59 protein-coding genes (1 of these 59 only partly in view) are annotated in these 55,449 nt (G+C 69.9%); 35 read left to right on the forward strand and 24 right to left on the reverse strand.

All coding sequences use genetic code 11. The features are described from left to right. Window positions 1-112: 112 nt before the first annotated feature. A complete protein-coding gene (locus NLX83_RS35460) occupies window positions 113-727 on the reverse strand; it encodes an SDR family NAD(P)-dependent oxidoreductase (protein WP_254239636.1) in 615 nt (204 codons plus the stop codon). A 124-nt stretch (window positions 728-851) separates the two neighbouring features. On the opposite strand from NLX83_RS35460, the gene NLX83_RS35465 reads away from it, so the two are divergent. Both NLX83_RS35465 and NLX83_RS35470 read left to right on the forward strand, forming a co-directional pair. Further along, window positions 852-1,724 (forward strand): S1 family peptidase, encoded by an 873-nt coding sequence (locus tag NLX83_RS35465; RefSeq protein WP_254239637.1) that lies wholly within the window; start codon window positions 852-854, stop codon window positions 1,722-1,724. A 56-nt stretch (window positions 1,725-1,780) separates the two neighbouring features. Beyond that, complete coding sequence (locus NLX83_RS35470; protein ID WP_254239638.1) at window positions 1,781-4,249, forward strand: hypothetical protein; 2,469 nt, start codon at window positions 1,781-1,783, stop codon at window positions 4,247-4,249. Window position 4,250: 1 nt separating this feature from the next. On the opposite strand, the gene NLX83_RS35475 is transcribed toward NLX83_RS35470, so the two are convergent. Next, window positions 4,251-5,138 carry a hypothetical protein gene (locus NLX83_RS35475; RefSeq protein ID WP_254239639.1) on the reverse strand — a complete coding sequence of 296 codons (888 nt, stop codon included), beginning with the start codon at window positions 5,136-5,138 and terminating at the stop codon, window positions 4,251-4,253. 150 nt (window positions 5,139-5,288) lie between these two features. Here NLX83_RS35475 and NLX83_RS35480 point away from each other — a divergent pair, with 150 nt between their 5' ends. Genes NLX83_RS35480 through NLX83_RS35500 form a run of 5 tightly spaced genes read left to right on the forward strand, consistent with a single transcriptional unit; the run spans window position 5,289 to window position 8,901 of the window. Then, a complete protein-coding gene (locus tag NLX83_RS35480) occupies window positions 5,289-6,251 on the forward strand; it encodes a tyrosine-type recombinase/integrase (protein ID WP_254239640.1) in 963 nt (320 codons plus the stop codon). Window positions 6,252-6,302: 51 nt separating this feature from the next. Further along, entirely contained in the window at window positions 6,303-7,130 is an 828-nt protein-coding gene (locus NLX83_RS35485) for an ABC transporter six-transmembrane domain-containing protein (RefSeq protein ID WP_254239641.1), read from the forward strand. Between the two features lie 50 nt (window positions 7,131-7,180). After that, window positions 7,181-7,594 carry a MarR family winged helix-turn-helix transcriptional regulator gene (locus NLX83_RS35490; RefSeq protein WP_254239642.1) on the forward strand — a complete coding sequence of 138 codons (414 nt, stop codon included), beginning with the start codon at window positions 7,181-7,183 and terminating at the stop codon, window positions 7,592-7,594. Window positions 7,595-7,633: 39 nt separating this feature from the next. After that, window positions 7,634-8,284 carry an HD domain-containing protein gene (locus NLX83_RS35495; protein ID WP_254239643.1) on the forward strand — a complete coding sequence of 217 codons (651 nt, stop codon included), beginning with the start codon at window positions 7,634-7,636 and terminating at the stop codon, window positions 8,282-8,284. Continuing rightward, window positions 8,281-8,901 carry a DJ-1/PfpI family protein gene (locus NLX83_RS35500; RefSeq protein WP_254239644.1) on the forward strand — a complete coding sequence of 207 codons (621 nt, stop codon included), beginning with the start codon at window positions 8,281-8,283 and terminating at the stop codon, window positions 8,899-8,901. The genes NLX83_RS35495 and NLX83_RS35500 overlap by 4 nt, the downstream gene beginning before the upstream one ends. On the opposite strand, the gene NLX83_RS35505 is transcribed toward NLX83_RS35500, so the two are convergent. Continuing rightward, a complete protein-coding gene (locus tag NLX83_RS35505) occupies window positions 8,879-9,532 on the reverse strand; it encodes a class I SAM-dependent methyltransferase (protein WP_254239645.1) in 654 nt (217 codons plus the stop codon). The two genes, NLX83_RS35500 and NLX83_RS35505, sit on opposite strands and share 23 nt — an antisense overlap. Window positions 9,533-9,537: 5 nt before the next feature. Then, complete coding sequence (locus NLX83_RS35510) at window positions 9,538-9,930, reverse strand: cupin domain-containing protein (RefSeq protein WP_254239646.1); 393 nt, start codon at window positions 9,928-9,930, stop codon at window positions 9,538-9,540. Window positions 9,931-9,981: 51 nt separating this feature from the next. Here NLX83_RS35510 and NLX83_RS35515 point away from each other — a divergent pair, with 51 nt between their 5' ends. The 4 genes from NLX83_RS35515 (at window position 9,982) to NLX83_RS35530 (ending at window position 12,881) form a co-directional block, all read left to right on the forward strand. Continuing rightward, the gene (locus NLX83_RS35515) at window positions 9,982-10,956 is read left to right on the forward strand and encodes a helix-turn-helix domain-containing protein (protein ID WP_254239647.1); all 975 of its coding nucleotides are present in this window, start codon (window positions 9,982-9,984) and stop codon (window positions 10,954-10,956) included. Between the two features lie 29 nt (window positions 10,957-10,985). Continuing rightward, window positions 10,986-11,549: a hypothetical protein gene (locus tag NLX83_RS35520; protein ID WP_254239648.1), complete on the forward strand. Its 564-nt coding sequence runs from the start codon at window positions 10,986-10,988 to the stop codon at window positions 11,547-11,549. Window positions 11,550-11,580: 31 nt separating this feature from the next. Next, window positions 11,581-11,892, forward strand: coding sequence for a hypothetical protein (locus NLX83_RS35525; protein WP_254239649.1), 312 nt, complete (start codon window positions 11,581-11,583; stop codon window positions 11,890-11,892). Between the two features lie 281 nt (window positions 11,893-12,173). Further along, window positions 12,174-12,881 (forward strand): hypothetical protein, encoded by a 708-nt coding sequence (locus tag NLX83_RS35530; RefSeq protein WP_254239650.1) that lies wholly within the window; start codon window positions 12,174-12,176, stop codon window positions 12,879-12,881. A gap of 1 nt (window position 12,882) precedes the next feature. Here NLX83_RS35530 and otnK read toward each other — a convergent pair whose 3' ends face one another. Genes otnK through NLX83_RS35550 form a run of 4 tightly spaced genes read right to left on the reverse strand, consistent with a single transcriptional unit; the run spans window position 12,883 to window position 16,998 of the window. Continuing rightward, entirely contained in the window at window positions 12,883-14,124 is a 1,242-nt protein-coding gene (gene otnK, locus NLX83_RS35535; protein ID WP_254239651.1) for a 3-oxo-tetronate kinase, read from the reverse strand. Further along, window positions 14,121-14,723, reverse strand: coding sequence for an aspartate/glutamate racemase family protein (locus NLX83_RS35540; protein WP_254239652.1), 603 nt, complete (start codon window positions 14,721-14,723; stop codon window positions 14,121-14,123). Before NLX83_RS35540 ends, otnK begins: the two co-directional genes overlap by 4 nt. Window positions 14,724-14,761: 38 nt before the next feature. Then, the gene (locus tag NLX83_RS35545; protein WP_254239653.1) at window positions 14,762-15,622 is read right to left on the reverse strand and encodes a hypothetical protein; all 861 of its coding nucleotides are present in this window, start codon (window positions 15,620-15,622) and stop codon (window positions 14,762-14,764) included. Beyond that, the gene (locus NLX83_RS35550; protein WP_254239654.1) at window positions 15,622-16,998 is read right to left on the reverse strand and encodes an FGGY-family carbohydrate kinase; all 1,377 of its coding nucleotides are present in this window, start codon (window positions 16,996-16,998) and stop codon (window positions 15,622-15,624) included. Before NLX83_RS35550 ends, NLX83_RS35545 begins: the two co-directional genes overlap by 1 nt. Window positions 16,999-17,093: 95 nt before the next feature. On the opposite strand from NLX83_RS35550, the gene NLX83_RS35555 reads away from it, so the two are divergent. Further along, complete coding sequence (locus NLX83_RS35555; protein ID WP_254239655.1) at window positions 17,094-17,876, forward strand: DeoR/GlpR family DNA-binding transcription regulator; 783 nt, start codon at window positions 17,094-17,096, stop codon at window positions 17,874-17,876. Here the strand turns inward: NLX83_RS35555 and NLX83_RS35560 are convergent. Both NLX83_RS35560 and NLX83_RS35565 read right to left on the reverse strand, forming a co-directional pair. Further along, window positions 17,832-18,125, reverse strand: coding sequence for a phosphotransferase (locus tag NLX83_RS35560; RefSeq protein ID WP_254239656.1), 294 nt, complete (start codon window positions 18,123-18,125; stop codon window positions 17,832-17,834). The genes NLX83_RS35555 and NLX83_RS35560 overlap by 45 nt on opposite strands. Beyond that, a complete protein-coding gene (locus NLX83_RS35565; protein WP_254239657.1) occupies window positions 18,122-18,523 on the reverse strand; it encodes a phosphotransferase family protein in 402 nt (133 codons plus the stop codon). Before NLX83_RS35565 ends, NLX83_RS35560 begins: the two co-directional genes overlap by 4 nt. 306 nt (window positions 18,524-18,829) lie before the next feature. On the opposite strand from NLX83_RS35565, the gene NLX83_RS35570 reads away from it, so the two are divergent. Continuing rightward, window positions 18,830-19,951, forward strand: coding sequence for an HNH endonuclease signature motif containing protein (locus NLX83_RS35570; RefSeq protein ID WP_254239658.1), 1,122 nt, complete (start codon window positions 18,830-18,832; stop codon window positions 19,949-19,951). On the opposite strand, the gene NLX83_RS35575 is transcribed toward NLX83_RS35570, so the two are convergent. Then, a complete protein-coding gene (locus NLX83_RS35575; RefSeq protein WP_254239659.1) occupies window positions 19,948-20,931 on the reverse strand; it encodes an SAM-dependent methyltransferase in 984 nt (327 codons plus the stop codon). The two genes, NLX83_RS35570 and NLX83_RS35575, sit on opposite strands and share 4 nt — an antisense overlap. 71 nt (window positions 20,932-21,002) lie before the next feature. On the opposite strand from NLX83_RS35575, the gene NLX83_RS35580 reads away from it, so the two are divergent. Both NLX83_RS35580 and NLX83_RS35585 read left to right on the forward strand, forming a co-directional pair. Then, on the forward strand, window positions 21,003-21,578 hold the full coding sequence (locus NLX83_RS35580; protein ID WP_254239660.1) for a cadmium resistance transporter: 576 nt from the start codon (window positions 21,003-21,005) through the stop codon (window positions 21,576-21,578). 16 nt (window positions 21,579-21,594) lie between these two features. Continuing rightward, entirely contained in the window at window positions 21,595-22,161 is a 567-nt protein-coding gene (locus NLX83_RS35585) for a DUF4865 family protein (protein ID WP_254239661.1), read from the forward strand. An 8-nt stretch (window positions 22,162-22,169) separates the two neighbouring features. On the opposite strand, the gene NLX83_RS35590 is transcribed toward NLX83_RS35585, so the two are convergent. Next, window positions 22,170-22,880: a hypothetical protein gene (locus tag NLX83_RS35590; RefSeq protein WP_254239662.1), complete on the reverse strand. Its 711-nt coding sequence runs from the start codon at window positions 22,878-22,880 to the stop codon at window positions 22,170-22,172. Window positions 22,881-23,038: 158 nt separating this feature from the next. Here NLX83_RS35590 and NLX83_RS35595 point away from each other — a divergent pair, with 158 nt between their 5' ends. Then, a complete protein-coding gene (locus NLX83_RS35595) occupies window positions 23,039-23,542 on the forward strand; it encodes a GNAT family N-acetyltransferase (RefSeq protein WP_254239663.1) in 504 nt (167 codons plus the stop codon). 335 nt (window positions 23,543-23,877) lie between these two features. Here the strand turns inward: NLX83_RS35595 and NLX83_RS35605 are convergent, their stop codons facing one another. Further along, complete coding sequence (locus NLX83_RS35605) at window positions 23,878-24,891, reverse strand: TerC/Alx family metal homeostasis membrane protein (RefSeq protein WP_254239664.1); 1,014 nt, start codon at window positions 24,889-24,891, stop codon at window positions 23,878-23,880. A 214-nt stretch (window positions 24,892-25,105) separates the two neighbouring features. Between NLX83_RS35605 and NLX83_RS35610 the strand changes: the two genes are divergently transcribed. Next, the gene (locus NLX83_RS35610) at window positions 25,106-25,459 is read left to right on the forward strand and encodes a glyoxalase (RefSeq protein WP_254239665.1); all 354 of its coding nucleotides are present in this window, start codon (window positions 25,106-25,108) and stop codon (window positions 25,457-25,459) included. A 13-nt stretch (window positions 25,460-25,472) separates the two neighbouring features. Here the strand turns inward: NLX83_RS35610 and NLX83_RS35615 are convergent, their stop codons facing one another. Continuing rightward, the gene (locus NLX83_RS35615; protein ID WP_254239666.1) at window positions 25,473-26,123 is read right to left on the reverse strand and encodes an O-methyltransferase; all 651 of its coding nucleotides are present in this window, start codon (window positions 26,121-26,123) and stop codon (window positions 25,473-25,475) included. 67 nt (window positions 26,124-26,190) lie between these two features. On the opposite strand from NLX83_RS35615, the gene NLX83_RS35620 reads away from it, so the two are divergent. Next, the gene (locus tag NLX83_RS35620) at window positions 26,191-26,778 is read left to right on the forward strand and encodes a TetR/AcrR family transcriptional regulator (protein ID WP_254239667.1); all 588 of its coding nucleotides are present in this window, start codon (window positions 26,191-26,193) and stop codon (window positions 26,776-26,778) included. Between the two features lie 3 nt (window positions 26,779-26,781). On the opposite strand, the gene NLX83_RS35625 is transcribed toward NLX83_RS35620, so the two are convergent. Then, entirely contained in the window at window positions 26,782-29,544 is a 2,763-nt protein-coding gene (locus NLX83_RS35625; protein ID WP_254239668.1) for an ATP-binding protein, read from the reverse strand. Window positions 29,545-29,705: 161 nt separating this feature from the next. On the opposite strand from NLX83_RS35625, the gene NLX83_RS35630 reads away from it, so the two are divergent. Next, the gene (locus NLX83_RS35630; protein WP_254239669.1) at window positions 29,706-30,875 is read left to right on the forward strand and encodes a S8 family peptidase; all 1,170 of its coding nucleotides are present in this window, start codon (window positions 29,706-29,708) and stop codon (window positions 30,873-30,875) included. A gap of 97 nt (window positions 30,876-30,972) precedes the next feature. On the opposite strand, the gene NLX83_RS42145 is transcribed toward NLX83_RS35630, so the two are convergent. Both NLX83_RS42145 and NLX83_RS35640 read right to left on the reverse strand, forming a co-directional pair. Next, window positions 30,973-32,937 (reverse strand): endonuclease/exonuclease/phosphatase family protein, encoded by a 1,965-nt coding sequence (locus NLX83_RS42145; RefSeq protein ID WP_254239670.1) that lies wholly within the window; start codon window positions 32,935-32,937, stop codon window positions 30,973-30,975. A gap of 17 nt (window positions 32,938-32,954) precedes the next feature. Then, on the reverse strand, window positions 32,955-33,917 hold the full coding sequence (locus NLX83_RS35640; RefSeq protein WP_254239671.1) for a GlxA family transcriptional regulator: 963 nt from the start codon (window positions 33,915-33,917) through the stop codon (window positions 32,955-32,957). A 101-nt stretch (window positions 33,918-34,018) separates the two neighbouring features. On the opposite strand from NLX83_RS35640, the gene NLX83_RS35645 reads away from it, so the two are divergent. The 6 genes from NLX83_RS35645 to NLX83_RS35670 all read left to right on the forward strand — a co-directional run bounded on the left by NLX83_RS35645 (window position 34,019) and on the right by NLX83_RS35670 (window position 37,642). Next, window positions 34,019-34,318 (forward strand): putative quinol monooxygenase, encoded by a 300-nt coding sequence (locus tag NLX83_RS35645; protein WP_254239672.1) that lies wholly within the window; start codon window positions 34,019-34,021, stop codon window positions 34,316-34,318. Window positions 34,319-34,365: 47 nt separating this feature from the next. Then, window positions 34,366-34,668 carry a DUF4326 domain-containing protein gene (locus NLX83_RS35650; protein ID WP_254239673.1) on the forward strand — a complete coding sequence of 101 codons (303 nt, stop codon included), beginning with the start codon at window positions 34,366-34,368 and terminating at the stop codon, window positions 34,666-34,668. A gap of 33 nt (window positions 34,669-34,701) precedes the next feature. After that, window positions 34,702-35,952 carry a glycosyltransferase gene (locus tag NLX83_RS35655; RefSeq protein ID WP_254239674.1) on the forward strand — a complete coding sequence of 417 codons (1,251 nt, stop codon included), beginning with the start codon at window positions 34,702-34,704 and terminating at the stop codon, window positions 35,950-35,952. 120 nt (window positions 35,953-36,072) lie between these two features. Continuing rightward, window positions 36,073-36,306 carry an ATP synthase F0 subunit C gene (locus NLX83_RS35660; protein ID WP_254239675.1) on the forward strand — a complete coding sequence of 78 codons (234 nt, stop codon included), beginning with the start codon at window positions 36,073-36,075 and terminating at the stop codon, window positions 36,304-36,306. Between the two features lie 421 nt (window positions 36,307-36,727). Then, entirely contained in the window at window positions 36,728-36,886 is a 159-nt protein-coding gene (locus tag NLX83_RS35665; protein WP_254239676.1) for a hypothetical protein, read from the forward strand. Between the two features lie 60 nt (window positions 36,887-36,946). Then, window positions 36,947-37,642 (forward strand): hypothetical protein, encoded by a 696-nt coding sequence (locus NLX83_RS35670; RefSeq protein ID WP_254239677.1) that lies wholly within the window; start codon window positions 36,947-36,949, stop codon window positions 37,640-37,642. A gap of 45 nt (window positions 37,643-37,687) precedes the next feature. Here NLX83_RS35670 and NLX83_RS35675 read toward each other — a convergent pair whose 3' ends face one another. Continuing rightward, on the reverse strand, window positions 37,688-38,599 hold the full coding sequence (locus NLX83_RS35675) for a dihydrodipicolinate synthase family protein (RefSeq protein WP_254239678.1): 912 nt from the start codon (window positions 38,597-38,599) through the stop codon (window positions 37,688-37,690). 29 nt (window positions 38,600-38,628) lie between these two features. On the opposite strand from NLX83_RS35675, the gene NLX83_RS35680 reads away from it, so the two are divergent. Together NLX83_RS35680 and NLX83_RS35685 are read left to right on the forward strand one after the other, a co-directional pair. Further along, complete coding sequence (locus tag NLX83_RS35680; RefSeq protein WP_254239679.1) at window positions 38,629-39,489, forward strand: LysR family transcriptional regulator; 861 nt, start codon at window positions 38,629-38,631, stop codon at window positions 39,487-39,489. 68 nt (window positions 39,490-39,557) lie between these two features. Then, on the forward strand, window positions 39,558-40,283 hold the full coding sequence (locus tag NLX83_RS35685) for a helix-turn-helix domain-containing protein (protein WP_254239680.1): 726 nt from the start codon (window positions 39,558-39,560) through the stop codon (window positions 40,281-40,283). 13 nt (window positions 40,284-40,296) lie between these two features. On the opposite strand, the gene NLX83_RS35690 is transcribed toward NLX83_RS35685, so the two are convergent. From NLX83_RS35690 to NLX83_RS35700, 3 genes are all read right to left on the reverse strand, one after another. Then, window positions 40,297-41,475 carry a glycosyltransferase gene (locus tag NLX83_RS35690; protein ID WP_254239681.1) on the reverse strand — a complete coding sequence of 393 codons (1,179 nt, stop codon included), beginning with the start codon at window positions 41,473-41,475 and terminating at the stop codon, window positions 40,297-40,299. A gap of 1 nt (window position 41,476) precedes the next feature. Further along, window positions 41,477-42,433 carry a phosphatase PAP2 family protein gene (locus NLX83_RS35695; protein ID WP_254239682.1) on the reverse strand — a complete coding sequence of 319 codons (957 nt, stop codon included), beginning with the start codon at window positions 42,431-42,433 and terminating at the stop codon, window positions 41,477-41,479. 323 nt (window positions 42,434-42,756) lie between these two features. Beyond that, the gene (locus NLX83_RS35700; RefSeq protein WP_254239683.1) at window positions 42,757-42,921 is read right to left on the reverse strand and encodes a hypothetical protein; all 165 of its coding nucleotides are present in this window, start codon (window positions 42,919-42,921) and stop codon (window positions 42,757-42,759) included. 162 nt (window positions 42,922-43,083) lie between these two features. Here NLX83_RS35700 and NLX83_RS35705 point away from each other — a divergent pair, with 162 nt between their 5' ends. The 6 genes from NLX83_RS35705 to NLX83_RS35730 all read left to right on the forward strand — a co-directional run bounded on the left by NLX83_RS35705 (window position 43,084) and on the right by NLX83_RS35730 (window position 50,187). Then, window positions 43,084-44,418: a tetratricopeptide repeat protein gene (locus NLX83_RS35705; RefSeq protein WP_254239684.1), complete on the forward strand. Its 1,335-nt coding sequence runs from the start codon at window positions 43,084-43,086 to the stop codon at window positions 44,416-44,418. 452 nt (window positions 44,419-44,870) lie between these two features. Next, window positions 44,871-46,856 (forward strand): NAD-dependent DNA ligase LigA, encoded by a 1,986-nt coding sequence (ligA, locus tag NLX83_RS35710; protein ID WP_254239685.1) that lies wholly within the window; start codon window positions 44,871-44,873, stop codon window positions 46,854-46,856. Between the two features lie 11 nt (window positions 46,857-46,867). After that, complete coding sequence (locus NLX83_RS35715; protein ID WP_254239686.1) at window positions 46,868-48,001, forward strand: macrolide family glycosyltransferase; 1,134 nt, start codon at window positions 46,868-46,870, stop codon at window positions 47,999-48,001. Between the two features lie 43 nt (window positions 48,002-48,044). Beyond that, complete coding sequence (locus tag NLX83_RS35720) at window positions 48,045-49,307, forward strand: MFS transporter (protein ID WP_254239687.1); 1,263 nt, start codon at window positions 48,045-48,047, stop codon at window positions 49,305-49,307. Next, window positions 49,219-49,563 carry a hypothetical protein gene (locus NLX83_RS35725; RefSeq protein WP_254239688.1) on the forward strand — a complete coding sequence of 115 codons (345 nt, stop codon included), beginning with the start codon at window positions 49,219-49,221 and terminating at the stop codon, window positions 49,561-49,563. The genes NLX83_RS35720 and NLX83_RS35725 overlap by 89 nt, the downstream gene beginning before the upstream one ends. Before the next feature lie 84 nt (window positions 49,564-49,647). Further along, a complete protein-coding gene (locus NLX83_RS35730) occupies window positions 49,648-50,187 on the forward strand; it encodes a hypothetical protein (RefSeq protein WP_254239689.1) in 540 nt (179 codons plus the stop codon). A 21-nt stretch (window positions 50,188-50,208) separates the two neighbouring features. Here the strand turns inward: NLX83_RS35730 and NLX83_RS35735 are convergent, their stop codons facing one another. Together NLX83_RS35735 and NLX83_RS35740 are read right to left on the reverse strand one after the other, a co-directional pair. After that, entirely contained in the window at window positions 50,209-53,040 is a 2,832-nt protein-coding gene (locus tag NLX83_RS35735) for an AfsR/SARP family transcriptional regulator (RefSeq protein WP_254239690.1), read from the reverse strand. A 60-nt stretch (window positions 53,041-53,100) separates the two neighbouring features. After that, window positions 53,101-53,964, reverse strand: coding sequence for a LysR family transcriptional regulator (locus tag NLX83_RS35740; RefSeq protein WP_254239691.1), 864 nt, complete (start codon window positions 53,962-53,964; stop codon window positions 53,101-53,103). A 71-nt stretch (window positions 53,965-54,035) separates the two neighbouring features. Here NLX83_RS35740 and NLX83_RS35745 point away from each other — a divergent pair, with 71 nt between their 5' ends. After that, the gene (locus NLX83_RS35745; protein ID WP_254239692.1) at window positions 54,036-54,524 is read left to right on the forward strand and encodes a cupin domain-containing protein; all 489 of its coding nucleotides are present in this window, start codon (window positions 54,036-54,038) and stop codon (window positions 54,522-54,524) included. Between the two features lie 296 nt (window positions 54,525-54,820). Continuing rightward, window positions 54,821-55,087 (forward strand): SemiSWEET family sugar transporter, encoded by a 267-nt coding sequence (locus NLX83_RS35750; protein WP_254239693.1) that lies wholly within the window; start codon window positions 54,821-54,823, stop codon window positions 55,085-55,087. A gap of 5 nt (window positions 55,088-55,092) precedes the next feature. On the opposite strand, the gene NLX83_RS35755 is transcribed toward NLX83_RS35750, so the two are convergent. Next, a protein-coding gene (locus NLX83_RS35755; RefSeq protein ID WP_254239694.1) for a carboxymuconolactone decarboxylase family protein crosses the window boundary here: on the reverse strand, window positions 55,093-55,449 show its 3' portion. 129 nt of this gene lie beyond the right edge of the window; only the last 357 of its 486 coding nucleotides appear in the window; its start codon lies off the right edge, out of view; it ends in the stop codon at window positions 55,093-55,095.

A 55,449-nucleotide genomic window follows, 5' to 3' on the forward strand; every position in this document is an offset into this window, starting at 1 on the left:
CCCAAGGGCACGCGCAAGGGGCCCCCAGGTCAAGCCGACCCCACCGCTGGTACCGGCGCAAGCTGGAAGCCCAGCCCAGCTGGAAGCCCAGCCAACAAGAGCTGGAAGCCCCCTACCCATGCACAACCTCAAGCTCCCATTCCCCCACCCCCTGCTCATGCAACCGCCAGTAATGCTCAGCGATCACCCCCGGATCAAACCCGGTCCCCGCCACCACCGCCCCATCCACGGTCACACTCGCCACATGCACCCCCGCCGCCCCGAACTGCTGGTCAAGCAGCGCAACCAACGTCCACACCCCCGCCTTGCCGAGCGAAAGGCTGACGTATTCCGGTTTCGGCCGCGGCATCCCGCCGGTGATGATGAACGTGCCACTGCCGCGCCGCGCCATCGCGGGCAGCACGTGCGCCGCCGTGGTCGCAGCTCCGACCACGTTCACCGCCCACGCGTCGAGGTGCCCGCGCACTGACAGCTCACCGAGTGCGTCGGCCTGGACGAGCGCGGCGTTGTAGACCACGACGTCCGGCAACCCGAATTGCGAGGTCACCGCGTCGAGCGCGCCTCGCAGCGCTTCTTCGTCCGTGCTGTCGGCGGTCAGTGCCAACTCCGCGCCCACGTCGGCGGCCGAGCGCGAGATCACGGCGGTCGGCAGCCCTTCCCGCGCGAACCGCTGGACGACCGCGCGGCCGATTCCCGGTCCGGCACCGATGACAACGGCTCCCGGCATCTTCCACTCCCTGCTGCTCGAAGACGGCAACGGTAAAGCCTGACATCGGTGTCAAGGTCAAGCCTCCGGGATATATGCCGTTCGGGAGACGACACATTCCCGCGATGGATATATGACTACAAACATGTCCAAAGCAAGAAAATGGTGGGTACTCGGGCCGCTTTTCGTGATCCTGACGCCGATCGTGGCCTACTCGCCGTTCCTGGTCTGGGAGTACTCGCGACCGCAGCCCGACATCATTCCGGGAAGCGGTCCGGTGTCCACGGCAACGGCACCGTGGGTCGTGGTCATCGGCAATCCCACCACCATGTCCGACCGGCCGGGCAACAAGCTGTGCGTCGGCACGCTGGTCGCACCGAGGGCCGTGGTCACCGCGACCCACTGCCTCGGGCACTCCAAGCCCTCGGAGTTGACCGTGACGATCGGGCGGGATGATCTGCGCGGCAATGCGGGGCGGGTCGTGAAGGTCGCGGGCACCTGGCTCGAACCGCGCTACACGCAAGGGGTTGCCGAGGAGTCCTTCGTCGGTGGTGCGTTCGGGCGCATCACCATGGCGTCGGCGGACATCGGCCTGGTGACGCTGGCCGAGCCGGTGGACACGCCGACGCTCCCGATGGCCGACGCCGCGCCGCGAGCGGGTGAGGCCGCGACCGTCTACGGCTGGCGCATGTCGCCCGATGACACGCCCGTCCTGTGGCAGGCGCCGACCACCGTCGGCGAGGACGCCGAGTGCGTGCGGAGGGCGGCGGACAGCGCGCGCTTCGTCCCTCCTCGCTGGCACGGCGTGAGCTACGACCAGTCCTCGTACCTGTGCGTGGGCACGGAACGCGCGATTCGCTTGCGCGCCACCGACAGTGGCTCGCCGGTCGTGGTGAACGGCCGTCTCGCGGGGGTGGCCGCGTGGTCGGCGAGCGCCGATCCCGCCGCGCCGGACTACTACACGAAGGTCGCGACCTTCCGCCCGCACCTGGCGCGCCTCATCAACGACATCCGCTGAGCAGCTCTATTCTCGGTGTGCCGACAGCACCCCATCGAGAAGAGGTACGAGCAACCGTGACCAGCGCGGGCATGCGGGAGAAGTCCTTGCGGGACAAGGTCCTCGAAGCGGCTTCGCACAGACGCGACGAGTTTCTCGACTGTGGCCGCAGGGCGGTGCTGGACGGCCTGGCCGACGGGGTCATCGAGATGGGTGCCGGAGGCGAGCACCCCGAGGTGATGATCGCGCCGATGTACCACCTGTGGGCGCGCACGGGGGACATCTACCTCACCGACGCCCGGCTGTGCGAGCGGCTGGTCTCGCTGCCGACCGCGCCGGTCCCGCCTTACCTGTGGGACCACGCTCCCTCGCCCGCGCCGCTGCTGCTGTTCCCCGACTCGCCCGACATCGCCCTGCCGACCGGCGGAATCGGTCACCTCGCGGGTGTCTTCGCCTGTGGGATGCGCAGCAGGGGCCGGCTCACGGAGCTCGGCGACGACGACGAACGGACCATGCTCAGCCTGTTCCTGTTGGTCAGCAAGCCGATGCACAGCCAGCTCTCCGTGCACCGGGTCAACGTGGTGACGGAACTGTCGAAGACCCTCGCCGAAACGATCGAGCTCGCCGTCACCCTGATGTGCCCCGATGGCAACACGCGGTCCCCCGAGGGGCACTACGCGCGCGCACTGCTGACCCCGGCGCTGGCGACGTTGCTCTACGCCTGCGTCGAAGACGACATGGTTTCCGTTGCGGCCAAAGCGAAAAAGGAGCATCCACAGGTCATGTGGCGGCTCGGCGAGCACACCGCGTCCGCGCTGGCCGAAGCCGAAGCAGAGGCACCGGATACCGACGACCACGTCCGGAACCTGTTGCGGTACTGGCCATGGCCCGAACAAGCGGCGCCCGCCGCCGTCCTCCCGGAACCGCGCGAGACCTCGGACAAGTGGCGCGTATGGCAGCACGGCGACCTCGTCGCGCTGGGCGCCGACGCGGTCGAACGCCTGCTCAAGGATCTCGTCGAGCACGCGGGCACGACCGGGGGCCGGGTGACGGTCGACGAGGTCGACATCCGTGGCGACCACGGTTACCTGCACGCGCACTGGGTCGAGGACGACGGCGTCCGGACCCGCGCGCTCTTCGCATTGCGCACCACGACAACCCTGGGCGAACTGAACTGGTTGACGTTGTCGGTGACGGGGCGGCCGTGGACCCCGCGCGACATCGCTCCCATGAACCGCCTCGGTGTGCTCGCGCTCGTCAAGTCGTGCAGGGACGCCCAGGGCTCCCCCTTGTCGACCGCGTCGTTCGACTTCTCCGCCATGGACACCGCGCCGGGAGCGGAGGAACTGCTCAACGTCGTCGCGGACGGCATGGTGACGGCGAGCGAGTACCACACCGTCCTGCTGGCCAGCACCGCGACGGACCCGTTTCCGCAAGCCTGGCCCGGCCTGGTCAACGTCTTCGTGATCAGCGAGGAGAGGCGCGTCAACCTCGCTCCGATCACCCCGCCGCTGCCTTCCTTCCCCCGTGGCCAGCTCCGCCTGTTCGCCTCGCCGAAGGGACCCCTGCGCGGGCGGTCGTACTCAGTCGGCGACCCCGCGCTCGACGATGCGATCGCGCTGCGCCTGAGCGAGCGCAACTACCAGGCCCTGCCGTCTCCGTGGTGCGAGGACGACGTGCTGGTCCGGTGGTGGGACGAGGCCGCCACCGGCAGCGCCGCCCCGGCCGAGGACGTGATCACCGTGGCGGAGGCCGAGCGCCTGCGCGCGGAGCTCGCCGAGGTCAGGACGCAGTTGCAGATCTCCCAACGCCACCACGCCAACGCGGTCAGCGACCTCGACCGGCTGCGCGCCGAGCAGCGGCCCGTCTCCGCTGAGGTCTCCGATGTGCTGGCCCAGCTCGACCAGGCGCAACGCGACCTCGCCGCGGCCTACGCCGACCGGGACGGCCTGGAAGCCGAACGCGACGCCGCGCTCCGGCACCTGTCGCGCGTCCGAGGTCGCTACGCGGCGATCATCCCGCGCGAAGCCGACGTCCCCGACGAAGCCGAGCCGCGGGAGTTCGCCGGCTTCGCCGAACTACTCGCTGTGGCGGCCGAGGAGCTGACCTCGCTCACCTTCACCGCCGACCCGCGTGCCGCCGCGCCTCTCGACGACCACACCAAGGCCGCGGTGTGGCGGCGCCGCACCTGGGACGTCCTCACCAGCCTCGCGCATTACGCTGACAGCGCCCGCGGCGCGGAGCGGCCGGAGAACTTCGTCGCCTTCCTGCGCGGCGGGCACCCGGGCGCGGCGATCTCCCCGACCCTGGTCGCGCCGACGGAATCCGTCACGACCCTGGCCGACAAGCGCGCGTACCGCGCCCGGGTCTTCCCGGTCTCCCCGGACACCGACCCCAGCGGGGAAGCCCTCTACCAGGCCCATGTCCGGATCGAGAGGTGGCAGCCGCCGGCGCCGAGGCTGCACTACTACGACGACCTCGCCGCCACCGGCACGCTCTACGTCGGCTACCTCGGCCCGCACCTCCCCATCCCGACCTTCACCTGAGCTAGCGGATCGCGATGACCCGGCTCGCCTCGGCCGGGGACAGGATCGCGCTGAGGTCGCCGAGCTTGGAGGAGAGCAGGATGCGCAGGATCTCGCGGGCCATGTCGAAGGTGCGGACCATCAGCTCGGGCAGCTTCAGGATGGTGCTCACGTCGCAGCGCGCGGCGGCCTCGGCCCAGTCCCGGGCCAGGGCGATCACCTTGTGCTTGTCGATCTTGTTCAGCGTCCGGCCGATGTCGGAGAGCGCCACCAGCGCGGCCTTCACCTGAGGGGTCCTGGCGAACTCGGGCAGCGAGGCGAACAGCTTGGCGCCCTCCGGGGTCCTGGGGTCGAGCAGGTTCAGGATGTGCGCGATCTGCGGCAGGTTCGCGCTCGCCTCGTAGAGCCGGACGACGTCGGAGAGGATGGCCAGGCTGCCCGCGGCCGCGCTGCCGGAGCCGCAGAGCACCCGCCGGGCCGCGTCGAGGTTGCCGGTGGCCTGGAACTCGGCGACGGCCAGCGCGGCCTCGGTGATGCCCTTGAAGACCCGCTCGATGTCCATCGGCTTGACGTTGGCGATGATCTTCGCGATGTCCCGGAACGCGGCGAGGATCTTCTCCAGGTCCGCGGCCGTCACGTTCGGGTTGTCCTGCTTCGCGGCCGCGATGATCAGGCCCTCGAACACCTGCGGCGAGGCGATCACCGACCGCTGTTCGAGGTTCTGCCGAATGGTCTGCTGGTCGGAGCCTCCGCCGATCAGCGCGCGCAGGCTCTCCACCGCCTGCTCGTTCGGGGCAGCCACCACGCCGCGCGCGTGTTCGGCGGACGGTGCGGCGACGGCGGGCGCGGCGTTCATTCCGACAACGGCGGTCATCGCCGTCATGCCGACCACGGCGGTGAATCGCTTCATACGGGTACTCCTCCACGAGCAGGGGCAAATCGGAAAGCGGACCGTATTGGGGAGCGGTGAAATTCCGATGAAATGGCGATCCCGCCTGCTCAGCGCAATGTTTCACATTCAATGACCGGACTGTCAGGGGTGGGTGCCACCATCACGGGCATGGCAGATCCGTCACGCTCTCCGGTCACCACCGCGGACCTCGTGCGGCTGGTCTCCGCGTGGTTGACCACCCTGGCCTCCCACCACACCCGCGACCGCTACAGCCGCGACCTCCACGCCCTGGCGACCTGGCTCTACCTGCACCGCCAGCGGCACCTCCTCGACGCCCGCGCGGAGGACGTCCTGGACTACTGCCGCTCCCTCACCGGCCACCGCCACGACCTCACCGCCGAAGAGCACCCGGTGCGGCGGCGCAACACCATCGCCACCACCGCCACGGCGTGGAGCTCCTTCTACCGGCACTGCACCAGCACCGGGCTGCTCGCCGACAACCCGGTGCGGCAGGCCCGCGCGCTCGACGCCGTCGCCGCGTACGTCCCGCACCCCCGCCGCAGGCCACCGGTGCTGGACGCGGCCGCGCTCCGCGCCGTCGTGGTGCAGGCCCACCGCGATCCGTGGCTCGGCGGCCCGCTGGGCGCGAGCATGCTCGGGTTGTTGCTGAGCCTGCACTGGCGGCCCGAGCGGATCATCACCGCGACGCTGCGCGACCTGCGGCGGCGCGGCGGCATCCGCGACCGCTCGCGCTTCGTGCCCCTGCCGGAGCCGGTGCTGGGCTACCTCGCCGCCTGGCTCGCGGAGCGCCCCGAGACCGACCAGCGCCGGGTGTTCGTCCACCCCGTCCAGCCGCGCCCGCTCGCCGTCATCGACCTGGCCCGCCTGGCTGCCCGCAGCGCCCACCGCGCCGGGCTCGGGCCGGGGACGACGCCGAGCCAGCTCTCGCACGCCGCCGGAACCCTCGTGGCCGAGGGAGCTCGGATTTCCTTGCCGTCATGGGAGGAACTACGGGAAATGGCGCCCGCGCCGCGCCAACTCGCGTTGCCCGACGACCCCGACGGCTACCACCCCGACTGGCAGGAACTCGGCCAGCAAGCCCTCATTCCCCGACCCGCCAAGGAGTTCTGACGAAGCATTATTCGTTTGCCACGCGAGTTCTCCCGCTGATGTCATCACGGAATGACCTGGCCTCCCCAGTTCCGGCGCGCCCGGTGGCGGATCGCGGCCACGTACACGCTCAGCCTCGGAGTGCTGGGCCTGGAAACCGCGGTCCCCCTGACCACCGGACTGGCGATCGACGGCCTGCTGGCCAAGGACTTCACCGCGCTCATCCCCTTGGCGGCGGTGTACCTGACGCTGACCGTGGTCGGCGTGGCCCGGCAGCTCTACGACACGCGGCTGTTCGCGCGGATGTACGCCGACGTCGTGGTGGACATGATCGACCGGCGCCAGGACTCCTCCACCGCCGTGCTGTCCGGCCGCGCGGCGCTGGCCAGGGAGCTGGTCGACTTCCTGGAGCACGACATCCCCGGCGCGATCACGTCCGCGTTGGGCTGCGTCGCGTCGCTGGTGCTGCTGGCCGGTTACCAGCCTGCGGCGGGTGGGTTGGCGGCGTTGCTGCTCGTCCCGGTCACCGTGCTGAGCTGGCGCTTCGGCAGGCGCTCCGCCGAGATCAACGGCGCGCTCAACGACGCCGCCGAGCGGGAGGTCGACGTGATCGCCGAACGCGACCGGACCAAGGTGCGCACGCACTTCTCGCAGATCGTCGGGCTGCGCATCCAGTTGTCCGACGCCGAGGCGCGCACCTGGGGCTCGACCGAGATCTGCACGATGCTCGCCGCCATCGCGACGCTCGTCCTGCTGACGAAGGAGCCCGTGGTCGCGGTCGGCACGATCTACGCCGCGCTGGCGTACCTGTTCAACTTCGCGCGGGGCCTGGACGTGTTGCCGTGGACCGTCGAGCGCACCGTCCAGGCGTTCGACGTCGTGCGCCGCTTCGCGCGCTGAGCCGAGCCGCCGGGCAGACTGTGGCGGTGACAACGGAGAATCGCCCGGCCGTGACGAACAGTACGTCCATCGTGCTCCTGGCCTTGGCCAGGCGGATCGAGGACGAGCTGGGCGCGGCACTGGCCCCGCTGGACCTCACGGTGCGCAGGCTCGGGTTGCTCGGGCACATCGCGGGTGTGCCCGGAGCGTCGTTCAGCGAGCTGGCGCGGATGTCGAGGATCTCGGTGCAGTCCGTGCACGGCGCGGTGAAAGCGCTGGTGGCAGCGGGTCTGGTGCGCGACCTCACCGCCAGGGCCGGGTCGGCGTCCACGATCGAGCTGACCGAGCGCGGCGAGGACCTGCTCCGTGAGGCCAAGAGGATCGCGGCCGAGGTGGACGAGCGCCTGTTCGGTCCGGCCGCCGATCCGGTGCAGCGCCAGGTCGGAAAAGCCGTGCGGGCGGCCTTCAGGTTGTCTGAAGCTTGAGCTAGGCTTCAGGCAACCTGAAGGTTGGAGGTCTTCCCGTTGGACCAGTTCCCCCAGACCGACCTGGCGCTGGGGGCCACGCGCTTCGCGCGACGCCTCGAAGAGCCCGCGGTCTTCAACCACAGCATGCGCACGTACCTCTACGGCCGCTTCCTCGGTGAGCGCAAGGGGTTGCGGGCCGGACTCGACTACGACGACGAACTGCTGTTCCTGGGCTGCGTGCTGCACGACATCGGGCTCAGCGAGGAGGGCAACGGGGACCAGCGCTTCGACATCGACGGCGCCGACCTCGCCGCGCGGTTCCTCACCGAACAGGGCGTCGCGGCGGACCGGGTCGAGGTCGTCTGGGACGCGATCGCGCTGCACCTGTGCTTCGAGGTGGCGCAGCGCAAGCGGCCGGAGATCGCGCTCGTGACGCTCGGCGCCGGATACGACCTGGGGCCGAACCCCGAGCACCCGCTGCCGGAGGGCTACGCCGAGCGCGTGCACGCCGAGCTGCCCCGGCTGCACGGCGCCGCCGCGCTCCACAAGGCGATCGTCGACCAGGCACTGGCGAAGCCGCAGAAGGCGCCGCCGTTCACGATGCCGGGCGAACTGGTGCGCCAGGTCACCGGGCAGCAATGGCCGACCTGGCAGCAACTCATGAGCCGGGAGCCGAGCTGGAACGACCACGAAGGCTGGCAAGGATGACCACGTACGGACTGCTGATCTTCAACGGAGCCGAGGACCTGGACTTCGCCGGGCCGTGGGAGGTCTTCACCACCTCGGCGATGCTCCGCGACGGCGCGGACACGGTCGTGCTCCTCGCCGAACACCCCGACGCCGTGCGCTGCGGCAAGGGGATGCGCGTGCTGCCGGACCACACGCTGGACGACCACCCGCCGCTGGACGTCGTGCTGGTCCCGGGCGGCCCCGGTGCCCGACTGGCCGAGCCGGACAACCCGGTGGTGACGGGCTGGCTCGCCAAGACCGCCACGGAGGTCGACTGGGTGGTCGGGGTTTGCACCGGCGCCTTCCTGCTGCACGCCGCGGGTCCGGCGCGAAGGCGCCGCGTGGCGACGCACTGGGACTACGAGGAGGAGCTGCGAGCGCGCGGTGACGTGACGGTGGTCAGCGACGCCCGCTACGTTGTCGACGGGAATCTCCTTACCAGTCAAGGAGTTTCGGCCGGGATCGACAGCGCGCTGTGGCTCGTCGGCGCGCTGCACGGTCGCGAGCACGCCAGGCAGGTGCGGCGGCAGCTCCAGTACGAGCCCGCTCCGCCTTACCTCGCAGACGAACCGCTCACGGGCGCCAGAGGTCGATGACGATCTCGCGCGCCTGCTCGCTGAACACCCCGCTCGCACTGGTGTCGATCAGGAGCCGTCGAAGGTCCGACTCGAACTCGGCGCGGCGGTCGCCGAACAGGTGCGGCGTGGAGCTGGACAGCGAGAACACCGCAGCGACGATGTCGTCAGCCACTCGCGTGACCACGCGGCCTGGCACGGTGATCCGCCGGAGCTCGGCGAACCCTGCCGCACGGTAGATCTCCGCCTCGCCTTCGGCCGTGCCGCGCGGAAGGCTGCCCCGCACCGCCGCGGCGACGCGCGGCCGATCCAGCCAATGGAACGACTGGGCGAAGGTGATCAGCCTGAATCGACCGAGCCCGGCGGGCAGGTCCTCGGCGCGCATGTGCAGCCACTGGGCGTTGGGGACTCCCGCCCGCCGGGCTTCGTCGATCATGCCGGGATCGGCGTCGAGCCCGATCGCCTGCTCGACAGCGTTGGCCAGCAACAAGGTCAGCGAACCGGGACCGCAACCGACGTCCAGCAGGCGCCCCGAACCGTCGAGCCGCATCTCGGCCACGAGGGCGTCGGCGACCGCATCGGGGTAGGCGATCCGGCCTCGCGCGTAGTACTCCGCGCTGCCGGAGTACAGGGAGGAATCCCATTCCCACACGGTGATCAGCGTAGAGCGCGGCCCGTGGTGGTCTTGATGTGCGCGGGCAGCGGCTCGTGCCGATCGCCGGTGTTCACGGTTCCGGTCGGCTCGAACAACAGGATGGACGCGCCGCCCGCGGAGGAGGGCTTGTGCTCGATCCCGCGTGGGACGACGAAGATCGATCCCTGGGGCAGCACGACCTCGCGCTCACCCTCGTCGTCGCGCAGGCCGATGCGGAGTTCTCCTTGCAGGACAAGGAAGAACTCGTCGGTGTCGGCGTGGCTGTGCCAGGCGAACTCACCGGCCACCTTGGCGATCCGGACGTCGTAGTCGTTGACCTGGGCGATGATGCGCGGGTCCCACAGCTCGTCGAAGGTGGCCAGCGCGGCGGGCAGGGCGAGGGGTTCGTTGCTCACCGTTTCAGCGTCGGGCACGCCACCGCGCGCCGGAAGTGCTAGAAATCGCACATGTCGCGTGAATCCTCGCACCGCGTGGTGGTGCTCGTCGACGAGGGCTCCAACCCGTTCGAGCTGGGCGTGGCCACGGAGCTGTTCGGGCTGCGGCGACCGGAGCTAGACCGGCCGTGGTACGAGTTCACCCTGTGCTCCGCCGAGCCTTCGGTGCCGATGCACGGCGGCATGTTCACGCTGTCGGCGGTGGCGACGCTCGACGCAGCGGAATCCGCCGACACGCTGATCGTCCCCAACCGGCCCGATCCCGAAGCGGGTCCCGCACCCGCGGTGGTTGCGGCCGTCCGGCGAGCGGCCGCGCGCGGCACCCGGTTGGTCAGCTTCTGCACCGGCGCGTTCACCCTGGCGGCGGCCGGGGTGCTCGACGGACGCCGGGCGACGACGCACTGGATGTGGGCCGAACGGTTCGCGGCCCGTTATCCGGCAGTGCTCCTGGAACCCGACGTGCTCTACGTCGACGACGGCGACGTCCTGACCGCCGCGGGCAGCGCCGCCGCGCTGGACCTCGGCCTGCACCTCATCCGCCGCGATCACGGCGCCGAGATCGCGAACGCGGTCAGCCGCCGCCTGGTGTTCGCCGCGCACCGCGACGGCGGGCAGCGCCAGTTCGTCGAGCGCCCCGTCGCGGCCGTGCCGGACGCTTCCCTGGCACCGATTCTCGGCTGGGCGCAACAGAATCTGGCCGGGCCGATCACCGTGGCCGACCTGGCGCGGCGCGCGGCGATGAGCCAGGCGACCCTGCACCGCCGGTTCCAGACCGAACTGGGGACGACACCGCTGGCGTGGCTCACCGAGGAACGGGTGACCCTGGCCTGCCGGTTGATCGAACGCGGCGAACTCCGGCTCGACCGGGTCGCCGAGGCGAGCGGGCTGGGCACGGCCTCCAACCTGCGCACCCAGATGCGACGGCGGACCGGTCTCACACCCACCGCCTATCGCCGCCGCTTCGGAAGCGCTGACGGTTCACTCTGAGGTGGTCGCGGCCGATACAGTGCGGCGCCGTGGAGACAGTGCGCGTCGAAGACAGGCAGTCCGGGCGTTTCGCGGAGGTGCCGCGGCCGTTGGCGGAGTACCTGTCGCCCAGGGACCTGGTCGAGCTGGAACAGGCGGTCCGAACCTCGTTCAACATCGCCAAGCACGACGAGGCGGAACAGGCCCTCGACCGCGTCGCCGCCGGCGATCCCACCAGGCTGATGTACGGGCTGCTGTGGCTGACCACGATGTGGAGTTCGCTGTCCGCGGCCCGGATCGGAGTCACCGTGCCCCAGTTCACCTCCGCGCTGGGTTATCGCGGACTGCGGTTCGACCTCTCCGGCGAAAGCGAGCAGAGCTGGGCCACCGGCGAGCAGGCCCTCCGGCGCGGCGTGCTCGCCGTGGCGACGAGCGTCGAGGACACCCACGAATGCCTGCGCGTCTACGGGCGGCTCGACCCGGGCCTGGCGAGGCTGCGCTGGATCATGCTCGCGATCATGGACGGCCTGACCCAGGACATGGAGCGCAACGGGGTCGCGCCCTGGGGTGCGGCGGAGCACATCGTCCGAGCGGCTGGCTGGGCGCAGCGATAAGCCGGGCTCACCAACCGAACGGTGGACACCCGTGTCCGGCGAGATGGCGGGCGACGCCGGTGTCAGGATCGAGCACAAGCGGTGCGGCGATCTCTCCGACGCCGAACGGAACAACGCCTGGGTCGGCTCGAATCGAAGCGGCGGGGTGTGCTTCGTCGGGGGCGGGACGATCGACACCCCGCACGGCGTCAACGCCGACAGCTACTGCGCGGGTGAGTTCAACTCGCTCATCGACTACCCGCTGCCCAACGACTCGAGGGTCTACAACTCGTCGGCGCAGCGGCGGACCTGCCAGCCCTTCGACTACCGATCCAAGATCATCAAAATCCGGCGCACCGGCTAGCCGTCTCCTTTAAGCCCCGCCCGCACTCCGCCCACCAAGTAAACTCAGCCCATGCACTCCACCCGCCCGCACACCCCAACCCCCGCGCGCTCCGTCTAGAGAACCCCGTTTCGTACTCATAACGGGAAAAAGAGCGCTCCAAAAACCCGTTTTGAGTACGAAACGGGATTTTGGGCTGCGCTGGGGATGGTTCGGAGGGGCCTGACGATCGTTGGTGGCTATGTGCGGGACGGCCTAGTTCGGCGGGGAGGGGTCCCGGAGTATCGGCCTAGCGTCGGTCCATGGCCTGGTTCCGCAGGAAGACGTCCGCCGATCCGACCGCGCTGATGCCGCCGGTCGGGGAGCCCAGCAAGACGGAGCAGATCGTGGAGTTCGCGCGCCAGCAGCGCCCGGCGGACGAGCACTGGGTGCACACGCAGATCATCTCCTACGTCGAACTGCTCCGGGACAGGTACGACGCCCCACTGTTCGTCGGACTGAGCGGCAGACCGGCGATCCTGCTGCGCCTGTCCGGGCAGATGCGCGCGGACCTCGACGGCCTCGGCGAGCTGATCGAGCGCGAGGGTGCCAACCTGTTCCTCCAGGGGTACCGCGTCGGACGGTACGGGATGGTGCGCGCGGTGCTCGAGCTGCCGGAGTACGACCTGATCTTCGAGACGCCGCTGACCCTCGCGCACGGCGACGTGCAGGAGTTCTTGCTAGGCGGCTACCAGAACGGCGCGATCGAGCTGCACATCGCCCACCTCGGCGACGCGCGGACACTGCGATTGCTCTGCCAGGCCAACGGGATCCAGCCAGTGGTGAGCTCCGTGCTGAGCGCCGTGCGCGGCCTCAGGCATCCGACGACACCAGAGGAACAGGCCGGGCCCATCGCGCAGCTGGAAGCGAAGTTCCCCAAGATCAGTGACGGGCTGGCCATCCGGAACCGGATCCGGCTGGTCGTGACGGGACAGGCCGAGGACGTCGTGGCGGTGGTGACGCACAACTGACTCAGGTCAGCGCGTCCCACGCGTCGCCGAACAGCGACGGCCGCCCGAGGTTCCCGGACTTCAACAGCAGCGCCAGCCGACCGTCCAGCGAGAACGTCCACGGCACGCCGGGATCGACCTCCGCGCCGACCCGCACGCCGGTGATCCCCAGCGCCCGCACCACCGCTCCGGAGGTCTCTCCCCCGGCCACGATCATCCGCCGCACCCCCAGCTCGACCAGGCCCGTGGCGATCCCGGCCAAGGCGGACTCCACCAGCTCCGCCGCGCGCAGCGTGCCCAACACCGACTGCGCCCGGCGCACGTCCGCCGCGGAGTGGATCAGTACCGGGCCGTCCAGGTGTGCGGCGACGAATTCCAGTGCCGCACCAACAACGTCCTGCCCTTCGGCGAGCGCGATCGGATCCACTGCGAAGGCCGGATGACGGGCGGCGAACAACGCGACCTGCTCACGGGTCGCCTCCGAACAACTACCGGAGACCACCGCCGCCGGAGCCCGAAGGATCGCCTCATCCACCGGCGCGGCCACGACACGCGCCCTGGACGCGAATCGCGCTGAAGCAAGACCCCACGCCAGGCCGGAAGCTCCCGTCACGAGCCGGTGATCCCGCACGGCCTCACCGAGAACGGCCAGATGCGATTCGCGCAGCGCATCGGCGACAGCATAGCGAACACCTTGCCCGGCAAGCCTTTCCAGTTCCGAGCGCACCGAGTCCGCGCCGCGCTCGACCACCGAGTAGTCGATCAGCGCCACGTCGGAGGTCGTTTGCCTGCCAAGCACGCGAACGAGGTCGGGATCGGTCATCGGGGTCAGCGGATGGTTGCGCAGGGAAGACTCCGACAGCAACCGGCCGTTGACGAACAGGTGTCCGAAGTAGACGGTCCGGCCGATCGTCGGGGTCGCCGGGCAGACCAGGCTGATCCGTGCCCCGAGGTCGGTCTGCAAGGCATCCGCCACCGGGCCGATGTTGCCGGAGTCCGTCGAGTCGAAGGTCGAGCAGTACTTGAAGAAGATCTGCTCCGCGCCCAGCTCACGCAACCGACGAGCGGCCGCGAGCGCCGAGGCGACGGCCTCCGCCGCGGGCACGGTGCGGATCTTCAGTGCCACCACCACGCAGTCGCATTCGGAGATCTCCCCCTCCGGCAGCCCGAACGTCTGCACCACACGGAGTCCTCGCGCCACAAGCGTCCCCGCGATATCGGTGGCTCCGGTGACATCGTCGGCCACCACGCCCAACCACGTCATGCCCCGAAGTCCTTCAGCTGGGCGATTCCGGACTCCGGAGACGACAGCACCGGCACGGTGACCGAGTCCGGCGCGAGCCCGCTCACGATACGCGCCATCGATGCCTGTGCGAGGACGATGACGTCCACCTCCGCGCTCAGGCGCCGGAACGCGGCAGTGACAAGCGCGTCATGCGTGTCGGTGTCCCCCTCCTTCAGCGCGTCGAACGCGCCTTCGCACAGCAGCGCGCGAATATCACGCTCAACGCCCCGAGAAGCCGCTGCGCGCCGGACCGACCGAGTCGTAGGGTCCAAAGTGGACGAAACAGTGGCGAGCACGCCGATCCGCCGCCCGCCGGACACCGCTTCGCGGCACATCGGCTCGTCGATGCGCAACACCGGAACACCGACGCACTGCTCCGCCGCCTCGCCGATCGATGAGCAGGTGACCAGCAGGACATCGGCCTCGCACTCGCGGGCGAAGCGCGCGTACATGGCGAGCTTGTCGCGCACGTGCCCCGGCGGCACGCCGTGCGCGATCGTGTCGCGCAGAAGGCTACCGTCCACGCTGTGCACCAATTCGGCGTCGGGGACGTGGCGAGTGGCCAGATCGGTGAGCACAGGGACCAACCCAGGGACCGTGTGCAGCAGGAAGACCTTCACCGCTCCTCCCAAGCGCACCCGTAGGTGTCCACAATGGACCCCAGCTCCCGCAAGCGCGGAACGGATCGTGAGCGCAGCAAATCCGCGAGCGAATCCGAGTCGGCCCTGACAAGATCACTCCAGATCGCCCGGCCCGCCAACGTTCCTGAAGCACCCGCCTGACAGGCCGCGCGCACAGCGGTCGGGAAGTCCGCCTGCTCCACGCCTTGCGACAGCACCACCCACGGCACCGGGATCTCGGCATTCAGCGCGCCGCACTCCTCGGTGAGCTGGTCGAGGCTTCCCTTGCCCGCCAAGGGAACCTGTGCCTTGTAGAGGCTCGGGCGCACCGCGGCCAGCGAACGCGCCGCCTCCCTGATCAGCCGACTCCCGCCCTTGGCCACGCCTTCGAGCACGGAGAGCAGACCGGCGTCGGCACAGCGGCGGACGAACCTGGCGGACATCTCCACCAGCCGGTCACGATCACTGTCCTCGCGCCAGATCACCAGCAACTTCGCCGCGACCGCCCCGGCTTCGCGCGCCCGGCCGAGGTCGACCTCGTCGTCGAGGTCGGTGTCCTCGACCGGTCCGTCCACCGGCTGGCTCAACCGGTCGGCGGCGACGATCAGGCCGCATTCCCGCGGCAGCAGCCCTTCGGCGGCGACCCGCTCGAACCCGAAGTCGCGATCGATCAGGAACCCGGAGGCGTACGGTCCCGCCTCCCTGGCAACGCTCAGCTTGAAGTCGACCAGCCGCTCGTCCTCCGCGCGCCGCCCGGTCGCGGCGGTGATCATCTGCCGCAGGCTTTCCCGTTGGTCCATCGCGACCATCAGGAAACACCCGCTCCCCCTGGCGAGGCTGTTCAGCGTCGGGGCCATCAACGTCCTCCGATCACACGCAGAAACTCCTTGTACACAGGCTGATACGCGCTCTGCAGCGCCGCATCCGTTGGTGCGGCGACGCTCGGCAGCACCGGTGCGCCGAAGGCGCGTAGCGCGGCGCCCGCGCACACAGCATCCGCCGTCCGGGGAATGCTCACGGGCACCGGCGACAACGCGGTCTTGACCCGCATCCACACCGGGATGTTCGCCTGGCCGCCCAGGAACACCAGCCGCTTGAGGCTGATGTTCCCGATGCGGGCCGCCTCGTCGAGAATCCACCGCGTGTGCAGGCAGGTCCCCTCGATCGCCGCCACAACCAGATCATTCGCCCGGTGCCGCTCAGTGACTCCGGCAAAGGACAAGCGGAGGTCCGGATCTGGTGCGGGCGCGACTCGACCTCGCAGGTACGGCTGCACGATGATGCCCGTGGGCAGCGGGGCATCCTCTTCACCACCAACAACATCCCGCATCCAGTCGACGAGAGCCCCGCTCGTGGGCAGTCCGCCGACAAGGCAGATGTGCCGCCCATCGGCCGAAGGATCACTGGTGAACCCGTGCGCCAGCGCCTCCTCCGGCGCAAAGCCGGAGACGGGCAACACTACGGCCTCGGCGGTCCCGAGCGACAGGCACCCGACGCCGGGCTCCCGCACACCGGCGGCCCAGGCTCCTACAGCATGATCATGTCCGGTGTTGATCACCGGAATCCCGGCAGGCAGACCAGTAGCCGCCGCAGCGCGCGGACTGACAACCCCTGCCCTACCGTCAAACCCGGTCAACGGTGGCATCTGCTCCCGGCGAAGTCCCGCCAGTGCAAGCAAATCCGGCTCGTAGTCCCCGCGGGCGAGATCGTAGGCAAGCGTTCGCGCGGCGAGAGTCGGGTGTGTGCGCACCTCTCCGGTCAGGGCATGCACGACGAGATCCCCCGCACCGGCCCAGCAGGCCATCGCGTCCAGCACCGCAGGATCGTTGCGCCGCAACCACATCCACTTGGCCAGCGGAGACTTGGCGCTGGCCCATCGACCCGTCGACCGGTACAGCTCCAGCGAACCGCGGTGCCGGTTGATCTGCCCGGCCTCCTCCGCTCCGCGCGAATCCGTCCATGAGATGAGATCGGTCAACGGCGCACCGGCGGCGTCAAGCGCGGCACCGGTCTCCGCCATCCCGGCAACCCCGACCGCCACCGGGGAGCGCCCCGCCGGATCGACGCACGCACGCATGCCGCGCACCACGCCCTCGACAAGTCGGTCCACAGTGGACGGAGTGCGCAACCGGACGAGATTCGCGCAGCCCCCGAGCGCGTCGAAGAGCCCGATCTTGATGTTGGTCGTGCCGATGTCCACCCCGGCCACGAGATCCCCATCGGAGGCCGTCATGACGCCAGCCTGTCGTCCAGGACCCGTGTTTGTCAAACTTCGGACAAACTCATCATGGGTTTGTCACTCTTATGCCACGGCGTTAGGGTGCTCCCGTGCGCTACACCTCCGCTCCCGCGCGCCGGGACGCCATCCTGCGGCGGTTGAGCGCGACCGGCTACGCGTCTCCGGCGGAGCTCGGCGCGGCCCTGTCGGTGTCCGAGCGCACCGTCCGCCGCGACCTGCAAACACTCGCCGACTCCGACCAGGTCGACCTGGTGTACGGCGGCGCGGTGCCGAAGCCGGGCGCGCGCCCCGGCCTGTCGTTCCGCGCGCGCTCGCGGATCTGGCCGGAGCGGAAGCGGGCCATCGCCACCAAGGCGATCACGATGATCGCGCCGGGCGACACGATCGGCATCGACGCCGGTACGACGACGATCGAGTTCGCGCACCTGCTGCCCGCCGGTCTGAACGTGACCGCCGTGACGGCCTCGCTGCCGGTGATGACGTCCTTGCGGGACCGCGACGACGTCGCGCTCGTCGGCCTCGGCGGCATGTACGACGCGATGACGCAGTCCTTCACCGGGCCGGACACCGTGACCGCGATGGGCCGCCTGCGGCTGAGCTGCTTCTTCCTCGCCGCGAGCAGCTTGGGCAAGGATGGCGCCTACTGCAACGGCTCGCTCGACGCCGAGGTCAAGCGCACGTTCATCGGCATCGCCGACCGGGTCGTGCTCCTCGCGGACTCCTCGAAGTTCGAGGAAACCGCCTCGGTGCACATCTGTCCGTACGAGGCGGTCGACGCCTTCGTCACCGACGACCTCCCCGCGCCGAGGCGGAGCTGGTTCACCGGCTCAGGAACCGACATCCATGAGGAGCGCGTCAAGGCGCTCGACTGACTCCTCCCAGCCCTCGGGCCGATCGTCGCTGATCCAGATCCGCTCGTCGAGCAGGCACAGCACGCGGTGCGCCGCAAGCCGATCCCGATCCGCTTCCCCATACGCCGCAATGACTTCCTCCGCCATGGCCGGATCGTGGTACTCGGCGTGCAGCGCGGTCTTGGCCAGATCCGCCATCGGATCGTCGAACGTGGCCTTCTCGAAGTCGATCACTCCGACCACCCGGGGCTCGCCGCTCTCCGCGATCATGATGTTGCTGTCGATGAAGTCGTTGTGGCAGAGCGGTCGCCGCGCACGACATGCATGCGGCGCAACAGCTCACCGACCTCGCGATGCAACTTTCGGCTCTGTGGTTGGGAAAGCTCGCGGCGACGGTCGGCCCAGCGCACACCAGGAACTCGGGTCATCACGACATACCGGTCGCCCGCGACGATCACCCGAGGCACGTTCACGTCAGTCGCGAGCTCCAACGCCCGCACCTCGACAGCGGCTTTTCGGCGCGCCCACGACGGGTACGTCTTGAGCACGTACTCGTCGCCGTCCGGCCCGCGCAGGCCGACCACGTGCCCCACGGCACCTTGAACGGTCGGAGCCCACGAGTCGACTTCGAGGGGAATTCCCGCCGCAGCAATGATTTCGGCGATCATGTCAGGCGCCAGCCTGAACTGTTCGACTGTGCGCGCCAATGTTCCGCATACGTCCCGTCGACCTCGATGAGCGACTCATGTGTTCCAGTCTACGCCGCGAGCGGCGAGAGGTGGATGTCCACACAGGACAGTTCCCAGCCGTGTCGCTCGCAATCGATCAGCCAACCCGTGGTTCCAAATTCACGATCCAGCGTAGCTACAGTCGCTTGACCTGCTTCGCGCGCGGGATTCCAAAAAGCGTTGGGATGCTTGGGAATTCACTCCTTAGAGCCATGATCGACTATTATCGCACGATAGAATGTGGCTATGCCCCTTGGTGATCTGCTCGATGCGATCAAGGCTGCCAGTCGTAGGCTCAGTGCGGCGAAGGCCGATCTTGCTGTCGCGTGCCGGGAATACATGGATCAGGTTGAAGACGGTGGTTACAACTACATGGGATCGGAGGTGGGGCCGGAGTTGGCGATCTCGCGTCGGAAAGCGGATGCGATGTTGTCGCGTGGGTACGAGCTGACAGAGCGTCCGGCGATTTTGCAGGCGATGGCCGAAGGCCGGATCGACGAAGGCAAGGCGCTCCTGATCCTGGACCAGATCAGTGTCCTGTCAGAGGTCCACAAGGCGATCGTGGAAGACGACCTGCTGGACTACGCGCAGACCCGCACCTACACCTCGGTACGGCGGCACGCGCAGACGGTGATCCACAAACTCGACCCCGACGCCGCCCTGCGCCGCCACAAGAAAGCCACCAAGGAACGCGCGGTCGAGAAGCGCGACCTCGACGACGGCATGTCCTCCCTCCGCTTCCTCGTACCCGCCCTGGACGGCGTGCTGATCTACGACCGCATCGACAGGATCGCCCGCGCACTGCCCAAAGATGACCGGACCCTAGACCAGAAGCGCGCCGATGTGGCGATGGATGTGTTGCTGGGCAAGGACACCGGCGCACCCCAAGGCCAGGTACGCGTCTACCTCACGATGCCGGTCACCAGTGTCATCGGCATGAACGATGACCCGGCGATGCTGCACGGATACGGACCGCTCCCGGCTGAGGTCGCGCGGGATGTCATCGCTGGTGGGATCTGGAAGCGCATCCTCACCGACCCGGTCACCGGCATGGCCGAAGAGGTCAGCGATGTCTACCGGCCGACCGCCAAGCAGCGGGAGTTGATCGCGGCTCGGTTCCCCAGGTGCACCGCGATCGGGTGCCAGCAGCCCGCCCACCGCTGTGACCTCGACCATTGCTGCCGCTACGACGGCACCAACACGACGGTGAAGAACCTGCGGCCGAAGTGCAGGCACCACCACCGGATGAAGCACGAAACCAACTGGCGCTGCGAAAACCTCGACGACGGCCGGCACCTGTGGACCTCACCCAGGGGGAAGGTCTACGAAACCGAACTCGAACCGATCGCCGAACCCGCACCCTTCTAAGGCGCGTAGCCCGTCATCCGCGCGTAGTGCACGGTGCGACCCAAAGGCCAGGCGTGGTACTGGAAAATGAGCTGCCACGCATGGGCGAGGACCGGACCGAACTCGGCGCGCAGCCGGTCCATTCGGGCGGCCATGACAGCGCCGGTGTCGCGCCAGCTCGGCCAGTACGCCTCGGAGAGATCGGTCAGCCGCAACCCGGTCAAGCCCGCCGCCCGCAAGGCGTCGCGGTAGTGGGTGGCCGGGCGGAAGCGCCAGGTGAACAACCCGGCGAAATCGTGCACGAGCGAACCGGGGCGGTCGAGCACCGGGTCCATCAACGTCAACGGCGCCCCGGGCTTGAGCATCGCGGCCATCGCACGAAACCCGTCCGCGATGCGCTCTTCCGGGAAATGACCGGCGACCTCGATCGCGGTGACCCCGTCCGCGCGGCCCACCAGATCCGCGGTGGTCGCCGCGTCGAGCACGTCGGCGACGCGAACCTCCACCCGGTCGGCGACACCGAGGCGAACGGTGATGCGGCGGGCGATCTCCGCCTGTTCGGGGCTGAGCGTCAGCGTGACCACGCGTGCCCCCGGATGCGCCAACGCCAGGCGCGCGGCGGAATTCCCGCGCCCGGTACCGACATCGACCAGCAACGGCTCCTCGGGCGCGGCGGCCAGGGCGGGCTCCCAGGCCAGGTCGACGGTGTTGACCTGAGCCGCGGCCAAGCGGGTCGCGGGATCGGACAGGGCGCGGTGCTCCTCGCCGTAAACCCCGAAGCTCAGGCTCAGCCAGGCGTGCCGCATGATCCGGCCCCAGGTGTCGTAGAACTCCACCGGACCACCGATCGCCCGGCCGAGCAACGGTTTCGCCATGCTCGCCAGGTAGTGCCGCCGCAGCTCGCCCGGGGAATGCCTGCGGACGAGGTCGGCGTAGTACTCCTCCTCCACCGCGTCGCGGGCCTCGATGAACTCGCGTGCGAAGCTCAGCTGGTCCTGCATCGATCTTGTCTACCAGTCCGACCACGGGGCCGACCAAGACGCCAATAGGCTGACAGGCTGGAGGACGTGGAGTGGATCTGGGACTGATCGGGCAGGCCGTCGGCATGTTCGCGGTGACCAACGTGGACGACATCGTGATCCTGTCGGTCTTCTTCGGCCGGGCCGCGGGCCCCAGAGGCGCGGCGCGGGTGGTGGCCGGGCAGTACCTGGGGTTCGCCGCGATCCTGGCCGCCTCGGTCCTCGGAGCGCTCGGCGCGGGCCTGCTCCCGGAGCGGGTGATCCCCTTCCTGGGCCTGCTGCCCCTGCTGCTCGGTCTTCGCGCTGCCTGGCGAGCCTGGCGCGAGCGCCACGACGACGGCGACGCTCCCGACGCGGGCACCGGACCGGCGGTCCTGGCCGTCGCGGCGGTGACCTTCGCCAACGGCGGCGACAACATCGGCGTCTACGTTCCGGTCTTCACCACGGCCGGGGCCAGTGGCCTGGTCGTTTTCGTGATCGTCTTCCTCGCCCTGGTCGCGGTCTGGTGCGCGTTCGGCCGGGTCTTCGCCACGCGCCCGGTGATCGCCCGGGCCCTGGCCCGGTGGGGCCACGTCGTGCTCCCCCTCGTGTTGATCGGCATCGGACTGCTCATCCTTTGTACCTACTAGTATGTATAGTCGGCTCATGTACGCCAAGCAGTACGAGATCACCCTGCCCGCCGACTACGACATGACGATCATCCGCAGGCGCGTCGCTGACAACGGCCACCTGCTCGACGACCGGGCCGGACTGGGGCTCAAGGCCTACCTGATCCGCGAACGCGGAGTCGATGGCTCGCCGGTCAACCAGTACGCGCCCTTCTACCTCTGGAACGACACCGGCGCGATGGCGCACTTCCTCGTCGGCGGCGGTGGATTCCAGAACATCGTCCGCGACTTCGGGCGCCCCGCCGCGCTGCACTGGACCGGTATCGCCTGCCACGCGGGCCCCGCCCGAGCGGACTTCCCCAGGGTCGCGACCCGCACGCTCACCCCGTTCCCCGCCGACCTCGAAGCGGTCCAGCGGGAGATCGAGGAACTCAGCCGTCACGAGAACGTCCACACCGCCGCGCTGGCCTTCGATCCGCACCACTGGCAACTCATGCGATTCGTGTTGTGGAAGGACAATCCGGAGCCGGGAGCGGAAAGGTACGAGGTGCTGCACCTCTCTGCTCCCGGACTCAAAGACCTACCGGACGGGCGAGCCTGGTGAAGCTCTGGTCACCGCCCCAACGCGGTGCCGGCCGAACACCCGCGTTCACCCGGCATGGCCTCGATCCGCGACAGCCACCCGACCGTGACCGTTCCCCGGACCCGCGAGCCGGTCAGGCAGCTGATGTCATCACCTGAACCGGCGCGCAGCGAGACGCCCACGTCCTCCCCTTGGACCCGGACGTCGACCGCGGGCGGGAGGTGGTCGGCCCGAGGCTTCGGCAGCTCCTTGTCGAGCGCGTCCCGCACTTGAGCGTCGGTCGGCGTCGGCGGCAGGGCGGCGAGCAGTTTCCGGAGCGCCGCTTCGGCTCCGTCCGGGACGATCGTGTCCGGCGTGGGTGGCGGTGGTGTCACGGGGGCCTTGTCCGGGCAGGAGATCCGCTCGGGCTCGCCGATGATCCCGTAGAAGTTGAAGTCCATGCCGTAGCAGGCGTTGAGCGCCTCGATCCTCGGGCCGAACTTCGGCGCTTCCGGTGCCGGGCGGTGGATGCGGATCACCAGGTGGGCGAACTGCTTTGCCGGGTCGAGGTCCGTGCGCGGGATCTCCTGCATGTCGAGCACGGCCAGCTGCGCGCCGTTGCCCTTCCACACCGCGAGGGCCGCGCGCGCGAAGCCCGCGGCCGAGTCCTGCCGCGGATAGCTGATCGCGGAGGCCAGGGTGTTCGCCTGGCGGTCGGTCTCCGCGTCTCCAGGCGGCGAGGAACACGAGGTCAGAAGCACGGCGAGACCCAGGAGAAGTAAGCGTGAGCAAGGCACGACGCACGCTAACCGCGCGGACTGCCTCCTGCCTTGAGTAGATCTCCCTAATTCAGCTGCTCCGTACGCGACTGCGGGATACGGTGCGCGCCTTCCCGATCCACGCGGCAAAGGTGGCAGATTTGCAGGTTCGCATCGTGCATCTCAACGGTGCCGTGTTCGACGCGCTCGCCGCCGGGGATCTGACGGCGGCGAATGCGGCCAGTCCGGTGCCGCTCTCCGCGTACTTCGCCGGGCCCGACTGGCGCAGCGTGTGGCGCATGCGCAGCGAGCAGGTCGCCGAGGACCCGGCGAGCGCGGACTGGGTCACCGGCGTCATCTGGGACGAGGACGGCGACCTGGCTGTCGGCCGGGCCGGGTACCACGGACCGCCGGACGCGGCTGGGATGGTGGAGATCGGCTACGCCGTCGATCCCGCCCATCGCAGGCGCGGATATGCCCGCGCCGCACTGGAGTTCCTGTTGCGCCGCGCCTCTGACGAGCCGGACGTGCGCACCGTCCGGGTCACCATCAGCCCGGACAACGAAGCGTCCTACCGCCTCGTGGCCGGGTACGGCTTCGTCGAGGTCGGCGAGCAGTGGGACGAGGAGGACGGCTTGGAGATCATCTACGAGGCCGCGGCCTGAGCTGGTCGGCGATCGCCACCGCGCGGAAGACCTCGCGGACACTGCGCGAGATCACCTCGAACGGAAGCGACACAACCGTCTCCGTGAACCTACCCCGCTGAGCGCGGCACGAGCACGGTGCCCGCGTCAGCGATCGGTGCCTGCTGGGGCTTGCTTGGACACCAGGAACGCCGCGAAGAAAATCAGCAACAGGATCTTGGCGAACTCACCGGGCTGGATGAACATCCCCCCAACGCGGCCGCGAAACCGAGCATGGCCAGCTCGGTCCCGCGCCGCTTCTCCGGTTCCATACCGCTATGACGCCGGAAACCCGCCCGGGTTGGCGCGATCTCCCGTCAAGTGGGGAGTTTCGATGCGCGGCGGCGGGAGAGCCTGCTGGTCAGCGTGATGACGGCGAGCACGAGCACGATGACCGCCAGCGAAATCGGCGTGGGGATCTCCGGCACCGCGGGCCAGATCCCGTGCGCCCAGTGCAACACCAGCTTGACGCCGATGAACGCGAGGATGATCGCGAGCCCGTGGTTGAGGTGGACGAGCTTGGCCAGCGCGGACCGCAGCACGAAGTACAGCGCCCGCAGGCCGAGCAGCGCGAAAGCGTTGGTGGCGAACACCAGGTACGGATCGTCGGTGATGCCGTAGACGGCCGGGACCGAGTCGACGGCGAACACCACGTCCGTCGCGAAGATCGCGACCACCACGACCGCCAGCGGTGTCAGCGCGCGCTGCCCGTTCTCCCGGACGACGAGGCGGGTGCCGCGGTAGTCGTCGGTGACCGGCATCAGCCTGCGCAGCAGGCGAACCGACCGCATCCGGGAGGTGTCCTGCTCGGTCTGCTCACCGGCGAGCGCCTGGCGGAGGATCTTGACGGCCGAGACGAACAGGATCAACCCGAAGACCAGGAAGGCCCACGTGCCCGCCTGGAGCATGGCCGCACCGGCCGCGATGAACACCGCGCGCAGCACCAGGGCTCCGGCGATGCCGTAGAGCAGCACCCGCTGCTGCACCTCGTCGGGCACGGCGAACGCGGCCAGCAGGAGCATGAACACGAACAGGTTGTCCGCCGACAGCGACTTCTCGACCATGAAGCCGGTGATGAACTCCAGCGCCTGACCACCGCTGAACGCCCACCACAGCCAGAGGCCGAACAGGAGCGGCAGCGCGAGGTAGAACACCGACCAACCGACGGCTTCGCGCAGCGACACCTCGTGCGGGCGGCGGGTGACGGCGAAGTCGGCGATCAGCAGGCCCAGCAGGACCGCGACGCTGACGGTCCACAGCCAGCCGGAGCCGATCGAGCCCGGCGGCGCGGCGGTCTCGACGGCGTCGGCAAGGAAGAAGGGGGCGGGCACAGGTCCTCCTCGAACGTTTCAGCGTTCGAGGTCTCCTTCACCCGGCGCGGGCGGCCTCCCGGGGACACCATCCGGGCGTCCGTATTGACCGGGCAGACCCAACGGAAGTACTCCCCTCGGGTTGAGAGCGTAACCACGCCGGGCGCGGACCGGATGATCACCTCCGGGTCTTCGCCTGATTGAGGCAGCCACCAACAAACAGTACGCTCGTACTGTGATTCATCACGTGCAGGTGAGCTGCCCGGCGGGCGGCGAGGACGAGATCCGGCGGTTCTACGGCGGCACGCTGGGCTGGGCGGAGCTGCCCAAGCCGCCGCTGCTCGCCGCGCGCGGCGGCTGCTGGTTCGAGGTGCCGGGCGGCGGGGAGCTGCACGTCGGCGTGGAAGCGGACTTCCGGCCCGCGCGCAAAGCCCATCCGGCGTTCGTGGTGGACGTCGACGCGGTGGCCGAGACGCTGACCCTCGCCGGATACCCCGTGCGCTGGGCCGATCCCGCCGAGATTCCCGGGCGACGCCGCTTCCACACCGTCGACGCCGTGGGCAACCGGCTGGAGTTCCTGACGGCATGACTGCGCAACGGCATCACAGGCGACAGCTGATCTCCATGCCGTCCTCGACCGGGAACGTGACGCTCTCGTAGCCGTTGCGCGGATCGCGGACGTAGTCCAGGTAGGGCTGAAGTGCTGGCAGGTCGACGTCATCCGCCACCACGAGGGTGCCAGGGGCCAGCCGCGGCTCCAGGAGGCGCAGCACCGGCAGGCACAGGTCCTTCCAGCCGTCGAGGAGGACGAAGTCGACGGGCTCCTCACCGGCGAGGGTGTCCCGCGCGTCGCCGAGCAGGACCGTGATCAGGTCGTCCAGTCCGGCCTCGGCGAAGGTCTCGCGGGCGGACGCCGCCTTGTCCGCGTTGAGCTCGGTGGTGATCACGTGGCCGGAGCCGTTGTCCCGCACCGCCGCGGCCAGGTGCAGCGCGGAGATCCCGAACGAGGTGCCGAACTCGACCACGCGCGCTGGGCGGATGGCGCGGACCAGGCTGTAGAGCAGTCGCCCGCCCCGCGCGGAGATCGGCATGACGACCTCCGCCGCGATATCGGCCTTCTCCCGCGCCGTCACTGACGCGAGGTCAGCGGGCCAGGACGCCTGGAGGCGCTCGTCGTCCCGTTCGGCGCGACCGAACAGGCGGTCGAGGGCGGTGGCGACTCGGGGGTCTTCAAGGGTGCTGGTGGCTGTCATGACAGACAGACTAGACGCAACGTCTCGTCTAGCCTAGGTGGCCTTAGGCTGACCCGAGGAGGTGCAGATGGGACCGCATCGCGGCAACCGGCACGGCAGGAGCGAGCAGGCACGGCTCGCGGTCCTGGAAGCCGCCGACGACCTGCTGGTCGAGAAGGGCTTCGCCGGGCTCACCATCGAGGCCATCGCCACGAGCGCCGGGGTGGCGAAGCAGACGATCTACCGCTGGTGGAGCACGAAGACCGACATCCTGCTCGACGCCTTCCTCCAGGACGCGGCCGAGGACCTGCCCGTGCCCGACCACGGCGACATCGGCCGCGATCTTCGCGAATACCTGCGACAACTGGCGCACTTCCTGACCCGGACCGACGCGGGCGCCGTCCTCCGGGCCCTACTCGGGCACGCGCAGCACGACCCCGAGTTCGCCGCGGTGCTGCGCGAGCGCTACCTCGACGAGCAGCACGACCGCGACCGACTGGCGATCGAGCGCACCGTCACCCGCGGCCTGCTGCCCGCCGACCTCGACGTCGCAGCCGAGGTCGAGCAGCTGGTCGGGCCCATCTACTACCGCGCGCTGGTCACCGGAAGCGCGATCGACGAGGACTTCACCAACCGTCTCGTGGACGCCTTCCTCAGCCGCATCGGACTTACCTGAGATTCATCGCAGTTCACCGCGCGAAGTCACTCCGAGCTTGCGCAGCGCGCGTGCGACGTGGTTTTCGACGGTTCGTGGGGATAGGAACAACACGTCGGCGATCTCCCTGTTCGTCCGGCCCTGCGCCAGCAACCGAGCCACATCCTGCTCCCTTGGGGAGAGTTCGTTGCCGTAGCCCCGCCGTCCGCGTCGTGAGGGCGTGCCCCCGCCGTGTCCGCGTAGCAGGTGCCTGCACCGGGCTGCGTCCCTGGTCGCGCCGAAGTCGTCGAAGGTCTCGGCCAGCGCGGCCAGCTCCTCGGGGCCGGACCCGCTGTCGATCCGGCACAGCAGCTCGCGTTCGGTGGCCAGCGCCGCGAAGTACGGCGCGCCGATCTCCTCGTACTTCGCCGCTGCTGCCCGGTAAAGCGTCCTCGCCTCGGTCCGGTCAGAACGGACCTCAGCCAGCTGCGCCCGACAGGTGAGCAAGGCCACCTCGGGCAGCGGAGCGTCCAGCCCGGCGAGGTTGGTTTCCAGGTCGTCAACCAAGCGGTAGGCGTCGTGCTCCCGGCCGGTGCCAAGCAGCGCGGTCACCGCGATCGGCGCCATATCACCCGACCAGGCCCAGATCCCCTTGTCCCGCAACAACTTCAGCCCGTCGTCGGCTGCCTGCGCCGCGGCTTCCGGATCGCCCTTGGACAGCCACATCCTGGTTAGCCCCGCACACGCGTCGATCGCGACCGGACCGATCGCGTCACTCGGGCGCGTCACACCGGTCGCAGCGAACCACCGCGCCGCCTCGTCCCACTCGCCGCGCGCCACCGCGAGCAAGCCCAGCACCAGGGACAGCTCGCTCGAGACCAGGAAGACGTCGTGATATTCGTCGAGCAGCCGCACACAGCGGTCGGCCAACCCCGACCACGCGCCGGTGAACCAGTCCAGCCGCGCCTGGGTGGCCCGCGCCGTGCTGACCACGAACGGCGCCCCGCAGTCATCGGCCAGCCGAACTCCGCTGACCAGAAGCTTTCCCGCCCACCCGTAATGCCCGACCGAAGCGCACGCGTCCGCCAGGTTGCAGTGCGCCCGCGAGAGATGTCGCTGCTCGGCCGCCGTCGACACGTCCGCAGGAAGCTCGGCGAGCAAGTCCTCGACCCCGCCCTCGCCGATGTGCAACCGCGCCCCGAGCTGGCTTGCCAGCAAAGAAACCCGCAATTCCGGCTCGGCACAACCGATCGCCTCTGCCAAGTGATCGTGCCATCGCCGCACCACGCGCAGCGGCGTCGAGCCCAGCGTTGGCAGCGTCAGCACCGCGACGCACTTGAGCGCGACGTCGGGCCGTTCGGCGAGCTCACGGACCGCGAGCTCGATCTCGGCCAGCCCCACCTCGATGCCCCCGTCCTGACGGAGCAGAAGCAGACCCAAAAACAGCCGTACCTCCCCGCGCGCGGCCGTGGCCAGCCGCCGGTCCCCGAGCAGCCGCCGCAGCGTCGCGATCGAATCGAGCTTGTCGACGCCGAGCTGTGCGGCCTGGCCGAGCCGGACCGCGAGCCGGTTGACGTCCTCCGCGGCCAACTCCGGCTCCTCCAACAGACGCCGCAGGAGATCCGTCGCCGCCGCGTGATCACCGGACTCCGTGGCCTGCGCGGCGGCGGCCTCCCCGTAACGCACCCAGTTCGCCAGCGCCCCGGCCTTGCGACTGAGCTCGGCCAAGCGCAGCAACGGTTTCGGCTCGCGTCGTTCGAGCACGTGCAACGCGCGCAGGTACAGCTCGCGGCGCTCCGGCCCAGCCGCGGTGTCGTGAACAGCTTGCCGGGCAAGAGAATGCCGGAATCCGTAGCGGCATTCGCCGATCTCACGGAGCACCCCGGCGGCGAGCGCGGCGGTCAGTGCGCTGCGGCAGCGCCGCGGAGCCAGCCCCGCGACCTCGCCGATGACCTCCGCGGTCTCCGGCACGCCGAGCACCGCCGCGACCTGGGCCACACGGGTCGCGGTCACGGACAGACCGGCCAGCTTCTCCAGCACCGCTTCACGAACCAGCGGAGGAACGCCGTCGGAGCCTGACCGCAGGACCTCCTCCACCACGAACGGGATTCCGGCGGTGCGCTCGTCCAGGGCCACCGCGAAGTCGGCGGACACCTGTTCGACACCGAGGATCGCGGACGCGAACGTACGGACTTCGGTGACATCGAAGGGGCGCAACGTTATCAGCGTGCTGGGGATCCCCTCAGGTTGACGATGAGCGCGGTCGAACGGAAACCCTCCGGGAACGTCCTCGCGACGGAAGGTGACCACGACGGCCAGCTCCGGTGGCGGATCGATGAGCAGGAACCGCATGAGGCGCCGAGAGTCGTCATCCGCCCAGTGCAGATCCTCGACCACCAACACAGCCGGGCCGAGCGCCGCGAGAAGTTCGCGCACCGCGCGGAAAACCCGGTGCCGCTGCACTCGTGGATCCTCGGCGCACGGAGGAGACGGCGGCAGCAGATGGTCCAGTTCGGGCAGGAGCGGTCGCAGAGCCCCGGTGATCGGGCCGGGCCGTTCGGCGGTGTTCGTCAGGCCACGCAGGGCATCGAGGATCACGCCGTACGGGAACGGCTCGTCGCAATGTCCAAAGAGGACTGTTTGCGGCAGACCCGTAAGGGCTTGACGGACGAGGCGGCTCTTGCCCACTCCGGCCTCGCCCTCGATCACCGCCACCGCGGCGGTTCCACGCTGGAGGACACGGGTCAGCGCGCGCAGTTCGGCGGTACGCCCGACGAACACCGATGAGCTGGTCCGCAGCAGTCTCATGCGTACACCTCCAGCTCTCTCAAGGAAAAGATGCGTATGACTACGCATGCCTACCCGGATTGTTCGGACCGGAGTACCCGCCGGAAGGTGATGACGTGGCTACCAGCTCCCCTTTCCCCATCCCTGCCCGGCAGCCACCAGAGCGAAACGGAGTACGAACAATGCGACGTGAGATCCTTGCCGCCGCCCTCGCGGCGGTCGTCATGACCACGGGCCAGCAAGCGATCGCGGCCCCAGCGGAAGGCGCGATCCGCAACGCCAACCAGCCCGACTCGGTCCCGGGCAGCTACATCGTGGCGCTCAAGGACGGGCCCGGTACCAGCGCAGCGGGCGTCGCCGCCAAGGTCGGCGCCGCGGTTGAGCGCGAGTACACCGTGGCACTGCGCGGTTTCTCCGCGAAGATGGACGAGAACGCCGCCAAGCGCCTCGCCGCCGATCCCGCGGTCGACTACGTGGAGCAGGACGGCTACGCCTACACCACCGAAGGCACACAGAAGGACCCGACATGGGGACTGGACCGTGTGGACCAGCCGAAGCTGCCACTGGACAAGAAGTACAAGCACATCACCGAAGGAACCAACGTCAACGCGTACATTGTGGACACCGGCGTGCACAAGGCGCACAGCGAGTTCGGCGGCCGGGCCAGTGACGGCTACGACTTCGTCGACAACGACGCCGTCGCGCAGGACTGCAACGGCCACGGCACGCACGTCGCCGGAACCGTCGGCGGCAAGACCTACGGCGTGGCGAAGAACGTCAAGCTCGTCGGCGTCCGCGTACTGGACTGTCGGGGCGGCGGCCCGTGGTCCCAGGTGATCGCCGGCATCGACTGGGTGGCGAAGAACGCGAAGAAGCCCGCCGTCGCCAACTTCAGCCTTGGCGGAGAAACCAACACCTCGGTCGACAACGCGATCCGCAGGCTCGTCAAGTCCGGCGTGACCGTCGGTGTCTCCGCGGGCAACCTGAACGGGGATGCGTGCGCGAGCAGCCCCGCGCGCGTGCCGGAGGCGTTGACCGTCGGGTCCACCGACAAGACCGACCGCCGCTCCCCGTTCTCCAACCACGGCCGCTGCCTTGACCTGTTCGCCCCGGGGTCGGACATCACCTCGGCCTCCCACAAGGGCGGTTCCCTGACGGCGAGCGGCACCTCGATGGCCGCGCCGCACGTCGTGGGAGCGGCGGCGCTGCACCTGCAGAACAACCGGGAGGACACCCCGGCCCAGGTCGCGCAGGCACTGACCGCCGTGGCCACGGAGGGTGTGGTCCAGAACGCGGGAACGGGCTCGCCGAACAAGCTGCTGTGCACCGAGTTCGTCGGCGGCGTCGGCTGAGGTAGCCAGAGATCTCCCGTTTCGTACTCTTAGCGGGGTTGATTCCCGCTAAGAGTACGAAACGGGGTGCCGTCGCGAGAAGGCCGGGTAGGAGCGATCAGCCCGGACCGATGCGCGTCACCAGGCCCCAGTGGTCGGAGCGGTGACTGGTGAACTTGGCGGTGCCGTGCGTGGCGACGCCGCGGACCAGGACGTAGTCGATCCGCTTGCGGCCGACCATGTACTCCGGGAACTGGTAGTTGCTCGTCGGACCGAGATCCCGGCCGAGGTCGGCGTACCCGAGGCGGTTCATGTACGTCCCCACTGCCGCGACGGTGAGCGGCGCGTCCTCGTCGCCCTTGCCGTCGATCACCAGGTTGAAGTCGCCGGTGAGTATCACGGGGTGCGGCCGCGACTCGGTTCTGCCCTGGAGCTTAACCACGTCCTTGGCCCGCGCCTCGTCGGGAGCGTCCTTGCTACGCGCGAGGTGGGTGTTGTAGACGTCGACGATCCCGTGCCGCTCCGTGGTGATCTCCGTGCCCTGGAAGGACCTCCCACCGGAGTCGAACATGACTCCCTGGTCCTGCTCGCCGTCCGAGGCGGCCACGGTGTCGACGGTGAGCGGGCGCTGCGCGAGGACGCCGTCGCCGATCTGCACGAGTTGTGCGTTGCCCGAGGACACCTGGTCGTAGACGGGCGGCTCGTTCTCGTCCTCGCCCCGGTAGTAGCTGCTCTTGCCCGAGCCCGCCCAGTTCAGCCGCCACTCCCGGCCGGTGCGCCGGGCCAGGATCGCCGCCACCTCCTTGGCCGCGGGCTTGGCCATCTCCTGGAGGTTGGCGATGTCGGCGTCCTGCCGGACGAGGTCGTCGGCCAGCTTCTCCAGGTCCTCCGGCTTGGCGTTGGTCCCGCGCCTCTCCCCCGCGCCGATCTTGAAACCCATGGCGGCGTTCAGGTTCACCACGGTCACCGTGCCATCCGAGCTCGGCGGCGGAGGAGGTGACGGCGGGGTCCACAGCCCCAGGACGTCGGTGGCCACCGACGTCCTGCGCTCGCCCATGACCAGGGTGATCCGCTGCTTCTCGGTGCCGGTCGCGCTCCCACCGGACAGCTCGACGGTCCCTCCGCCCAGCCCGCGCGTCGAGGCCAGGCCGCGGTCGTCGACGGCCGTCCACTCCTTGCCGTCGTAGCGCCACTGCGTGTTGGGGGTGTGGTCGGTGCAGCGGCCAAGCCTCTCGCAGGTCCACAGCCGCGCGGTCACCCCGAGTTTCCCGTCCCAGGACCACCACGCGCTCCCCTGGTCGATGTTCGGGTCCTGCACGGTCGCCGCCTTCGCGAGCAGGTGCCCGTTGTCCCCGACGACCTGCTGAGCGGGGTTCACCGGGTCGATCAGGACGACCGACGCGACACCGTGGCTCGCACCATGGCTCTTCAGCCCGACGTAGGCGAACATGGGCTTGCCCGCCCAGTCGCGGGGCGTGTAGGCGGTGCTCTGGACGAGCCCGCCGTCGAAGCTGTCCCCGACCTTCGTCGCCGCGCCGGTCTTCGGGTCGACCACCACCACGTCGGTCACCGGTCGCGCGCCGTCGGCGGTGATCTGGAAGGTCACCAGCCGATCACCCGCCCCGGCCACCGACAGCATGCCCCTCGCGTTGGGCTGCAACGGTTTCAGCGTTCCCTTCGGCACCAGCGTCGCGGCGTCGTAGGCGGCCAGCTCCTTACCGTTGTACTCGGCCAGCACGTACACCGTCCCGGCGGCGATGGCGATGCCACCGCACTTGCAGCTCACCTCGACCGCGGCACCGCTGGCCGCGTCGACCGAGACGAGCTTCTTGTTGGTGGAGAACACGAATCGGGCCCCGTCAGGAGTCCACTCCCCGTCCATCCCGGAGTCCTTCGCGCTGATCGGCAGGTCGGCCACGACGGCCTCACCGCGCGCCACCCGGACCTTGCTGGAGGTCGCGTACGCGAAGACCGGAGGACCCGACGCGCGCCCCGGCTGGTCCGGCGGTGGCGGCTCCTCCCGGCACCCGACCAAGGCCGACGCGATCACGATGACGACAGCTGCGATTTTCCCGGCGCGCACCGGGGCAATCTACGACATCAGGTGGGGCGGCGAAGACTCGTTGCCGTAACCCCGGCCCGCTCCCGCAGCAGGACGCGCAGCGTGTTGCCGTTCTCGTAGCCGACCCGGCGCGCGATCACCTCGACGGGCAGGTCCGTGGTGCGCAACAGGTGCGAGGCCTGCTCCACCCGCAGGTCCTGCACGAACCGCACCGGTGACCGGCCCAGAGTGCGGCGCACAGCGCGCTGGAGCGTGCGTTCGCTGACCCCGATCGCCCGCGCCGCCTCGCCAACGCTCAACGGTTCGGCCAGGTGCCGGCGAACCCAGCCCTCGAACGCGGCGACGGTCGGATCGCTCTGCGCGAGCACCCCGGGAATGGTGAACGCGGCCTGGGACGGCCGTTCGTCCACCACCAGGTAGCGGGCGACGAGGTCGGCCAGCGCCGGGCTGCGCATCCGCACGATCGCCAGCGCCAGGTCGACGTGGCCGAACGCCGCGCCCGCCGTGGTGACCCCGTCCGAGGTGGTCACCATGCGGGTCTCGTCCAGCCGCACCGCCGGGTAGCGGCGGCGGAAGATCGGCGAGAGCCACCAGCTCGTCGTCGCCGCCCGGCCGTCCAGCACTCCGGACTCGGCCAGCAGGAACGTCCCCGTGCAGGCGGAGGCGACCGGCACCCCGGCCGCCCTGGTCCCGGCGAGCAACCGCCGGGCCCGCGCGCACTCCGCGCCGGAAACGTGCTCCAGCAAGGCATCCGGCCGCCGCTCGGCGATGGCGGGCAGCACGAGCAGGTCCGCGTCGCCCGCCCCGTCGACGGTCGTGGTGGAGACCGCGTGCCCCGCCCCGGTGCGCACCCGGCGCCGGAACCCGATCGTGCTGACCCGCCACCGCGGCGGCGGCCGGTCCAGCTCACCGCGCATGTCGTTGGCGCCCTGGAGCACGTCCAGGACCGCGGCCAGCCCGGAGTCGAAGAGACCGTCGAGGGCGAGTACGGCGACCTTCATGACGGAAACGGTATCAACCTTGTCGTTTCCGACACTCGATCACGACGCTCGCCGAACCTAGGTTTCTCCGTGTTCACCGCACCGGAGAAAGGAAAACCCAGATGGCACCGATCGGCCTGCTCGCCCGCATCGAGGCGAAGCCGGAACACGCCGCCGAGGTCGAGGCCCTGCTGCGCGGGGCCCTCGACCTGGCCAGGGCCGAGGAGCACACCGTGAGCTGGTTCGCCTTCCGCGAGAACGCCACCACCTTCGGCGTGTTCGACACCTTCCACGACGAGGCCGGGCGGCGCGGCCACCTGGAGGGCCGGATCGCCGCCGCGCTGATGGGCGCCGCGGAGACCATGCTGGCCAGTGCGCCGGACATCCGTCCGGTCGACGTGCTCGCCACGAAGCTGCCCTGACCACCCGCGGGGGCGGGTCCGCCCGCCCCCGCCTCCCGGGAGGACCAATGCCCACCACGGTCGTGAACCTCAAGGGCCACCTCGACGATCCCGACTACGCCGACGTGGTCTACGTCGGCAGGCCGATGCACCGCGGCGGCTGGCGGCTGACCGGATCTCCGCTGGCCAACCCGTTCCGGCCCGGCCCGGACGGCAGCCGCGAGGAGGTCATGCGCAAGTACCGCGAACGGCTGCTCGCCCGCCCCGACCTGCTCGCCCTGCTGCCGGAGCTGCGCGGCCGCAGGCTCGGCTGCTGGTGCGCCCCGCTGCCGTGCCACGCCGAGATCATCGCCGAAATCGCCGATCGCTGAACACGGGCCGGGCGCTGCCGCGATACTGCGGCCATGCGAACTCTGATCGTCGCGGCGGGGTCCATGGGGGACGTCGCGCCCTTTACCGGGCTCGGCACCGCGCTGCGAGAAGCGGGACACGACGTCACCATCGTCGCCTACCGCACCTTCGAGGAAATGATCACCAAGGCGGGTCTCGGTTTCGCCGCACTGCCGGGCGATCCCCTTGCCCGCGGTGACGCCGAGGACGCGCAGCGCTGGCAGCGCGGCGGCGGGGGCGTGCGCGGCTCGATCCGGCTGCTGAAGCTGACCACCGAGCTCACCATCGAGATGAACCAGGGCATCATCGACGCGGCCCGCGCGGGCGCCGACGTCATGATGTTCTCGCAGATGGCGATGATCGGCGGCTACCACGTCGCGCGGGCGCTGGGCATCCCCAGCATGGGCACCTACCTGGTCCCGCTGCACCCCACGACCGCGTTCCCGCCGCCGATCGGCATCCCCGACCTCGGCGGGTTCGGCAACCGGATGGCCGGGAAGTTCTTGCTGGGCCCCGGTTTCACCTACTTCAACAAGGTGATCGCCGACGCGCGCGGCACGCTCGGCCTGCCGCGGATGACGGTGGCGCAGATGTTCCGCGAGCAGGCTCAGACGGACTGGCCGATCCTGCACGGCTACAGCCCCTCGCTGCTGCCCCGGCCCGCAGACTGGCGCCCGGGGCTGAAGGTCGTCGGCAACTTCTGGCCGGTCCGGCCCCAGGGCTGGGAGCCGCCCGCGCGGCTGACGGACTTCCTGGACGCGGGCCCGCCACCCGTCTTCGTCGGCTTCGGCAGCCTGGCCACCGGCGACGGGGAACGCCTGAGCGGTCTGGTGCGCACCGCCCTGCGCGCGGCGGGCGTGCGCGGTGTGGTGCAGTCCGGCTGGGCGGGCCTGTCGGCCGAGGACGACGACATCCTCACCATCGGCGAGGCGCCGCACGACTGGTTGTTCCCGCGGATGGCCGCGATCGTGCACCACTGCGGGGCGGGCACCACGGCGGCGGCGCTGCGCTCGGGTGTCCCCGCCGTGCCGGTCCCGGTCGCGGGTGACCAACCGTTCTGGGCGGCGCGGCTCGCACGAGCCGGGCTGTCCCCCGAGCCGGTGCAGTTCAAGAAGCTCACCGCGGAGCGCTTGACCGCCGCGATCCGGTCGGCGCTCGCCGAGCCGTCCTACCGCACCAGGACCGAGGCGATGGCCGCCCGGTTGCGCCAGGAGGACGGCTCACCCCACGTCCTCGCGGCCATCGAGGCGGGTCAGCACGCCTGAGTCCCGGAGATGTTGCGCGCCATCGCCTCACACCGTCCAATGAGGACTGAAATCCTGATCGTCCCGATCGGACGTCAACAGGAGTGAGGACCGCGAACGCGGCCAACGGAAGGAGCCCGCATGAACCTCGCTGAGGTGATGGGCAACGTCGCCAGCATCGGCTACGGCCTCGCCGCCATCGGCCCGGGCATCGGCGTCGGCATCGTGTCCGGCAAGACCGTCGAGGCCATGGCCCGCCAGCCCGAACTGTCCGGCCAGCTGCGCACCACGATGATCCTCGGGATCGCGTTCACCGAGGCCCTGGGGCTCCTGGGCTTGGTCGCGGGCTTCCTGTTCGGCGGCATGATCCGCTGATCCCGCACACCGTTCCGGCGGCAGCGCGCGTGCCATCCGGCTCAGCCTGCCGCCGGACGGTTCCGCGGTCTTCAAGTACCCCCAACCCCCGCCCAGCACGTCTCAAACAGCACCGCACCCCCGGTCCGCCCCGAGGGTTCGCTGCCGTTTGAGACCTCCGCGAGCGGGGTTAGGGGGACTTGAAGACCGCCCAACCCCACCCGGTGACTGAGGCCGTGCCCTCCAAGCACTCCCAAGTCCTCCGAGTCCGCCAAGCGCTCCAAGCACTCCGCACACCAAGTAAACTCGGCCCATGCCCCACACGCGCCCGTCCACCCCATCCCCGGCGCGCGCGGTCTAGAGAACCCCGTTTCGTACTCATAACGGGAAAAAGAGCGCTCCAAAAACCCGTTTTGAGTACGAAACGGGATTTTGGGCTGCGGTGGGGATGGTTCGGGGGGCTTCACGATCGTTGGTGGCCGCCGAGGTCCGGGTGGAGGGCTTCGAGGTTGAGGCGGCGTCGCGCGCCCTGGACTGGCCCCGCCTGCCGGAGACCGCCTGCGCCAAGGCGTTCGTGCTGGTGATGCCCGAGCGGGACTGAACATCTGGGAAATCTCGGTCCCGGATGGCACCGACCTGCCCCGCGCTGCGTTCAAGTGTCATGCACACGGAGAAGAACCCGCAGCCGCCGCGATGGGCGGTGTGGGTAGCGCGAGCGATCTCGGTCGTGATCGTGGTGCCGCTGACACTGACCTGGGAGTGGCTCAAGGCTGTCGGGCGGCTCCTGGTCGCCCGCCCGGTCGCGGCCGTTGGCAGGTTCCTGTGGCGCTGGCTGCTCGCGCCGACCGGCCGGTTCCTGCTGCGGTTCGTGCTTCGGCCGGTCTGGAGCGTGGTGGTGTGGCTGCACCAGTTCGTGCTGCGTCCGACAGGGCGCGGACTGGGTCGCTTCTTCTCCGCCCTCTATCGCGGTCTGGTCCTCCCTGTCGGACGTTTCCTGCGCATGGTCCTGCTCGTCCCGTTGGTGTGGAGCTTGCGGACCTTCGTCGCCATCCCGCTCCGCTGGCTGTGGCTGACGGCGCTCGCCCCCGCCGCGCGGTGGCTGGGGATGGCGCTGCTCGCGCTGGCACGGCTGTTCGGCGCGGCGTTGATGTGGGCTTATCTTCATGTGGCACAACCGTTGTGGCGGTTGTTGGCGGCCATGGGGCGATACGTCTACCGCGTCGTGCTCACTCCGCTCGGCCACATGATCGTCGCACCGGTGCGGTGGGTTCGCGACTCGGTGATCGCGCCGATGCGATTGGCCGGGCGACGCCTGCGCCTCCAGGTCGGCCGGGCGTTCGGCCGCGGCCCGAGCTGACCCCGTCCTTGCGGCTCTTGGCAGTGGGGTGTGACAAGATTAATTTCACTCGGCACTGAAGTTATCGAGGCAAGTAAGAGCACGGATCGTGCCTGCCTCGCTGGCGTTGATCAACGGGAGCCGGACTTCCGGGGTCGGGATGCGGCCCTGCGCGTGCAGAACCGCCTTGATGACACTGGGATTGGGCTCCGCGAGCAGCGCCGCCGACAACGCGCTGAGCGGCCCGCCCAGCGTCCTCGCCGTGGAGAGGTCCCCTGCACGCCACGCGCTGATCAAGGCGACGAACGCCTCGGTCGCCACGTGAGCGGTTGCCAGGATGCCGCCCTGCGCGCCCATCGCGAGCAGCGGCGCGATGAACACGTCATCGCCGCCCAGGACAGAAATTCCTTGCGGTTGAGCCAAGAACTCGACGGTGTCCGCGGTGATCCCGCCCGGGGCGTGCTTCGTGCCGATCACCCAGGGGACGGCCGCCAAGCGGCGCAGGGCGTTCGCCGACAGGCGCTGACCGGTGCGCTCCGGGACGTCGTAGACGATCAGCGGCACCGGGCTCGTCGCGGCGAGGCCGGCGAAGTGGGCGATCACGCCCTCCTCGCCGGGGCGGACGAACGGGGGCACCAGGGTCAGCGCGGCCGCGACCTCCGGCGTGTCGGCCAGCTCGCGCAGCGCCTCCTCCGTGTTGGCGCCGACGATCAGCGGAGCCTCGCGCTCCCGGCAGACCCGGGCGACGGTGGTCAGCACGGTCCGCCGCTCCCCCGGCGTCAGCGCGCTCGGCTCGGCCGTGGTGCCGAGCGCCACGAGACCGCTCGCTCCAGCCTGAAGCACTTGGTGCGCAAGGGATTCCAGTGCGCCGAGGGCGACCGCTCCGGCGCGGTCGAACGGCGTGATCAAGGGGACGTACAGCCCGGTCAGCGTCATGGCGTCGAGCGTGCCCGGCACAACGATGCAGAACCAGTTCACGTTCCTCAACGAACTCGTAAGCTGAGCTGATGCTCGACGTTCGCCGTCTCCGGCTGCTGCGCGATCTCGCCCACCTGGGCACCATCGCCGCGGTCGCCCAGGCCCACAGCTACACGCCGTCCGCGGTGTCGCAGCAACTCGCCGCACTGGGCCGCGAGGCGGGCGTGCCCCTGCTGGAGCACACGGGCCGCCGGGTCACCCTCACCCCCGCAGGCGCCGCGCTCGTCGAGCACACCGAGACGATCCTCGCCGCGCTGGAGGCCGCCGACGCCTCGCTGGCTGCCGCGTCCACCGGCCTGAGCGGCATCGTCCGGATCGGCGCCTTCCCCAGCGCGGTGCGCACGCTGCTCCCCGGCGCCCTGGTCGCGCTGGCCGCCCGGCACCCGGCGCTCGACCTCATGGTCACCGAACTGGACCCGGTCGAGATGCCTGACGCGCTCCGCGACCGGCGCCTCGACGTGGCCCTCTCGCACGACTACGACATCGCCCCCGCCAGCGCCGAAGCCGGACTGGACGCCGTGCCGCTCATGGAGGAGAACGTGTTCCTCGCCGTGCCCGGCACCGCCGCGACCACCGCGCTCGCCGACGCCGAGCGGGACTCGTGGATCATCGGCTCCCCCGGAACCCTGTGCCACACCGTGGCGATGCGGCTCTGCGAGGCGGCCGGGTTCACGCCGGCAATCCGCCACCACGTCGACGACTTCACCGCTGTGCTTGCCCTCGTGGCCGCGGGCCAGGGCGTCGCACTCATTCCCGAGCTCGCCTCGCCCTCGCGGCCGGACGTCCGACTCATCCCCCTGCCCGCGCGCAGGCGCACCCGCATCGTCCACCGGCGAGGTGCCCGCGCCCATCCCGCGATCGCCGCCTGCGTGGCCGCGCTGCGAAGCTAGCTTGACCATGCCGTAACGGCACGGTTTGTACTGGGTCCCGTGGACCGGTTCGGCGAGGAGGAACAGTCGTGGCCTGGAGCACCCGTCAGCTCGCCGAGCTGGCAGGCACGACCCTGCGGACGGTGCGGCACTACCACGAGGTCGGCCTGCTGGCCGAGCCCGAGCGGCGCGCCAACGGCTACAAGCGCTACGGCGTCGCGCACCTCGTGCGCCTGCTGCGGATCAAGCGCCTCACCGAACTCGGGTTCTCGTTGACGCAGATCGCCGAGATGGGCGAGGCGGACGAGCACCCGGAGGAGGCGCTGCGGCGGCTGGATGCCGACCTGGCCGCGACCATCGAGCGGCTGCAACGCGTCCGCGTCGAGCTCAGCCTGATCCTGCGCCAGTCCGCGCCGACCGACCTGCCGCCCGAGCTGGCCCTGGCCGCGACCGACGCGGAGCTGTCCGACGCGGACCGTTCGTTCGTCGCCGTGATGGGCACGCTGCTCACGCCCTCGGCGATGACCGCCTACAAGACGATGCTGGCGACCTACAGCTCCGAACCGACCACCGCCGAGTTCGACGCGCTGCCACCCGACGCCGACGAGCGGACGCGCCACGACCTCGCCCGGCGCATGCTCCCCTACACCCGCGAACTCCTCGCCAAGTACCCGGGGATGAACGAGGTCAAGAACACCACGTCCGCGCACTTCGCCGCTTACACGATCGGCTCGGCGATCGTCGACCTCTACAACCCGGCCCAGGTCGACGTCGCGCGCGTGCTCGGGGAACTGCTCCGCGCGGACGCCGACTGAGCCTGGATCGGGGTCAGACCGCGACCGGTTCCCTGTGCACGGGCGCGGGCGAGTCCTTGCCCGCCTCGGTCGCCTGGACCAACCGGCCCTTCCAGGTCCGCTGCCCCCGGAAGTCCAACCAGAACGAGCAGCACAGCAGGTACAGGAACGCCAGCACCATCAGGGGGTGCAGGAACGCGTCCGGCCACACCCGGTCACCCGACGTCCGCGCGGTGACGACGCGGCTGAACACACCGAGCAGGTAGCCGCACAACCCGACCGCTGAGCCGGACAGCGCCGCCAGCGGCGGCAGGATGTACAGCAGGGCCAGGAGCAGCCCGATCACCGCCATCACCGGCCGCGACTCCATCACGCCGACGCACAGGTGTTTGCTGTAGCCCTTCTTGATCTCCTGCCAGGACGTGTACAGGCGACCCCGCGCGACCTCCGACGCCTCGGCGAGCACGAGCCGCCCGCCGGAGCGCGCGAAAGCCATGCCCAGTGCGGCGTCCTCGCTCACAGCGGTGCTCACGCCCGCGTACCCGCCGCATCGGCGGTATGCCTCGCGGTCGAAGACGTGCAGCCAGCCCTCCAAGGCACCGATGCCGGGGTTGCGGTCGCTCTGGATCAGCCGGAGCGGCAGGAAAGCCGTCCACAGCCAGGCCACCGCGGGCTGCACCAGGCGCTCCGCGTAGGTCACCGCGATCTGCCGGATGTGCGCCGACAACAGGCCGCCCCCGTGCTCGCGCAGCGCCGTCACCAGCGCGGCCACCCCGGTGGGGCCGAGCTCCACGTCCGCGTCGACGAAGACGAAGACCTGCGATTCGGGGTCGGCGTTCTCGGCGAGCAGGTGGCAGCCGCGCGTCTTGCCCTGCCAGCCGGGCGGCAGCTCTCCGCCGGAGAGCACTCGGACCCGCGGATCGCCCGCCGCCACCGCGCGAACCACGTCGGCCGTGCCGTCCGTCGACTCGTCGTCGAAGACGAGGATCTCCATGCGTGGCACGTTCCGCTGGTCCAGCAGGGAACGGATCAGCGGCGAGATCCGCAGCGCCTCGTTGCGGGCCGGGATCAGCACGGACACCATCTCGGTGATCTCCGGCGGCGCGCTCCGCAGCCTGCGGCGGCCCCAGAACGCGTTGAACACCGAGTTCGCCGCGAACACGGCGCACAGCAGCGTGGCCCAGAACGTCAGGTTCTCCAGGATGTCAGTCATCTCAGTGCCTTTCGGCCACGGCGCCACCGACGGCGACCGGCTCGTCGGGGAGGAACGTCGTCCGCTGATCGGCCCGCGCTTCCCAGCGCGCGCACAGCGCCGACACCGCGAACGCGACGGCGAGGCCGCCGAACGCGTCGCTCACGTAGTGGAAGCGGTTGTAGGCGATCGACACCGTGAGCAGGCAGACGAAGGGCAGCAGAACGCGGAATGCCCGGCGATAACCGAAGTGCCGCAAGGCGAGCAGGACGGTCCACGCCATGCCCACGTGCCCGGACGGGAAGGCCGATCCCAGCGGATCGCCGACCATCATCGTCTGGATCATGTCGGTGAACAGGTAGCCGTCCAACCCGCCCGTGGCGAACTGCGGAACCGTGTGCATCGGGCCGAGCACCGGGAACAACACGAAACCGATGTAGGTCGCGGTCGAGGCGAGCATGATGCGGAAAATGAATCGCTCGGCCTGATCACGCTCGCCGCGGAACAGCAACACAACGGCGGGGAGCACCATCAGCGGGTAGAGCAGCGAGTAACCGAACATCATCACTTCGGTGAGCACCGGATTCGCGATGCTGTCGAAGAACAGATTGGGATGTCCGCCGAAAACGGCTGCCTCGACCGCGTTGACCTCGGCGTCAAGGAAGCGTCCGTGAAAGACGAGCACATAACGCTCGATCGCCTTGTACAAAAAGATCGTGAGCGAGAGCGGGTAGAGCAGCCACAGGTACTGCGCGAGCGCGCTGCCCGGGAAGCGCCGCACCAGCAGGGCCGAGGCCGCCCAGATCGCCACACCGGCCGCGAGCGCGATGACCAGCTCGAACGGCTTCGTCACCCGCTCCCAGCCGAGCACGGCGATGCAGGCGACCACCGCCAGGTAACCGAGCACGAGGCGGTCGACCGGACGCGGTGTCCCGTCGGCACCACCCCGCGCCAGCACGACTTCACGAAGAGAGTTCACGTCCACTTCCCCGACTTCATCCCGCGACACCGCGCCGTTCGGCGATAAGCCCTCGAAACGCCGGATGTCGTTATTCAGACAAGCGGAAGCTACCCGGCGGCACTCGAACACTTCAACCTCAAGAGTTTCGATTCAGCGCACATTCCCCTGAGCCGAAAGGATTCGAATCGGCGGCAAGATCAGGGGATTCCCCTGATGCTCAGGGACACGGGTCCCGGCAGCGTGGAAGACGACGCGCACTCCCGGGGGCCGGAATCGCCCGCCCCTAGGGGACCCTGGTTTTTCCGGGCCGCGGGCGACCGGCGGCGTGTCTCCCCAATCGGTCAGCAGGCGGCCAGGTCGCCGCGCCGGGGGAAGTCCGAGCGGAGATCGGTGGCGGGCGAGAGCCACGCGGCGGGCGAGGAATCGCTCTCAGCGGCGCCCAGCACCGACAACTCGGCCTCCACGTCGCCCGCGGCCGAGTGCGGGTCGTAAAGCTCGACACACATTCACGTACACCTTTCAGGCGGGCACTGGATCAATTCCGTGGAACCTCACCGCCACCACCCGCGGCGGGCAAGACCTTTAGGCCAGTACAAAAACTCGAAGAATTCTTCTCACCACCATTCCCCAGCGCGCCGGGCGCACGCGGACCCTCGTATGGTTCAGGTATGCGACTTGATCAACACGGCGTGCCGCTGACCGCGGCTACCGCTGCCGCCGTCGACGAACTGGATCGCGCGGTCGACTCCCTGCTGCACTTCCGCTCCGACGTCGGCGACCTCGCCGAGCGCGTAGTGGCCGAGGACCCGACGTTGCCGCTGGGCAACGCCCTGCGCGTGTACTTAGCCGTGCTGAGCACCGATCCCGCGTACGTGCCCGTCGTCGCCGACCAGTTCGCGAAGTTCCAGAGCGTGGTCGACGCGACCGCGCTCACCCCTGGCGAGCAGGTGCACGTGCGGGCGGCCACTCGGCTGTTGGAGGGCGACCTGGCGGAAGCGGGGCGACTGCTCGCCGACCTGTCCACCGCTCAGCCGCGTGACGCGATCGCGCTGGCTTTCGGCCACCAGATCGATTTCCTCACCGGTAACGCGGTGTCGCTGCGTGACCGCGTCGGCGCGGCCCTGCCCGCGTGGAGCGAATCCGACCCGCATTACGCCAACCTGCTCGGGATGTACGCGTTCGGATTGGAGGAGTGCGGCCATTGGGAGAAGGCCGAACAGGTCGGGCTGCACGCGATGGCGCTGGACTCCACCGATGTGTGGAGCATCCACGCCGTCGGCCACACCCACGAGATGCGGGCGCGGTTCTCCGACGGCATCGCGCTGTTCGACCGGCGCCGGGACGCCTGGGACACCGGGAACCTGCTGCGCGGCCACATCTGGTGGCACTACTGCTTGTTCCTGTTGGAAGCCGGTCAGCACGAGCAGGCTCTCACGATCTACGACACGGTGCTGGCGCCGAACGGATCCGAGACCCTTCGCGATGTCGTCAACGCCGCGAGCCTGCTGTGGCGGCTCTACCTGGACGGCACGCACGACGTGCCCCGGTGGCAGGCGCTCGCGCAGACCTGGCCGTCGCGGATGACGATCCCGTTCAGCGCCTTCAACGACATGCATGCCGTCATGTGTTACGTCGGCGCCGGCGAGGACAAGGCCGCGGAGCAGTTGATCGCTGACCGTCGTCGCTACGTCGGCGATGCGCCGGGCCACGTCACCAATGCCGCGATGACCGCGCACGTCGGCCTGCCCGTGTGCGAGGCCCTCCTGGCGTTCGGGCGGGGGCGCTACGCCGAAGCCGTCGACCTGCTGTGGCCGCTGCGCCGCCGCGTGCACGAGTTCGGCGGCAGCCACGCGCAGCGCGATGTCGTGCAGCGGACGCTCGTGGAGGCCGCCGTCCGGGCCGGGCGCACGGACCAGGCCAGGCTGCTCGTCGGCGAACGCGTCAGCCTGCGCCCCGACAGCCCCTACAACCAGCTCAAGCTCAGCCAGCTCACCACCGACTAGTCCACTGTGGACACATCGGTGCGCTCGCCAATGACGCGTTTGGTGCGTTGAACGCCCTGAATGAGTCATTGAGGGCGCCCAAGTACCCCAATGACTCATTCAGGTACTTCCAACGTGCTGAATGAGTCATTGAGGTGCTTCGCGAGCCCGCGTTGTGCTGGCCTCCACGAACCCGTGCCTCTCGTGGTGGGTACACATATCGGGCGTCCGTGGCACTCAAAACCCACGTTATGAGGCCGAAACGAGGGGGTTTGCCCTGAACGGGTCGTTCAGGGACCTCAACGCCCCGAACGACCCGTTCAGGGAACCCAACGCCCCCAACGACTCGTTCAGGGCACTGGAGTACCTCAATGACTCGTTCAGGGCATAAACGCTGAGGGTTGGGGGACTTGAAGACCTGGAAAGCCGGCAAGGGGCGAGGGTGTCGGTGGCGGCGGGTAGCGTCCTGAGCTGTGAAGGAACGCATCCAGGAACTCGCTGACCAGCTCGTGGCGCTGCGCGATGCCTACTACCGGGCGGAGCCGTTGGTCTCCGACGCGGAGTACGACGCGATCGAGGACGAGCTGCGCGGCCTGATCGCGGCGAACCCGGACCTGGCACCCGTTCCGAACCCGCTGGACCAGGTCGGCGCGCCCGCGGTGCTGCACGAGCCGGTCCGGCACTCGCGGCCGATGCTGTCGCTGGAGAAGGCGACCACGCCCGAGCAGGTCGCGGGTTTCTTCGCGCGGTTCCCCGGTCAGCCGGTCGCGGTCATGCCCAAGCTCGACGGCCTGTCGCTGGCGCTGGTCTACGACGACGGCAGGCTGTCCAGGGCGGTGACCCGCGGGGACGGTACGACCGGCGAGGACGTGACCACGCTGGTGCGCGCGCTGACGGCCGGGGTGCCGGAGCGCGTCGACGCGCCGGGCCGGGTCGAGGTGCGCGGCGAGGCGGTCATGCTGCGCTCCACCTTCACCGCCTACAACGCGGAGCACGCGGACAAGCCGCTGATCAACCCGCGCAACGCCGCGGCGGGCACCTTGCGGGCCAAGGACCCGGCGACAGTGGCCGGACGGAACCTCCAGTTCTTCGCATTCGACCTGCACACCGATCCGGACAGCACCGACGCCGACCTCGAACGCGCGTTGGGCACGCTCGGGTTCACCGCCGCGGCCATGCGCCGGTGCGCCGACGCCGAAGCCGCGCAGCACGTGATCGCGGAGATCGAGCAGCAGCGCAACGACCTCGACTACGACCTCGACGGCGCCGTGCTGCGGTTGGCCGATCGGGACGCGTACGCCGCCGCGGGGACCCGGTCGAACTCGCCGCGCGGCGCGCTGGCGTACAAGTTCGCCGCCGAGGAGAAGACCACGCTGCTGGCCGACGTGGTCTGGGACGTGGGCAAAACCGGCAAGATCGCCCCGGTCGCCAAGCTGGAGCCGGTGTTCGTCGGCGGCACCACGGTCACCAGGGCGACGCTGGCCAACCAGGAGGTGATCCGCGCCCGCGGCATCAAGATCGGCGACACCGTGCTGGTGCGCCGCGCGGGCGATGTGATCCCGTTCGTCGCCGGGGTGCTCGACCCCGAGAAGCGCACGGGCGAGGAGCGGGAGATCGTGCCGCCCACCGCGTGCCCGTCCTGCGAGCAGCCGCTGACCGAACAGGGAAACAGCCGGGAACTGTTCTGCACCAACATGTCCTGCCCCGCGCAGACGGTGCGGCGGTTGATCCACTGGGCGTCGCGCGCCGCGGCGGACATCGACGCCATCGGCCAGGTCTGGATCGACCGGCTCGCCGAGGCGGGGCTCCTGGAGCGCCCGTCGGACTTCTACGCGCTGACCAAGGAGCGGTTGCTGGAGTTCGACCGCATCGGCGAGACCTCGGCGACGCGCATGATCGAGTCGATCGACACCAGCCGCCGGGTCGGCCTGCGCAGGGCGCTGATCGGGCTGGCCATCCCGATGGCCTCCGACGGCACGGCGGCCCGGCTGTGCCGCGCGGGCTTCGGTTCCCTGGAGGAGGTCGCCGACGCCGGAGTCGACGCGCTGGTGGCCGTCGACGACATCGGCCCGAAGGTCGCGGCCTCACTGGTCGAGCACCTCGCGCGGCTGCGGCCGGAACTGGAGCGGCTGCGCGAGGCCGGCGTCTCACTGGACGTGCGCGAGGAGGACCTGCCCGCGGTCGTCGCGGCCGGTGCGCCGCTGGCGGGCAACACGGTGGTGATCACCGGGGCGATCAGCGACCCGCGCTCCGGTGAGAAGGTCCCCCGGCCTACCTTCCAGCGCCTGTGCGAGAAGGCGGGCGCCGCGGCCGCGTCGTCGGTCTCGGCGAACACCGACCTGCTGATCACCGGCGCCGGGGTCGGCGAGAGCAAGCTCGCCAAGGCCGAGAAGCTCGGCGTCGAGGTCGTCGACCAGGGCGAGATCTGGCAGCAGCTGATCGCGGCCAACATCGTCTGAGCGGAGAACCGGTGGACCTGCTCTTCGTCACGCTGGCCGGGCACGGCCACATCACCCCGACGCTGGCCCTGGTGGCGGAGTTGGCCGAGCGCGGCCACCAGGTCGACTACGCGACCGGGGCCGAGCACGCCGACGCGGTCACCGCGGCGGGCGCGAGCTGGGTGGAACTGCCCGCGCTGCCGCCGTTCCGCCCGACCGGCCAGAACGTCATGGAGTCCTGGTTCCGGCACTACTTCGCGGCGATGCGCGCGACCTACCCGGTCCTGCTCGACCGCTGCCGGGCCGACCGGCCCAAGGTGATCTGCTACGACGCGACCAACTGGCCCGCGCGGGTGGTCGCCGAGAAGCTGGGCATCCCGGCCGTGCGCTGCGTGCCGCACCTGGCGTCCAACGACTCCTTCAGGTTGATGGAGCCCGAGGAGACCCGCGTCATCGAGCCCGACTGCGCGCGGTTCGCGGCCGAGCACGGGGTCGCGCTGGACGTGTCGGGCGTCCTCGACCTGCCGGAGCGGCGGAACCTGGTCTTCGTGCCCCGCGAGTTCCAGCCGGCCGGGGACACCTTCGACGAGACGTTCCACTTCATCGGCCCGTTGATCGGGCGCCGCGACGCCGAACCCTGGGCGCCGCAGCACGACGACCTGCCACTGCTCTACGTCTCGCTCGGCTCGATCATGGCCGACCCGGCGTTCTACCGGGCGTGCGTCGACGCGTTCGGCGACGGGGCGTGGCAGGTCGCCATGACCGCGCGCGACGTGGGGCCGGTCCCCGCCACCTTCGACGTGCAGGGCTGGTTCCCGCAACCCGTTGTCCTGCAACGGGCCCGGGTGTTCGTCACGCACGCCGGGATGAACTCCACGATGGAGGCGCTGCACCACGGCGTTCCGTTGGTCATGGTGCCGCAGACCCCGGAACAGGTGGCCAACGCCGATCGCGTCGAGGAGCTCGGCCTGGGAGAACGCTTGCGGGACAACGAAGATCTGCGCGCGGTGGTCGAACGGGTGGCGAACAGCGGCACCATCCGGGGCAACCTCGACCGGATGCGCGCCGCGATCCGCTCGGCCGGTGGTGCCGAGCGCGGCGCGGACCTGATCAGCGACCGTGCGCGGTGTCCCGCTGATCCGGAGAAAGACCCACCGCACGGATAACGATTCGGCAGCCCCGTGTCGCGGTGTCCCGTTGACTTGAGGGATGACCAATCGCGATTTCACCGCGCTGTGGGTGGGACAGGCGCTGTCGCAGCTGGGCACGAGCGTGTCGGCGTTCGCGTACCCGGTGATCGTGTTGGGGCTCACCGGTTCCGCGGTCGCGGCCGGATCGGTGGCTGCGGTGTCTGCGGCCACCGCGTTCGCGCTGCGGCTGCCCGCCGGGGCCTGGGTGGACCGGTGCGACCGGCGCAGGGTCATGGTGCTCAGCGACGCGGTGCGGGCTCTCGCGTTGACCAGCCTGCTGATCGTCGACATGGCCGACGCGCTGACCTTGCCGCACATCCTGGCGTGCGCGGCGGTCGAATCCGCGTTCGGCGTGCTGTTCGGCCCCGCCGAAGCTGCTGCACTGCACCGGATCGTGCCCGCCGACGAGGTGCGGCTCGCCGTGGCCCGCAACCAAGCGCGCAGCCACCTGGCGGGGCTGCTCGGGCCGTCGCTGGGCGCGGTCCTGATCAGCGCGGGACGCGGGCTGCCGTTCGCTGCCGATGCGATCTCCTACGCGTTGTCGTTGGTGTGCGTGCTGTCGCTGCGCACGCCCCTGCCCGCACCACGGCGGCGCCGCGCACGCGGAGGCGGTCTGCACTGGTTGTGGCGGGACCGGTTCCTCCGCTTCGCCGTTCCGTGGTGTGGAGCGGCCTGCGCCGTGTTCAGCTCCATCGGCATCGTGGTGCTTGTGCTTGTGCAGCAAGGCGGAGCGACCACGGTGCAGACGGGTGCGACGTTCTCGATCACCGCGGCCGGTGGGGTTCTCGGCGCGGTGCTCGCCCCGTGGTTGCAGCGGAGGCTCGCTCCGGCCCGGACCCTCGTCGTCTTCGGCTGGGTGGCGGCGACGGTTACACCGCTGCTGCTGGTCACCGACTCCCCCTATCTCATCGGCGGCATCGGCGCGCTCGCTTTCCTCATGGCACCCGCGGTGAACGCCGTGATCTTCGGCCACATCACCGCGACCGCTCCCGACGAGCTCCAAGGTCGGGCACACGCCGCGGCGATGCAGGTGATCATGTTCCTGACGCCCGTCTCTCCCCTGCTCGCCGGACTACTGTTGGACTCGGTCGGCCCGGGCGCCACCGTGTGCGCCTACGCCGCGATCTTGCTTCTGCTCGCCGTGACGGCGACATCGGTGCTGGAAAGGACGCGTGACCGTGGCACGAGTACTCGTGATCGGACTCGACCCCGCCAAGATCGAGGGCTGGGACCCGGAGCCGGTGCAGGCGGCGCTGGCGCGCGGCCAGGCCCGCTTCGATGATCACGGCATCGAGGCCGACATGTGCCTGGTGGCGCTCGACGAGAACCCCGAGGCGACGATCGTGGAGTCGCTGACCAGCGCGGACTACGCGTGCGTGGTGGTCGGCGGCGGCATCCGCAAGCACGAGCCGCTGCTCGAGCTCTTCGAGAAGGTGGTCAACCTGGTCCGGCAGCACGCACCGGACGCGGCCATCGCCTTCAACAGCGGCCCGGAGGACAGCGCGGACGCCGCGCTGCGATGGCTGCGCCAGGAGTGAGTGCGCGGGTGTAGTGGCGGTGTAGCGAGCGTGCGCACCGTTGGTGGAGACATCACGCAGTGATCTCTCCACAGGAGGAAATCCATGCGCACCAAGAGAATCTGCCAGACGGTCGGGCTCGCGGCCGCACTGGCCCTCGGCGGAGCGGTCGGTCCGGCGTTCGCGGAGCCGGGCGCGCCCGCCACCGACCTCGCCAGCATCGTCACCGCCGCCGACATCGCCAATCCCGCGTTCGAGGACACGGCGGCACAGCCCGCCGACACCGGTGATGTCGGCACCACGCAGACCGCCGCAGGTGCCATCCGGTGGTTCTCCAGCCGCAAGGGCAGCACCGCCTACGAGGGCTACTGCGAGCGCGCGGTGCGCCTGGCCTGGGCTCGCAGCACCCGTCACCCCAGCGCGATCGCGCACTGGAAGTCCAACACCGACGGCAAGCGGTACAACAAGGGCAGGCCGCCCGCGGGCGCCTTCGTGTTCTGGAACATCAGCAAGTACGGCCACGTCGGGATCGCCGACGGCAAGGGCGGCTTCTGGGCGACCAACGTCAACAACCGCATCGGCCACGCGACCTCGGTGAACTACTTCCGCAACTACCTCGGCTGGAAGTACGGCAACAGCAAGTGAGCGCCACGCGCGCGGCGCCGGTCAGGGAGGAAGCCGGCGCTGCGCGCGCTCCGACTGCTCCAGCAGCACGAGCCCCTCGGCCTCGCCCTGAAGGTTCCCGGTCTGGCGGAACACCTGGAGCGCGCGGTCGCCGACGCCGCGCGCCTGGACCGTCTCGCCCATGGCGAGCAGGGTCTGGCCGATGCCGAGCAGCGCGTAGGCGGTGCACCGTTCGTCATTGATCGATTCCAAAATGGACAGTGCTTTTCTCAGGCAGGACAACGACTCTGTCAGGTTGTCGATGATCCTGTGCAGCGTTCCGAGCTCGGTCAGCACCTTCGCTTCCCGGTGCTCGTCGCCGATCTCCCTCGCCAGGGTGAGCGCCTCGCCGAGCCACTGCCTGGCCGCCGCGGTCTCACCGAGCAGCGCGTGCACGGTGCCGATCGAGTTGAGCATCTGCCCCTGGGCGCGGAACTCGCCCGTCCCGACGAATCCGGTCAACGCGCGGCGGTAGAAACCGAGCGCTTCGGTGGCCCGTCCGCGCACCCTGGCCACGGTTCCCAACCCGGCCACGGCGAACGCCGAACCGAGACGATCACCGAGTTTTCCGTACAACGCGGCACTTTCGGCCATGTCGCGCTCAGCTTCGGCGTATTCGTCGTGGTACAGGTGGACTTGGCCGAGCCCGCGCAACAACGCGGCCTGCCCGCTCAGGTCACCACTGGCCCGCGCAGCGGTGAGCGCGCGTTCATGACCGCGACGCCAGTCCTCGTAATGGCAACGCAGATCGAAGAACGGCACGGCGGCTGCCGTCAGGCGCCACGCCAGGTCGCTCAGTCCGGCTCGCACGGCCAGTTCGACCCCGGCGTTCAACGCCGTGCGTTCGCCCTCGAACCAGCGCAGCGGATCGGCGACGAGCGCCCGTGCCTGCCCGGGTTCCGGATTCCAGTTCGCGGGCGGAGTGGTGATCGCACCGAAAGCCGTGGGCAGCCCGGCGGCGGCGAGCTGTGTCAAGGACAGCAACGCTTCCAGCGCCCGCGCCAGGGCTTGCCGCCGCTCGTGCTCGGGTTCGCCCCGCGCGACTTCGGAGGCGTAGTAACGCAGCAGGTCGTGCAGGCGGTAGCGGGGCTGGCCGATCGCGTCCGCACCGACCAGTTCCACCAGGTTCGCGTCGACCAGGCAGTCCAGCGCCTCGTGCGCGCGCCGCTGGTCCAGGACGGCCTCCACCGCCCAGCTCGCGAAGTCCTGTCCGCCGAGCGCGGCCAGCCTGCCGAAGGCGAGCACGGCCAGCCGCGGCAGTTGCCGCACGCTGAGCTCGAAGCTGGAGCGCACACCGAGGTCCCCGACGCGCAGTTCGCTGAGCCGGTTGGACTCGTCGCTGAGCCGTTCGCGCAACGTGCGCAGGTTCCACGCCTGGCGCCCGGCCAGCCGCGCTCCGGCGATCCGGATCGCCAGCGGGAGGTAGCCGCAGAACCGCACGATCGTCGCGGCCTCCTCCGGTTCCGCGCGCACCCGCTCGGCGCCGACGATGCCCGCGAGCAGGGAGATCGCCTCGTGCGCGCCGAACACGTCGAGTTCGAGGTGCCGGGCTCCGGCGAGCTCCACCAGCCTGCCCCTGGTGGTGATCAGCACCGCGCAGGCCCCGTCGCCCGGCAGCAGCGGCTGGACCTGCTCCGCGGTCGCGGCGTCGTCGAGCAGGAGCAGCACCCGGCGACCGGCCAGGCGGGACCGCAGCAGCGCCGAGCGCGCGGCGAGACCGGTCGGCAGCGCCGCGCCGATGACGCCGAGGGCGAGCAGGAAGTCGGTGAGCACGTCGGCGGGGTCCCGCGGCGTGGACCCGGTCGCGCCGAGGTCGACGTAGAGCTGGCCGTCGGGGAACCGCTCGCGCAGGCGGTGCGCCGCGTGCAGGGCGAGCGCGGACTTCCCCGCGCCCGGTGATCCGGCCACCACGGCGACGACTGGTGCTTTTGGCTCAGCGGCTAGGATTTCTTCGAGTTCGCGCAGATACGCCCGCCTGCCGGTGAAGTCGGCGACGTCCGGGGGCAACTGGCGCAGCGGGCTCAGTTGCAGTGCCTCGGCCTCCGGCTCGACCGGCGGCCCCGGTTCCTCGTCGCTGAGCACGGTGGCGTGCGCCGCGCGCAGTTCCGGCCCTGGTTCCACGCCGAGGTCGGCGACCAGGCGCTCCCGCACCGAGGCGTAGGCGCCGAGGGCGTCGGCCCGCCGCCCGGAACCGTTGAGCGCGAGCATGTACTGCTGCCACAGGCGTTCCCGGTAGGGATGGCGGTCCAGCAGCACGAGGAGCTCGGCGATGGCCTGATCGTGCGCGCCGAGCCTGACCTGGAGGGAGAGCCGTTCCTCGATCGCGGTGAGCCTGCTCTCCAGCAGCCTGCCGATCTCGGCCGCCCACTGCTCGGCGGCGGGCAGGTCCTCCAGCGGATCACCGCTCCACAGCGCCTCCGCCCGCTGCACCAGCTCCAGCGCCCGCTGCGGGGAACCCTCCTGGCGGGCGCGGGTGGCGGCGGCCCGCAGCTCCTCGAACACCCGCGCGTCCACCGCGTCGGGGGCGAGGACCAGCGAGTAGCCGGTGTGGTGGGTGATCAGCCCCTGCTCCGGCGGGAACCCGGGTAATCGCCCGCGCAGCCGCCACACGTAGGTCTGGAGGTTGGCGTGCGCGGACGGCGGCTCCCCGCTCGGCCAGATGACCTGGACGAGCTGGTCGAACGGCACGAGCTTGTTCGCGTTGAGCGCCAGGTGCGCGAGCAGCACTCGCTGCTTGGTGCCGCCGAGGGCGACCGGTGCGCCGTCCACCGTGACCCGCAGCGGCCCCAGGAGGTGGAAGCGCGCCCCCATGGCGCTGTTGACCTCACGCGGCACGTGGCGAGGCTACAGCTCAGGCCGCGTTGCCGTGAATGATTCACAAAAGTTCTGAACGTCCTAAGTGGACTCGAACTCGGTCGCGAAGGCCCGGACGCGGCCGGTCTCCCCCGCTGTCGGCCACACCAGTCCCCAGTGCGCGTCCGGGGCGTCGCGGAACGGGACGAAGGCGATGCCCGGCCGCGCGAAGTACCGCTCGGCATGTGCGGCGAGCGGACAGATCCCTTCGCCCGCGCCGATGACGAGCAGCAACTCCTGGAACGTGCCGTAGGCGCGCCCGCGGGTCATCGGTGTGCCCTTCGGCGTCGTTTCGCTCCAGTACGCGGGTGGCGGATGGGCCGCGCGCAGCACGGTGTCCCGGCCTAGGTCCTCCAGCGTGACGAAATCCCGCCGCGCGAACGGATGTCCCGAGGCCACGGCGAGCACCATCGGCTCGGTGTGCACCACGGGTCCCGTGGTGAGGCCGTCCTCGGTCACCGGCAGCAGCATCACGGCCACGTCCGCCTCGCCCGCGCGGAGCGGGGCCAGCGGATCGTGGAACGGCGCCTCCCGGATCTCGAGCTCGCAGGCCGGGTACCTGGCACGGAAAGCGTTGAGGGGAACGGAAATCAGCTCCGCCAGCGCGGGTGCCTCGAAGCTCAGGCGCAGCGCGCCCTCGATGCCGCGGCCCGCCGTGATCGCGCGCTCGATGCCCGCGAGCAGCTGCTCGAAGGCCGGGCGGATGTCGGCCTCCAGCTGCCTGCCGATCGGGGTGAGTGCGACGCGGCGGCTCGTGCGGTCGAACAGCGGGGCGCCGATGCGGCGCTCCACCGCCTTGATCGACTGGCTCACCCTGGCCTGCGACACCCGCAGCCGCTGGGCGGTCCTGCCGAAGTGCAGTTCCTCGGCCAGCGCCAGGAAGACCTCCACGTCCCTGCGTTCCATAACCCACAGCTTATCGATCGGTGCGGACTTCGGCGTTGTTCGCCCTGGTCGGGCGGGCGAAGGTGGTCCACATGACAGATCACACGCTCGTCCGCGCCGCCGACGCCGAGGTCCTCTCCGACGCCCCCGGCAGCCTCATCACCCTGCTCGCCGACTCCGACAGCTCCGAGAAGCGGTTCACCACCAACCGCGCCACCCTCCGCCGCGGCGTTTTCGGCACGCCCGCGCACTTCCACACCCGGGCCACCGAGTTCTTCTTCGTCATCGACGGCTCGCTCCAGGTCCTCGTCCGCGATGAGCTGCACACGCTGGACAAGGGCGATTTCCTCGCCGTGCCGCCGAACGTCCCGCACGCCTTCGGCCCGGCGAAGGACTCCGACGCCGACGTGCTGGTGGTGTTCACCCCCGGAATGGACCGCTTCGACTACTACCGGCTGCTCGACCGCGTCGCGCGCGGAGCGGCCGATCCCAAGGAGATCGCCGAGTCCTCGCAGCACTACGACAACCACTACGTCGACAGTCCACTGTGGAGGAAGGCCCGCGCCGACGCCGCGGTGTGACCGTCGTTCGCCCGTCTTCAAGTACCCCCCACCCCCCTCCCAGAGGTCTTTAACCGCCCCCAACCCTCCTCGGAGCCAGCCGGGGTTGGGGGCAGTTTGAGACTGCGTGGAGGGGGGTTGGTAGTACTTGAAGACGCCCCGACTACGCGCTGCCAGGCATCGGCGGGCTCGGAGTTCGTAGGTCTTGACGTGGCGCGGCGTTCGACCGAGGGCTGTCCTCGGCCGAACGAACGCTTCCCTTTTCGGCCGCGACCGAGGATGTTCATTAGCTAAGCTAAGAACAATTCGGAGCGCAGATGGACATCATCGGTTTGCTCGCGGCCGTGCTCACCACGGGCTGCTGGCTCCCGCAACTGGCACGGTCCTGGCGGACCCGGTCGACCGCCGACATCTCCTGGGCGTACATCTTCACCTTCGGGCTCGGCATCTCCCTGTGGCTGACCTACGGGCTGGTGCGCGCGGACGTCCCGCTCATCGCCGCCAACGCCGCGATCATCACCGCGCTCGCCGCGTTGTCGGTCATGAAGGTGGTGTTCGAGCGGACAGTCCCGGAGCGCTCCTGAACGGATCAGCCCTTCATCCTCGCGAACATGCCCGCCTCGTAGGAACCCGCCGGGTTGCGCACGATCACGTTGATCCGGTTGGCCGCGTTGATCAGCGCGACCAGCAGGACCAGCGCGGCGATCTGGTCGTCGTCGTAGTGCTCGCGCGCCCTGGCCCAGGTCTCGTCGGACACTCCGTGGTGGGTGTCGGCGAGCCGCGTGCCCTCCTCGGCGAGCGCCAGCGCGGCGCGCTCGGCCTCGGTGAACACGGTGGCCTCGCGCCAGGCCGCGACCAGGTGGAGCCGGACCGAGGTCTCGCCCGCCGCCGTGGCCTCCTTGGTGTGCATGTCGGCGCAGAAGCCGCAGCCGTTGATCTGGCTGGC

Origin of the sequence: Allokutzneria sp. A3M-2-11 16, from assembly GCF_024213555.1 — a bacterium.
Lineage (GTDB): Bacteria > Actinomycetota > Actinomycetes > Mycobacteriales > Pseudonocardiaceae > Allokutzneria.

Bases quoted from the DNA above. Each gene is read 5' to 3' on its own strand.
- NLX83_RS35750 (WP_254239693.1), top strand. From the start codon at position 54,821: ATGGACATCATCGGTTTGCTCGCGGCCGTGCTCACCACGGGCTGCTGG.
- NLX83_RS35465 (WP_254239637.1), top strand. From the start codon at position 852: ATGTCCAAAGCAAGAAAATGGTGGGTACTCGGGCCGCTTTTCGTGATC.
- NLX83_RS35515 (WP_254239647.1), top strand. From the start codon at position 9,982: ATGTCGCGTGAATCCTCGCACCGCGTGGTGGTGCTCGTCGACGAGGGC.
- NLX83_RS35550 (WP_254239654.1), bottom strand. From the start codon at position 16,998: ATGACGGCCTCCGATGGGGATCTCGTGGCCGGGGTGGACATCGGCACG.
- NLX83_RS35630 (WP_254239669.1), top strand. From the start codon at position 29,706: ATGCGACGTGAGATCCTTGCCGCCGCCCTCGCGGCGGTCGTCATGACC.
- NLX83_RS35475 (WP_254239639.1), bottom strand. From the start codon at position 5,138: ATGAAGCGATTCACCGCCGTGGTCGGCATGACGGCGATGACCGCCGTT.
- NLX83_RS35480 (WP_254239640.1), top strand. From the start codon at position 5,289: ATGGCAGATCCGTCACGCTCTCCGGTCACCACCGCGGACCTCGTGCGG.
- NLX83_RS35655 (WP_254239674.1), top strand. From the start codon at position 34,702: ATGCGAACTCTGATCGTCGCGGCGGGGTCCATGGGGGACGTCGCGCCC.
- NLX83_RS35485 (WP_254239641.1), top strand. From the start codon at position 6,303: ATGACCTGGCCTCCCCAGTTCCGGCGCGCCCGGTGGCGGATCGCGGCC.
- NLX83_RS35690 (WP_254239681.1), bottom strand. From the start codon at position 41,475: ATGACTGACATCCTGGAGAACCTGACGTTCTGGGCCACGCTGCTGTGC.
- NLX83_RS35745 (WP_254239692.1), top strand. From the start codon at position 54,036: ATGACAGATCACACGCTCGTCCGCGCCGCCGACGCCGAGGTCCTCTCC.
- NLX83_RS35575 (WP_254239659.1), bottom strand. From the start codon at position 20,931: ATGCAGGACCAGCTGAGCTTCGCACGCGAGTTCATCGAGGCCCGCGAC.
- NLX83_RS35705 (WP_254239684.1), top strand. From the start codon at position 43,084: ATGCGACTTGATCAACACGGCGTGCCGCTGACCGCGGCTACCGCTGCC.
- NLX83_RS35660 (WP_254239675.1), top strand. From the start codon at position 36,073: ATGAACCTCGCTGAGGTGATGGGCAACGTCGCCAGCATCGGCTACGGC.
- NLX83_RS35640 (WP_254239671.1), bottom strand. From the start codon at position 33,917: ATGAAGGTCGCCGTACTCGCCCTCGACGGTCTCTTCGACTCCGGGCTG.
- NLX83_RS35545 (WP_254239653.1), bottom strand. From the start codon at position 15,622: ATGGCCCCGACGCTGAACAGCCTCGCCAGGGGGAGCGGGTGTTTCCTG.
- NLX83_RS35730 (WP_254239689.1), top strand. From the start codon at position 49,648: ATGCGCACCAAGAGAATCTGCCAGACGGTCGGGCTCGCGGCCGCACTG.
- NLX83_RS35565 (WP_254239657.1), bottom strand. From the start codon at position 18,523: ATGATCGCCGAAATCATTGCTGCGGCGGGAATTCCCCTCGAAGTCGAC.
- NLX83_RS35620 (WP_254239667.1), top strand. From the start codon at position 26,191: ATGGGACCGCATCGCGGCAACCGGCACGGCAGGAGCGAGCAGGCACGG.
- NLX83_RS35460 (WP_254239636.1), bottom strand. From the start codon at position 727: ATGCCGGGAGCCGTTGTCATCGGTGCCGGACCGGGAATCGGCCGCGCG.
- NLX83_RS35680 (WP_254239679.1), top strand. From the start codon at position 38,629: ATGCTCGACGTTCGCCGTCTCCGGCTGCTGCGCGATCTCGCCCACCTG.
- NLX83_RS35500 (WP_254239644.1), top strand. From the start codon at position 8,281: ATGACCACGTACGGACTGCTGATCTTCAACGGAGCCGAGGACCTGGAC.
- NLX83_RS35645 (WP_254239672.1), top strand. From the start codon at position 34,019: ATGGCACCGATCGGCCTGCTCGCCCGCATCGAGGCGAAGCCGGAACAC.
- NLX83_RS35740 (WP_254239691.1), bottom strand. From the start codon at position 53,964: ATGGAACGCAGGGACGTGGAGGTCTTCCTGGCGCTGGCCGAGGAACTG.
- NLX83_RS35585 (WP_254239661.1), top strand. From the start codon at position 21,595: ATGTACGCCAAGCAGTACGAGATCACCCTGCCCGCCGACTACGACATG.
- NLX83_RS35650 (WP_254239673.1), top strand. From the start codon at position 34,366: ATGCCCACCACGGTCGTGAACCTCAAGGGCCACCTCGACGATCCCGAC.
- NLX83_RS35625 (WP_254239668.1), bottom strand. From the start codon at position 29,544: ATGAGACTGCTGCGGACCAGCTCATCGGTGTTCGTCGGGCGTACCGCC.
- NLX83_RS35530 (WP_254239650.1), top strand. From the start codon at position 12,174: ATGGCCTGGTTCCGCAGGAAGACGTCCGCCGATCCGACCGCGCTGATG.
- NLX83_RS35700 (WP_254239683.1), bottom strand. From the start codon at position 42,921: ATGTGTGTCGAGCTTTACGACCCGCACTCGGCCGCGGGCGACGTGGAG.
- NLX83_RS35720 (WP_254239687.1), top strand. From the start codon at position 48,045: ATGACCAATCGCGATTTCACCGCGCTGTGGGTGGGACAGGCGCTGTCG.
- NLX83_RS35570 (WP_254239658.1), top strand. From the start codon at position 18,830: ATGCCCCTTGGTGATCTGCTCGATGCGATCAAGGCTGCCAGTCGTAGG.
- NLX83_RS35615 (WP_254239666.1), bottom strand. From the start codon at position 26,123: ATGACAGCCACCAGCACCCTTGAAGACCCCCGAGTCGCCACCGCCCTC.
- NLX83_RS35670 (WP_254239677.1), top strand. From the start codon at position 36,947: ATGCACACGGAGAAGAACCCGCAGCCGCCGCGATGGGCGGTGTGGGTA.
- NLX83_RS35560 (WP_254239656.1), bottom strand. From the start codon at position 18,125: ATGATCGCGGAGAGCGGCGAGCCCCGGGTGGTCGGAGTGATCGACTTC.
- otnK (WP_254239651.1), bottom strand. From the start codon at position 14,124: ATGACGTGGTTGGGCGTGGTGGCCGACGATGTCACCGGAGCCACCGAT.